At 61.9% G+C, this 55,341-nt stretch carries 55 protein-coding genes and 2 pseudogenes (1 of these 57 only partly in view); 33 read left to right on the top strand and 24 right to left on the bottom strand.

Features of this window, described 5'->3' with window-relative positions:
- Both P3C29_RS04970 and P3C29_RS04965 read right to left on the bottom strand, forming a co-directional pair.
- Positions 1–867 carry the 5' portion of a phospholipase D family protein gene (locus P3C29_RS04970; RefSeq protein ID WP_201126249.1) on the bottom strand. It extends 696 nt beyond the left edge of the window, so only the first 867 of its 1,563 coding nucleotides appear in the window; the start codon lies at positions 865–867; its stop codon lies beyond the left edge, outside the window.
- 62 nt (positions 868–929) lie between these two features.
- The gene (locus P3C29_RS04965) at positions 930–2,354 is read right to left on the bottom strand and encodes a PLP-dependent aminotransferase family protein (protein ID WP_010168170.1); all 1,425 of its coding nucleotides are present in this window, start codon (positions 2,352–2,354) and stop codon (positions 930–932) included.
- A 165-nt stretch (positions 2,355–2,519) separates the two neighbouring features.
- Between P3C29_RS04965 and P3C29_RS04960 the strand changes: the two genes are divergently transcribed.
- Positions 2,520–2,756 (top strand): DUF1127 domain-containing protein, encoded by a 237-nt coding sequence (locus tag P3C29_RS04960; protein WP_201125693.1) that lies wholly within the window; start codon positions 2,520–2,522, stop codon positions 2,754–2,756.
- 1 nt (position 2,757) lies between these two features.
- Here P3C29_RS04960 and P3C29_RS04955 read toward each other — a convergent pair whose 3' ends face one another.
- Positions 2,758–4,050, bottom strand: coding sequence for an FAD-binding oxidoreductase (locus tag P3C29_RS04955; RefSeq protein ID WP_201125692.1), 1,293 nt, complete (start codon positions 4,048–4,050; stop codon positions 2,758–2,760).
- Between the two features lie 115 nt (positions 4,051–4,165).
- Between P3C29_RS04955 and P3C29_RS04950 the strand changes: the two genes are divergently transcribed.
- Positions 4,166–4,519, top strand: a complete 354-nt coding sequence (locus P3C29_RS04950) for a YkgJ family cysteine cluster protein (protein WP_177112377.1) — start codon at positions 4,166–4,168, stop codon at positions 4,517–4,519.
- Between the two features lie 3 nt (positions 4,520–4,522).
- Here P3C29_RS04950 and P3C29_RS04945 read toward each other — a convergent pair whose 3' ends face one another.
- Positions 4,523–5,011, bottom strand: coding sequence for an Lrp/AsnC ligand binding domain-containing protein (locus tag P3C29_RS04945; protein ID WP_003206849.1), 489 nt, complete (start codon positions 5,009–5,011; stop codon positions 4,523–4,525).
- Between the two features lie 156 nt (positions 5,012–5,167).
- Here P3C29_RS04945 and dadA point away from each other — a divergent pair, with 156 nt between their 5' ends.
- From dadA to P3C29_RS04915, 6 genes are all read left to right on the top strand, one after another.
- Positions 5,168–6,469: a D-amino acid dehydrogenase gene (gene dadA, locus P3C29_RS04940; RefSeq protein WP_275964013.1), complete on the top strand. Its 1,302-nt coding sequence runs from the start codon at positions 5,168–5,170 to the stop codon at positions 6,467–6,469.
- A complete protein-coding gene (locus tag P3C29_RS04935) occupies positions 6,441–6,794 on the top strand; it encodes a RidA family protein (protein ID WP_003208752.1) in 354 nt (117 codons plus the stop codon). The genes dadA and P3C29_RS04935 overlap by 29 nt, the downstream gene beginning before the upstream one ends.
- Positions 6,795–6,873: 79 nt before the next feature.
- Entirely contained in the window at positions 6,874–7,950 is a 1,077-nt protein-coding gene (gene alr / locus P3C29_RS04930) for an alanine racemase (protein ID WP_275964012.1), read from the top strand.
- Between the two features lie 116 nt (positions 7,951–8,066).
- A complete protein-coding gene (locus P3C29_RS04925) occupies positions 8,067–8,615 on the top strand; it encodes a cupin domain-containing protein (protein WP_003208755.1) in 549 nt (182 codons plus the stop codon).
- Positions 8,616–8,797: 182 nt separating this feature from the next.
- The gene (locus P3C29_RS04920; protein WP_003208757.1) at positions 8,798–9,214 is read left to right on the top strand and encodes a c-type cytochrome; all 417 of its coding nucleotides are present in this window, start codon (positions 8,798–8,800) and stop codon (positions 9,212–9,214) included.
- A gap of 135 nt (positions 9,215–9,349) precedes the next feature.
- Entirely contained in the window at positions 9,350–11,272 is a 1,923-nt protein-coding gene (locus P3C29_RS04915) for an acetyl-CoA hydrolase/transferase C-terminal domain-containing protein (RefSeq protein WP_275964011.1), read from the top strand.
- Positions 11,273–11,355: 83 nt separating this feature from the next.
- Here the strand turns inward: P3C29_RS04915 and P3C29_RS04910 are convergent, their stop codons facing one another.
- Together P3C29_RS04910 and rep are read right to left on the bottom strand one after the other, a co-directional pair.
- A complete protein-coding gene (locus P3C29_RS04910) occupies positions 11,356–11,928 on the bottom strand; it encodes a xanthine phosphoribosyltransferase (RefSeq protein ID WP_008439415.1) in 573 nt (190 codons plus the stop codon).
- A 57-nt stretch (positions 11,929–11,985) separates the two neighbouring features.
- Positions 11,986–13,995 carry a DNA helicase Rep gene (gene rep, locus P3C29_RS04905; protein WP_008439414.1) on the bottom strand — a complete coding sequence of 670 codons (2,010 nt, stop codon included), beginning with the start codon at positions 13,993–13,995 and terminating at the stop codon, positions 11,986–11,988.
- Between the two features lie 267 nt (positions 13,996–14,262).
- On the opposite strand from rep, the gene P3C29_RS04900 reads away from it, so the two are divergent.
- Complete coding sequence (locus tag P3C29_RS04900; RefSeq protein ID WP_010168151.1) at positions 14,263–15,933, top strand: bifunctional diguanylate cyclase/phosphodiesterase; 1,671 nt, start codon at positions 14,263–14,265, stop codon at positions 15,931–15,933.
- A gap of 63 nt (positions 15,934–15,996) precedes the next feature.
- Here P3C29_RS04900 and P3C29_RS04895 read toward each other — a convergent pair whose 3' ends face one another.
- On the bottom strand, positions 15,997–17,400 hold the full coding sequence (locus tag P3C29_RS04895; protein ID WP_275964010.1) for a NorM family multidrug efflux MATE transporter: 1,404 nt from the start codon (positions 17,398–17,400) through the stop codon (positions 15,997–15,999).
- A gap of 152 nt (positions 17,401–17,552) precedes the next feature.
- Here P3C29_RS04895 and P3C29_RS04890 point away from each other — a divergent pair, with 152 nt between their 5' ends.
- Together P3C29_RS04890 and P3C29_RS04885 are read left to right on the top strand one after the other, a co-directional pair.
- The gene (locus tag P3C29_RS04890) at positions 17,553–18,473 is read left to right on the top strand and encodes a LysR substrate-binding domain-containing protein (protein ID WP_010168147.1); all 921 of its coding nucleotides are present in this window, start codon (positions 17,553–17,555) and stop codon (positions 18,471–18,473) included.
- Positions 18,474–18,651: 178 nt separating this feature from the next.
- Positions 18,652–20,628, top strand: a complete 1,977-nt coding sequence (locus P3C29_RS04885; protein ID WP_275964009.1) for a methyl-accepting chemotaxis protein — start codon at positions 18,652–18,654, stop codon at positions 20,626–20,628.
- A gap of 118 nt (positions 20,629–20,746) precedes the next feature.
- Here P3C29_RS04885 and P3C29_RS04880 read toward each other — a convergent pair whose 3' ends face one another.
- Positions 20,747–21,670: an ABC transporter six-transmembrane domain-containing protein gene (locus P3C29_RS04880; protein ID WP_201125686.1), complete on the bottom strand. Its 924-nt coding sequence runs from the start codon at positions 21,668–21,670 to the stop codon at positions 20,747–20,749.
- Positions 21,671–21,784: 114 nt separating this feature from the next.
- Between P3C29_RS04880 and P3C29_RS04875 the strand changes: the two genes are divergently transcribed.
- Positions 21,785–22,369, top strand: a complete 585-nt coding sequence (locus P3C29_RS04875) for a TetR family transcriptional regulator C-terminal domain-containing protein (protein WP_201125685.1) — start codon at positions 21,785–21,787, stop codon at positions 22,367–22,369.
- On the opposite strand, the gene P3C29_RS04870 is transcribed toward P3C29_RS04875, so the two are convergent.
- Both P3C29_RS04870 and P3C29_RS04865 read right to left on the bottom strand, forming a co-directional pair.
- Positions 22,356–23,852: a YifB family Mg chelatase-like AAA ATPase gene (locus P3C29_RS04870; RefSeq protein ID WP_275964008.1), complete on the bottom strand. Its 1,497-nt coding sequence runs from the start codon at positions 23,850–23,852 to the stop codon at positions 22,356–22,358. The genes P3C29_RS04875 and P3C29_RS04870 overlap by 14 nt on opposite strands.
- A gap of 97 nt (positions 23,853–23,949) precedes the next feature.
- Positions 23,950–24,858 (bottom strand): LysR family transcriptional regulator, encoded by a 909-nt coding sequence (locus P3C29_RS04865; protein WP_010168138.1) that lies wholly within the window; start codon positions 24,856–24,858, stop codon positions 23,950–23,952.
- Between the two features lie 234 nt (positions 24,859–25,092).
- Here P3C29_RS04865 and cfa point away from each other — a divergent pair, with 234 nt between their 5' ends.
- The gene (gene cfa, locus P3C29_RS04860; protein WP_275964007.1) at positions 25,093–26,205 is read left to right on the top strand and encodes a cyclopropane fatty acyl phospholipid synthase; all 1,113 of its coding nucleotides are present in this window, start codon (positions 25,093–25,095) and stop codon (positions 26,203–26,205) included.
- Between the two features lie 52 nt (positions 26,206–26,257).
- Here the strand turns inward: cfa and P3C29_RS04855 are convergent, their stop codons facing one another.
- Entirely contained in the window at positions 26,258–26,518 is a 261-nt protein-coding gene (locus tag P3C29_RS04855) for an accessory factor UbiK family protein (RefSeq protein WP_010168136.1), read from the bottom strand.
- 422 nt (positions 26,519–26,940) lie between these two features.
- Here P3C29_RS04855 and glnK point away from each other — a divergent pair, with 422 nt between their 5' ends.
- The 4 genes from glnK to sutA all read left to right on the top strand — a co-directional run bounded on the left by glnK (position 26,941) and on the right by sutA (position 29,716).
- Complete coding sequence (gene glnK, locus P3C29_RS04850; protein ID WP_002555808.1) at positions 26,941–27,279, top strand: P-II family nitrogen regulator; 339 nt, start codon at positions 26,941–26,943, stop codon at positions 27,277–27,279.
- A gap of 34 nt (positions 27,280–27,313) precedes the next feature.
- Positions 27,314–28,654, top strand: a complete 1,341-nt coding sequence (locus P3C29_RS04845; RefSeq protein WP_010168031.1) for an ammonium transporter — start codon at positions 27,314–27,316, stop codon at positions 28,652–28,654.
- 209 nt (positions 28,655–28,863) lie between these two features.
- On the top strand, positions 28,864–29,289 hold the full coding sequence (locus tag P3C29_RS04840; protein ID WP_275964006.1) for a secondary thiamine-phosphate synthase enzyme YjbQ: 426 nt from the start codon (positions 28,864–28,866) through the stop codon (positions 29,287–29,289).
- A 103-nt stretch (positions 29,290–29,392) separates the two neighbouring features.
- A complete protein-coding gene (sutA, locus tag P3C29_RS04835; RefSeq protein ID WP_275964005.1) occupies positions 29,393–29,716 on the top strand; it encodes a transcriptional regulator SutA in 324 nt (107 codons plus the stop codon).
- Between the two features lie 244 nt (positions 29,717–29,960).
- Here the strand turns inward: sutA and P3C29_RS04830 are convergent, their stop codons facing one another.
- From P3C29_RS04830 to P3C29_RS04805, 6 genes are read right to left on the bottom strand one after another with little or no spacing between them, the layout of a single operon-like run.
- Positions 29,961–30,659 carry an HAD-IA family hydrolase gene (locus tag P3C29_RS04830; protein WP_275964004.1) on the bottom strand — a complete coding sequence of 233 codons (699 nt, stop codon included), beginning with the start codon at positions 30,657–30,659 and terminating at the stop codon, positions 29,961–29,963.
- Entirely contained in the window at positions 30,656–31,555 is a 900-nt protein-coding gene (xerC, locus tag P3C29_RS04825) for a tyrosine recombinase XerC (RefSeq protein ID WP_010168027.1), read from the bottom strand. Before xerC ends, P3C29_RS04830 begins: the two co-directional genes overlap by 4 nt.
- A 2-nt stretch (positions 31,556–31,557) precedes the next feature.
- On the bottom strand, positions 31,558–32,274 hold the full coding sequence (locus P3C29_RS04820) for a DUF484 family protein (protein ID WP_010168025.1): 717 nt from the start codon (positions 32,272–32,274) through the stop codon (positions 31,558–31,560).
- 13 nt (positions 32,275–32,287) lie between these two features.
- A complete protein-coding gene (dapF, locus tag P3C29_RS04815) occupies positions 32,288–33,118 on the bottom strand; it encodes a diaminopimelate epimerase (RefSeq protein ID WP_177043743.1) in 831 nt (276 codons plus the stop codon).
- Positions 33,119–33,122: 4 nt separating this feature from the next.
- On the bottom strand, positions 33,123–34,370 hold the full coding sequence (lysA, locus tag P3C29_RS04810) for a diaminopimelate decarboxylase (RefSeq protein WP_201125680.1): 1,248 nt from the start codon (positions 34,368–34,370) through the stop codon (positions 33,123–33,125).
- A 9-nt stretch (positions 34,371–34,379) separates the two neighbouring features.
- Positions 34,380–34,541, bottom strand: coding sequence for a lipoprotein (locus tag P3C29_RS04805; protein WP_003208801.1), 162 nt, complete (start codon positions 34,539–34,541; stop codon positions 34,380–34,382).
- A gap of 239 nt (positions 34,542–34,780) precedes the next feature.
- On the opposite strand from P3C29_RS04805, the gene cyaY reads away from it, so the two are divergent.
- From cyaY to rnk, 3 genes are all read left to right on the top strand, one after another.
- Positions 34,781–35,113 (top strand): iron donor protein CyaY, encoded by a 333-nt coding sequence (gene cyaY, locus P3C29_RS04800; protein WP_010168017.1) that lies wholly within the window; start codon positions 34,781–34,783, stop codon positions 35,111–35,113.
- Between the two features lie 2 nt (positions 35,114–35,115).
- Positions 35,116–35,334 (top strand): DUF1289 domain-containing protein, encoded by a 219-nt coding sequence (locus P3C29_RS04795; protein WP_010168015.1) that lies wholly within the window; start codon positions 35,116–35,118, stop codon positions 35,332–35,334.
- 131 nt (positions 35,335–35,465) lie between these two features.
- Entirely contained in the window at positions 35,466–35,876 is a 411-nt protein-coding gene (gene rnk / locus P3C29_RS04790) for a nucleoside diphosphate kinase regulator (RefSeq protein WP_010168013.1), read from the top strand.
- An 11-nt stretch (positions 35,877–35,887) separates the two neighbouring features.
- Here the strand turns inward: rnk and P3C29_RS04785 are convergent, their stop codons facing one another.
- The 3 genes from P3C29_RS04785 to P3C29_RS04775 form a co-directional block, all read right to left on the bottom strand.
- On the bottom strand, positions 35,888–38,728 hold the full coding sequence (locus tag P3C29_RS04785) for a class I adenylate cyclase (RefSeq protein ID WP_275964003.1): 2,841 nt from the start codon (positions 38,726–38,728) through the stop codon (positions 35,888–35,890).
- Positions 38,729–38,896: 168 nt separating this feature from the next.
- The gene (locus P3C29_RS04780; RefSeq protein ID WP_003208812.1) at positions 38,897–39,145 is read right to left on the bottom strand and encodes a TIGR02647 family protein; all 249 of its coding nucleotides are present in this window, start codon (positions 39,143–39,145) and stop codon (positions 38,897–38,899) included.
- A gap of 148 nt (positions 39,146–39,293) precedes the next feature.
- Entirely contained in the window at positions 39,294–39,578 is a 285-nt protein-coding gene (locus P3C29_RS04775) for a hypothetical protein (protein ID WP_003208814.1), read from the bottom strand.
- Between the two features lie 125 nt (positions 39,579–39,703).
- On the opposite strand from P3C29_RS04775, the gene P3C29_RS04770 reads away from it, so the two are divergent.
- Positions 39,704–40,363, top strand: coding sequence for a glutathione S-transferase (locus P3C29_RS04770; RefSeq protein WP_275964002.1), 660 nt, complete (start codon positions 39,704–39,706; stop codon positions 40,361–40,363).
- A 145-nt stretch (positions 40,364–40,508) separates the two neighbouring features.
- Here the strand turns inward: P3C29_RS04770 and argH are convergent, their stop codons facing one another.
- Positions 40,509–41,903 carry an argininosuccinate lyase gene (gene argH / locus P3C29_RS04765; protein ID WP_275964001.1) on the bottom strand — a complete coding sequence of 465 codons (1,395 nt, stop codon included), beginning with the start codon at positions 41,901–41,903 and terminating at the stop codon, positions 40,509–40,511.
- 564 nt (positions 41,904–42,467) lie between these two features.
- On the opposite strand from argH, the gene P3C29_RS04760 reads away from it, so the two are divergent.
- The 7 genes from P3C29_RS04760 (at position 42,468) to P3C29_RS04730 (ending at position 48,863) form a co-directional block, all read left to right on the top strand.
- On the top strand, positions 42,468–43,214 hold the full coding sequence (locus P3C29_RS04760) for a LytTR family DNA-binding domain-containing protein (protein ID WP_010168003.1): 747 nt from the start codon (positions 42,468–42,470) through the stop codon (positions 43,212–43,214).
- A 138-nt stretch (positions 43,215–43,352) separates the two neighbouring features.
- A complete protein-coding gene (gene hemC / locus P3C29_RS04755; RefSeq protein WP_275964000.1) occupies positions 43,353–44,294 on the top strand; it encodes a hydroxymethylbilane synthase in 942 nt (313 codons plus the stop codon).
- A complete protein-coding gene (locus P3C29_RS04750) occupies positions 44,291–45,058 on the top strand; it encodes a uroporphyrinogen-III synthase (protein ID WP_275963999.1) in 768 nt (255 codons plus the stop codon). The genes hemC and P3C29_RS04750 overlap by 4 nt, the downstream gene beginning before the upstream one ends.
- Positions 45,059–45,076: 18 nt before the next feature.
- Positions 45,077–46,192: a uroporphyrinogen-III C-methyltransferase gene (locus P3C29_RS04745; RefSeq protein ID WP_275963998.1), complete on the top strand. Its 1,116-nt coding sequence runs from the start codon at positions 45,077–45,079 to the stop codon at positions 46,190–46,192.
- A gap of 5 nt (positions 46,193–46,197) precedes the next feature.
- Entirely contained in the window at positions 46,198–47,439 is a 1,242-nt protein-coding gene (locus tag P3C29_RS04740) for a heme biosynthesis protein HemY (protein ID WP_201125676.1), read from the top strand.
- 237 nt (positions 47,440–47,676) lie between these two features.
- Positions 47,677–48,198, top strand: coding sequence for a disulfide bond formation protein B (locus tag P3C29_RS04735; protein ID WP_275963997.1), 522 nt, complete (start codon positions 47,677–47,679; stop codon positions 48,196–48,198).
- A gap of 206 nt (positions 48,199–48,404) precedes the next feature.
- Entirely contained in the window at positions 48,405–48,863 is a 459-nt protein-coding gene (locus P3C29_RS04730) for an Rsd/AlgQ family anti-sigma factor (RefSeq protein WP_008439329.1), read from the top strand.
- Between the two features lie 53 nt (positions 48,864–48,916).
- On the opposite strand, the gene P3C29_RS04725 is transcribed toward P3C29_RS04730, so the two are convergent.
- The gene (locus P3C29_RS04725; protein ID WP_010167988.1) at positions 48,917–49,582 is read right to left on the bottom strand and encodes an FKBP-type peptidyl-prolyl cis-trans isomerase; all 666 of its coding nucleotides are present in this window, start codon (positions 49,580–49,582) and stop codon (positions 48,917–48,919) included.
- Between the two features lie 192 nt (positions 49,583–49,774).
- On the opposite strand from P3C29_RS04725, the gene P3C29_RS04720 reads away from it, so the two are divergent.
- Positions 49,775–51,046: an AlgP family protein gene (locus tag P3C29_RS04720; protein WP_275963996.1), complete on the top strand. Its 1,272-nt coding sequence runs from the start codon at positions 49,775–49,777 to the stop codon at positions 51,044–51,046.
- On the opposite strand, the gene P3C29_RS04715 is transcribed toward P3C29_RS04720, so the two are convergent.
- The gene (locus P3C29_RS04715) at positions 51,043–51,504 is read right to left on the bottom strand and encodes a TIGR02444 family protein (protein WP_275963995.1); all 462 of its coding nucleotides are present in this window, start codon (positions 51,502–51,504) and stop codon (positions 51,043–51,045) included. The genes P3C29_RS04720 and P3C29_RS04715 overlap by 4 nt on opposite strands.
- A 50-nt stretch (positions 51,505–51,554) precedes the next feature.
- On the opposite strand from P3C29_RS04715, the gene P3C29_RS04710 reads away from it, so the two are divergent.
- The 3 genes from P3C29_RS04710 to P3C29_RS04700 all read left to right on the top strand — a co-directional run bounded on the left by P3C29_RS04710 (position 51,555) and on the right by P3C29_RS04700 (position 54,826).
- Complete coding sequence (locus tag P3C29_RS04710) at positions 51,555–53,465, top strand: ATP-binding cassette domain-containing protein (RefSeq protein ID WP_003208841.1); 1,911 nt, start codon at positions 51,555–51,557, stop codon at positions 53,463–53,465.
- Complete coding sequence (locus tag P3C29_RS04705) at positions 53,465–54,028, top strand: mechanosensitive ion channel family protein (protein WP_010167981.1); 564 nt, start codon at positions 53,465–53,467, stop codon at positions 54,026–54,028. The genes P3C29_RS04710 and P3C29_RS04705 overlap by 1 nt, the downstream gene beginning before the upstream one ends.
- 165 nt (positions 54,029–54,193) lie before the next feature.
- Entirely contained in the window at positions 54,194–54,826 is a 633-nt protein-coding gene (locus P3C29_RS04700; protein WP_003208844.1) for a LysE family transporter, read from the top strand.
- A gap of 52 nt (positions 54,827–54,878) precedes the next feature.
- Here P3C29_RS04700 and P3C29_RS04695 read toward each other — a convergent pair.
- Positions 54,879–55,235, bottom strand: a pseudogene (locus P3C29_RS04695) (transposase); the annotation flags it as partial.
- Between P3C29_RS04695 and P3C29_RS04690 the strand changes: the two are divergent.
- Positions 55,232–55,341 (top strand): annotated as a pseudogene (locus P3C29_RS04690) (hypothetical protein); the annotation flags it as partial. The pseudogenes P3C29_RS04695 and P3C29_RS04690 overlap by 4 nt on opposite strands.

Here is a 55,341-nt window from a genome sequence, read left to right as displayed (position 1 = left end):
GTTCCAGGCCCAGATCAGCTCACGGCGCCAGATGTCCATGCGCGGCTGGGTCTTGTAGGTGCGCAGGCGGTTGTACAGGGCATGGTTTTGTTGGCGCGATTCGGCCAGGGAGTCTTCCAGGCGTACGCGGGCGCTGGCCAGGTCGCCTTTGGAGGCGCTGCTGACGAAGTCACCGATGGGTTTGCTCAGGGCACTGTTCCAGTACTGATCGAAACTGTGGCCCAGTTGCTCGGCCACCGGGCCCACGCTGAGCATGTCGATATCGGTGAAGTTGAGGTTGGGTTCGGCGTCGAAATACTCATCCCCCAGGTTGCGCCCGCCAACGATGGCCACGCTGTTGTCTGCCAGCCACAGCTTGTTGTGCATGCGCCGGTGTTGCAGCGAGAGGTCGAACAGCCGTGCCATGGCCCGCGTTACGCCGGTGCTGCGGCCCAGGTGCAGCGGGTTGAACAGGCGGATCTGGATGTGCGGGTGGGCGGCGAGGGTGGCTATGATCTGGTCCAGGCCGTCGCTGGTGGTGTCGTCCAGCAGGATGCGCACGCGCACGCCACGGTCGGCGGCCTTGAGCAGCTCATCCACGAGCATCCGCGTGCTGATGCCGTCGTGGACGATGTAGTACTGCAGGTCGAGGCTGGTCTGGGCGTTGCGGATCAGTTCGGCGCGGGCCATGAAGGCTTCGCTGCTGTTGGGCAGCAGGCGGAACCCGGAGCGGCCTTTGTAGGGCGCGGCCTGGGCCTGGATCGAGCGGCCGAATGACGACTCACTTGCCGGCAGCGCCTCGCTGGGCGTACGCGGCGAGTCGAGGGTGGCGCAGCCGCCCAGGGCCAGGATGCCCAGCAGGAAAAACGGTAATAGCCGTTGGGTCATCAATGACATGGGTTCCGAATCAGGGCGGTTGTCGGCATATGACGGCTATTTCCCGGGAAAGGTCAGTCCGCTGCTTCGGCCAGCAACTTGATGGCGGTGGCGCCGACCTTGCGCACGGCCTCTTCAATCTGCGGCGTTGGTTTGGCAGCGTAGTTCATGCGCAGGCAGTTCCTGTACTTGCCGGAGGCGGAAAAGATACTTCCCACAGCAATCTGTACACCTTCATCCACCAGCAGCCGGTTGAGCTTCAACGTGTCGAAGCCTTCCGGCAGTTCCACCCACAGCATGAAGCTGCCCTGTGGGCGGCTGGCGCGGGTGCCTGCGGGGAAATAACGGCTGACCCAATCGAGCATCAAGTCGCGATTGCGCTGGTATTGGGTACGCATCCGGCGCAAATGCGGTTCGAAATGACCGTTTTTCAGAAATTCGGCAATCGCGATCTGTGGCTGGGTCGCGGTGGCGCCGGTACTGATGTATTTCATGTGCAGCACACGTTCCAGGTAACGGCCGGGTGCAACCCAGCCGATCCGCAGGCCGGGCGCCAGGGTTTTCGAGAAAGAGCTGCACAGTACGACGCGGCCATCTTCGTCGAAGGATTTTATGGTGCGTGGACGCGGGTAGCTGTAGGCCAATTCTCCATACACATCGTCTTCGATGATTGCCACGTCGAAGCGCTGTGCCAGGGTCAGCAGTGCGCGTTTGCGCGATTCCGGCATGATGTAGCCGAGCGGGTTGTTGCAGTTGGGGGTCAGCTGGATGACCTTGATCGGCCACTGTTCCAGCGCCAGCTCCAGCGCTTCCAGGCTGATGCCGGTGAGTGGGTCGGTGGGGATTTCCAGGGCCTTCATGCCCAGGCCCTTCAGGGTTTGCATGGCGCCGTGAAAGCTTGGCGAGTCGACGGCAACGATGTCGCCCGGCTCACAAATGGCGTGGATGCTCGCGGACAGCGCTTCGTGGCAGCCGGTGGTGATCACCAGGTCCTGGGGCGTCAGTTGGCAGCCGGAGTCGAGCATCTGGCGGGCAATCTGTTCGCGCAGGTCCAGGTTGCCGTGGATGGTGTCGTAATACAGCCCCGGCATGTCCTGGCGTCGACTGATCCGCGCCAGGCTGCGCAGCAAGGGTTTCATGGTTGGCGACAATACATCCGGCATGCCCCGGCCCAACTGTATGGTGTCTTTGCGTGGCACCGCGCGGATCAGCTCCAGTACCTGGTCCCACTGGGAAATTTCCACCGGGCGCTGGGCCGGGCGGCCTATGGCGGGCAGCGCCGGCAAGTCGCGGCTCACCGGCACGAAGTAGCCGGATTTTGGCTTGGGCATCGCCAGACCGTTGTCTTCCAGCACGCGATAGGCCTGCTGCACGGTGCTCAGGCTGACCCCATGCTCCACGCTCAAGGCCCGCACTGACGGCAATCGATCGCCCGGGCGGTAGAAGCCCTGCTCGATGCGCGTGCCCAACAGTTCGGCGAGGTTGACGTATAGCGTCATGGCGAGGCTTCCCGATTACCAGTACAGATCAGCCGAAAATACAGGATTCAGCGGCAGATAGGCAGTATCTGTATGGATTTAATACCGGGCGGTTGAATCTGTCATGGTTTCGCGTGCCGGCTCATCCTGTGTACTCATGGCAATACGTAAATGAGGGGCAGGAAAATGAGCGGTCTGAGCGATGTGCGGTTGGCGTTACACAGTCAGGAACTCGAAGCTGGGCAGGAGCGGCGCATGGCGACGCGTACCACGGCCCCGGCACTCAGTGCATGGGCGTTGTTCTGGCACCGTGTGCACACGCGCAAGACCTTGCTGGAGCTGACCCCGGAGCAACTGCGTGACGTGGGCCTGAGCGCCGAGCAGGCGCGCCGGGAAGGCTTGAAACCCTTCTGGCGCGGTTGATTCAGACCAGTTCTTTTAACCGGTGCCAGAGCATTCCCAGCGCCAATAGCGGCGAGCGCAAGTGCTTGCCGCCCGGGAAGGTGATGTGCGGCACCTTGGCAAACAGATCAAATCGCCCGCTTTGCTGGCCGCTGATGGCTTCGCCCAGCAGTTTGCCTGCCAGGTGAGTGGCATTGAGACCGTGACCCGCGTAGGCCTGGGCGAAATACACATTGGGGTGGTCGGCCAGGCGGCCAATCTGCGGCAGGCGGTTGGCGCCGATGCCGATCATGCCGCCCCACTGGTAATCGATGTTCACGTCGGCCAGTTGCGGGAACACCTGCAGCATTTTCGGACGCATATAGGCGCCGATGTCCTTCGGATCCCGTCCGGAATAATGGCAGGCTCCCCCGAACAACAAGCGTCGGTCGGCTGACAGCCGGAAGTAGTCCACGGTCACCCGCTGGTCACACACTGCCATGTTTTGCGGCAGCAGCTCGGCTGCCTGGGCTTCGCTCAAGGGCTCGGTGGCGATGATGTAGCTGCCGGCGGGCAGCACCTTGCCACTCAAATGCGGGTTAAGGCCGTTCAGATAGGCGTTGCAGCCCAGTACCAGGGTCTTGGCGCGCACGTTGCCTTGGGCGGTGTGCACGTTGACCTCCGGGCCGTAGTCGATGCGCACCGCTTCGGAATGCTCGAACAATTGCACGCCCAACTGCTGTGCGGCAGCCGCCTCGCCGAGGGCCAGGTTCAGCGGGTGCAGGTGGCCGGAACCCATGTCGATCATGCCGCCCACATAGCGGTGGGAGCCGATCACGCTGGGCATTTCGCTGGCTTGCAGCAGGCGCACTTCGTGGCGATAACCGAGGCTTCGCAGTTCTTCGGCGTCGGCGGCCAGGTGTTCCAGGTCGCGGGGTTTGTTGGCCAGGTCGCAGTAGCCCCAGGTCAGGTCGCAGGCGATCTGCGAACGTTCGACCCGCTGGCGCACGATTTCCACGGCTTCCAGGCCCATCAGTTTCATCTGGCGCACGCCATCGGCGCCGATGACGTGGGTGAACTGATCCAGGCCATGACCGACGCCGCGAATCAACTGCCCGCCGTTGCGCCCGCTGGCGCCCCAGGCGATTTTGCGGGCCTCCAGCAGGACCACGCTGAAACCACGCTCGGCCAGTTCCAGGGCGGTATTCAGCCCCGAAAAGCCGCCGCCGACCACGCACACATCGGCCACGACTTCACCTGTCAGCACCGGATAATCGGGCTGCGGGAAACTGCTGGCGGCGTAGTAGGAATTGGCGTGCCGGGCGCTGGCGGTCATGGGGGGCCTCCCTGTTTGGAAAATTTGACGCAGGATACAGCGGTCGGGCGAAGCTGTCTCACCGGGGGCTTTTAGGGCAAAATCCACGTCTATTCGCCGTTTGGTCCCTGTGTCGATGAGTTGCAACAGCCAGAAAGTCAACGCGCTGCGCCGGCAGATTCCCTCGTTCGAGTGCGTCCCGGGTTGCCATGACTGCTGTGGGCCGGTGACCACCTCCACCGAGGAAATGTCGCGCCTGCCGCGCAAGACCGCTGCCGAGCAGGAAGCGGCGATGGACGAACTCAATTGCGTGCACCTGGGCCCCAACGGCTGCACGGTGTACGACGAGCGCCCGCTGATTTGCCGCCTGTTCGGCACCACGCCGACCTTGCCATGCCCCAACGGCCGCCGCCCGGTGGAGTTGATCCATCCGCGGGTGGAAAAGCAGATTCACGAGTACATGGCGAGCACGCGGCAGGTGTTGGTCTAGCGCTTAGTCCGGGATGGGCAGGTTCAAACTCTCCTTCACCTCTTCCATCACGATGTAGCTCTTGGACTCCCGTACGTGGGGCAGCTTGAGCAGGATATCGCCGAGTAACTTTCGGTACGACGCCATCTCCGAGATGCGTGCCTTCACCAGGTAGTCGAAATCCCCGGAGACCAAGTGGCACTCCAGCACGTGGGGCAGTTTCAGCACAGCGCGTCGGAATTCTTCAAAGGTGTCGCCGGACTTGTAGTCGAGGCTGATCTCGACAAACACCAGCAAACTGCCCTTCAAATGCTGCGGATTGAGCCGGGCGTTGTAGCCCATGATGATCCCTTCGCGCTCCAGGCGCCGGACCCTTTCGGTGCACGGCGTGGTCGACAGGCCAACCTTTTCCCCCAGCTCAGTAAACGAAATTCGTCCGTCTGCCTGCAGGATGCGCAGGATGTTGCGGTCGATCTTGTCCAGTTCCCGCTTGGTCTGAGTGTTGGTCCGCATAGGGGATGCTCCTCCGTGAAAAGGGTTTTTGCCGAGAATTGTCGCCAAATATAGGCAGTTATATAGTGAAATGCACTGGCGATTGCTTTTTATACTGCCCACATCTTTGTGCTGAACAACAAACGTCAGCGGTCAAGCCGTGATGAGGGAATAAAAATGCGCGTTCTGGTCTTGGGTAGCGGTGTCATTGGCGTGGCCAGTGCCTACTATTTGGCACGAGCTGGTTTTGAAGTGGTCGTGGTCGACCGTCAACCGGCTGTGGCCATGGAGACCAGTTTTGCCAACGCCGGGCAGATCTCGCCGGGCTACGCCTCGCCATGGGCCGCACCGGGTGTGCCGCTCAAGGCTATCAAGTGGCTGCTGGAGCGCCATGCGCCTCTGGCGATCAAGGCCACCGCCGACATCGACCAATACCTGTGGATGGCGCAGATGCTACGCAACTGCACCGCCAGCCGGTATGCGGTGAACAAGGAGCGCATGGTGCGCCTGTCCGAGTACAGCCGCGACTGCATCGACGAACTGCGCGCCGAGACCGGTATTGCCTACGAAGGCCGCACCCTTGGGACTACGCAACTGTTCCGCACCCAGGCCCAGTTGGATGGTGCTGCCAAGGACATCGCGGTATTGAAAGAGTCTGGCGTGCCTTACGAGCTGCTGGATCGCGCCGGCATTGCCCGCGTCGAGCCGGCCCTGGCCAGCGTTACCGATATCCTCGCCGGTGCCCTGCGTCTGCCGAATGACCAGACCGGCGACTGTCAGATGTTTACCACCCGCCTTGCCGACATGTGCAGGCAACTGGGTGTCGAATTCCGCTTTGAGCAAGATATCCAGCGCCTGGACTACGCCGGTGACCGGGTTAACGGCGTGTGGATCGACGGCAAGCTGGAAACCGCCGACCGCTACGTGCTGGCCCTCGGCAGCTACTCGCCGAAACTGCTCAAGCCGCTGGGGATCAAGGCGCCGGTGTACCCGCTCAAGGGCTACTCGATGACCGTGCCGATCACCAACCCGGCGATGGCCCCGACCTCGACCATTCTCGACGAGACCTACAAGGTCGCGATCACCCGTTTCGACAACCGCATTCGCGTCGGTGGCATGGCTGAAATAGCCGGTTTTGACCTGTCGCTGAACCCGCGTCGGCGGGAAACCCTGGAGATGATCGTCAACGACCTTTATCCTCAGGGCGGTGATTTGAGCCAGGCCAGTTTCTGGACCGGCCTGCGTCCGACCACCCCGGACGGCACACCGATTGTCGGTGCTACCCCGTTCAAAAACCTGTTCCTGAACACCGGCCACGGCACCCTCGGCTGGACCATGGCCTGTGGCTCTGGTCGTTTGCTGGCGGACCTGATGGCGAAGAAAACCCCGCAGATCAGTGCCGAAGGCCTCGATATTTCCCGTTACGGCAACCACCAGGAGTCCGCAAAACATGTCAATCCAGCGCCAGCTCACCAATGAGCGCATGAGCCAGATCGTTGTTCACAGCGGTACCGTGTATCTGGCAGGGCAAGTCGGCGACGACATGAGCGCTGGGATTGAACAGCAGACCCGTGAAACCCTCGTCAATATCGAGCGTTTGCTGGACCTGGCCGGCACCGACAAGACCAAGCTGCTGTCGGTGACCATTTACCTGAAAGACATCGACGCGGACTTCGCCGGGATGAACGCGGTATGGGACAAGTGGCTGCCAAAAGGTGTCGCACCGGCCCGTGCCACGGTTGAAGCGAAGCTCTGCGAACCGGAAATCCTGGTTGAGCTGTCGGTTGTGGCCGCTCTGCCTTAAGCCAAACTCCTCTCCCGGCGCCTGCGTTGTCAGCGGGTGCCGGTTTTTTCTTCTCACTGCCGCCTAGAAGCCTGCCGCCATGCGTCCTGCCCGTGCCCTGATCGACCTTCAAGCCCTGCGCCATAACTACCAACTGGCCCGTGAAGTCACGGCTGGAGCGAAAGCCCTTGCCGTGATCAAGGCGGATGCCTACGGCCACGGTGCCGTGCGCGTAGCCCAGGCGCTGGAAGCCGAGGCGGACGGGTTTGCGGTGGCGTGCATCGAAGAAGCGCTGGAACTGCGGGCCGCCGGGATTCGCGGGCCGGTGCTGTTGCTCGAAGGGTTTTTCGAGGCCGACGAACTGCCGCTGATCATCGAGCATGATTTGTGGTGCGTGGTGCATTCGCTGTGGCAGCTGGACGCGATTGAACAGGCGCAGCTCAGCAAACCGCTGACCGTCTGGCTCAAGCTCGACTCGGGCATGCACCGTGTTGGCTTGCACCCCAAGGATTATCACGACGCCTACCAGCGCCTGCTGGCCTGCGGCAAGGTCGCGAAGATCGTGCTGATGAGCCACTTCGCCCGTGCCGATGAGCTGGACAGCACCAGCAGCGAAGAGCAAGTGGCGGTGTTTGAAGCAGCGCGCCAGGGCTTGTCGGCCCAGGTCAGCCTGCGCAATTCGCCGTCGGTGCTGGGCTGGCCGAATGTGTCCAGCGACTGGGTGCGCCCGGGCATCATGCTGTACGGCGCCACGCCGTTTGGCGAAGACCAGGCCATCGCCGCGCGTTTGCAGCCGGTGATGACCCTCGAATCGAAAGTCATCTGCGTACGTGAACTGCCGGCCGGCGAGCCGGTGGGTTACGGCGCGAAATTCATCACCCCGAAACCGATGCGCGTCGGCGTGGTGGCCATGGGTTATGCCGACGGTTACCCGCGTCACGCACCCACCGGCACGCCAGTGCTGGTGGCCGGTCAGCGCAGCCAGTTGCTGGGCCGGGTGTCGATGGACATGCTGTGTATCGACTTGACGGACGTGCCACAGGCCGGGCTCGGCTCCACGGTCGAATTGTGGGGCAAAAACATCCTCGCCAGTGACGTCGCCACCGCTGCCGACACCATTCCCTACCAGATCTTTTGCAACCTGCGCCGGGTGCCACGGCTCTATTCCGGCGCTTGAGCGGCACCCACGAATGGCAGATCCCGGGATTTAGGCCAAAGTGTTGTAAATACTGAACGCTGTCGCCATGATAACGCTCAATTACAACAACGCCTGAATCCTAGGAGGCTCCTGCATTGGACGTCGGCGAACGACTGCAATCCATCCGTAAACTGAAAGGTCTTTCCCAGCGTGAGCTTGCCAAGCGCGCGGGCGTCACCAACAGCACCATTTCGATGATCGAAAAAAACAGTGTCAGCCCCTCCATCAGCTCCTTGCGCAAGGTGCTGGGCGGCATCCCCATGTCGATGGTGGAGTTTTTTTCCGAGGAGATCCTCCAGGAAAAACCGACCCAGATCGTCTATAAAGCCAATGAGCTGATCGACATCTCCGACGGCGCCGTCACCATGAAACTGGTGGGCCGCGCGCACCCGAGCCGGGCGATTGCGTTCCTCAACGAGATCTACCCGCCAGGTGCTGATACCGGCGAAGAGATGCTCACCCATGAGGGCGAGGAAACCGGGATCCTGGTGGAAGGCCGCCTGGAACTGGTAGTGGGCCTTGAAACTTTTGTGCTCGAAGCCGGCGATAGCTACTACTTTGAAAGCACCAAGCCGCACCGTTTTCGCAATCCGTTCGAAGTGCCGGCGCGACTAATCAGCGCAGCCACACCCGCGAACTTTTAAGAAAAGAGGCGTCCTGCCTATGTCGCAGAGACGCCCGTAGCAGTATTCCGCCCTGCTGAATCTCCCCTTGGTTAATAGGGTTGTTTCGGCGGGGCGGGCTAACCGTTATACTTTCGCCGCCTGCGAAACCGTGGCCGCAGGCGTGAATAGCCACCATTGAGGGTGAACGCGTGAACCTAATTATGAAAATGCTGGCTGCACCAGCAACCGTACTGGCCCTATGGGCTGTCAGCGCTCAAGCTGCGACCAATGATGAGATTGCCAAGCGCCTGGAGCCGGTCGGCCAGGTGTGTGTCCAGGGGCAAGAGTGCAAGGGGATGGAAGTCGCCGTGGCTGCGGGCGGCGGCGGTGGCGCGAAATCGCCGGATGACGTGATCGCCAAACACTGCAACGCTTGCCACGGTACCGGCCTGTTGGGCGCACCGAAAATCGGTGACACCGCCGCCTGGAAAGACCGCGCGGATCACCAGGGCGGCCTCGACGGCCTGCTGGCCAAGGCCATCACCGGCCTGAACGCCATGCCGCCCAAAGGCACCTGCGCCGATTGCTCGGATGCCGAGCTTAAAGGTGCGATCGAGAAGATGTCGGGGCTTAAATAAACCGATCTTCGTCAAAAAAGCCGCTGACCAGCGGCTTTTTTGTGCCCGCGATTTACCTTTTGAGGCTGTTCTTTGCAGCAAAGACCCGGCAAGCTCGGTCCAACCCCAATTCATGGAATGTTCGGGAGAAGTCGGATGGTGCAGTTGTGTTCAATCGAGCAAGCGGTCGACGACGTACTGGCACGGTTGCCGGCGCATATTCATATGGGCATGCCCCTGGGCCTGGGCAAACCCAACCTGTTCGTCAATGCGCTGTACCGGCGCATCGCCAAGCTGCCGGACCGGGCGCTGACCATCTATACCGCGCTGGCTTTGGGTCGCCCGACCTTGGGCGATGGTTTGCAGAAGCGCTTTCTGGAACCCTTTATCGAGCGGGTTTTTGGTGATTATCCCGAGCTGGAGTTCCTCGCCGCCTTGCGCAAGGACAACCTGCCATCCAACATTCACGTGCAGCAGTTTTTCATGCAGCCCGGCAGTTTGCTCCACAGCCTTTCGGCCCAGCAGGATTACGTCAGCAGCAACTACAGCCACGCCGCCCGTGATATCAACGCCGCCGGCCTGAACCTTGTGGCGCAACTGGTGGCCAGCAGCGCCGAACACCCGGACCGCCTGAGCCTCAGCTGCAACCCCGACATCACCCTCGACCTGTTGCCGATGATCGCCAAGCGCCGCGAGGCCGGTGAGACCATTTTGGTGGTGGGCCAGGTCCACAGTGATTTGCCCTACATGCCCGGCGACGCCGAATTGGGCATGGACGCATTCGACTTCCTGATCGACGAGAAGGACAGCACCACGCTGTTCTCCACCCCGAATATGCCGGTGGGCTTCCAGGACCACTTTATCGGTTTGCACGCCAGCACCCTGGTACGCGACGGCGGCACCCTGCAGATCGGCATCGGCTCCATGGGCGACGCACTGACCGCCGCCTTGCTGGCGCGCCAGGCGGACAACGAGGCGTATCGCCTGTTGCTGACCGACCTGGATGTGTACCAATGGGCGCCGCTGATCAGCCATGAAGGCGGCGTCGCGCCCTTTGCCCGTGGCCTGTACGGTTGCAGTGAAATGTTCGTCAACGGCCTGCTGGTGCTGGCCGATGCCGGGATTGTGCGGCGCAAGGTGTACCCGGATGTCGCGACCCAGCAGCGAGCCAACGCCGGCACCCTGGACGAAGCGGCGCAGACCGACGGGATCTCGGTGCATGGTGGGTTCTTCCTCGGGCCGCGCAGTTTCTACGAGCGCCTGCGTGATTTGCCACAGAGCAAGCGCCTGGAATTCAACATGACCCGCATCAGCTACATCAACGAGCTGTACGGGCAAGAAGAGCTCAAGCGTTTGCAGCGTGTGGATGCGCGTTTTATCAACAGCGCGTTTACCGTGACCCTGATGGGCGCGGGCGTGGCCGACCAGTTGGAAGACGGTCGGGTGCTCAGCGGTGTTGGCGGGCAATACAACTTCGTTGCCCAGGGTCATGCGCTGGAAGGCGCGCGCTCGATCCTGATCCTGCGCAGCTGGCGCGAATCGGGTGGTGACGTCAGCTCCAATATCGTCTGGGAGTACGGTCACTGCACCATTCCCCGGCACCTGCGAGACATCGTCATCACCGAGTACGGCATCGCGGATTTGCGCGGGCAGACCGATGCCAAGGTGATTGAAAGGCTGCTGAACATCACCGACTCGCGCTTCCAGGACGACTTGATCGAACAGGCGCAAAAGGCCGGGAAGTTGCCGAAGGATTTCCAGCTGGATCCGCGTTTTGCCGATAACACGCCGGAGCGTTTGCAGGGGATTCAGGCGCGGCATCCGCGGTTGTTCCCGGAGTATCCGCTGGGGAGTGATTTCACCGAGGAAGAGCGGGATTTGTTGCGGGCGTTGAACTGGCTCAAGAGCAAATTCAAGCTGACGGAGATTCTGGAGCTGGGCAAAGCGGCGCTGGATGCACCGGAACCGGAGGCGTTTCCCGAGCACCTGGTGCGGATGCGGCTGGATAAGCCGGAGGGGTTGAAGGAAGACTTGTATCAGCGATTGTTACTTGCAGGGCTTCAAGAAACCGCCCACTAACGGGTCGGCATCGGCCTTTGTGGTGAGCGGGCTTGCCCCGCGCGAGGCAAGCTCGCTCACCACAAAAAGTCGGCGAGTGCGGGTTACTCGATGAAGGTCACCACGCCACCCGCCAACGACTGCACCCGCGCCAGCGACTCAACCCGGTAACCCTGCGCATCCAGCTCCGCACGGCCGCCCTGGAACGACTTCTCGATCACGATCCCCAAGCCGGCAACGGTCGCGCCGGCCTGTTTGATGATCGAGATCAGCGCCTGGGACGCCTTACCATTGGCCAGGAAGTCATCGATGATCAGCACGCGGTCGCTGCTGGTCAGGTGGCGCGGGGAAATGGCCACGGTGCTTTCGGTTTTCTTGGTGAAGGAATACACCGTCGCCGACAGCAGGTTTTCGGTCAGGGTCAGGGACTGCTGCTTGCGCGCGAAAATCACCGGCACGCCCAGGTTCAGGCCGGTCATGATCGCCGGCGCAATGCCCGAGGCTTCGATGGTGACGATCTTGGTGATCCCCGAATCCTTGAACAACGCAGCGAATTCGTCACCGATCAGTTTCATCAGCGCCGGGTCGATCTGGTGGTTCAGAAAGGCGTCGACCTTGAGTACCTGATCGGAAAGCACGATGCCTTCTTCGCGAATTTTCTTGTGCAGTGCTTCCACGAAAGCTTCCTCTGTTGGCGCAACACGCGCCGAAAGTAGATTAAAAAGTAGTCGATTCTAGCGCTTTAACATCGCGCGTATATCCGCCAGGGCGGTGTTGCCGCGAACGGCTTTGACTTCGGTCGGTGTGTCGTCGTTGCCTTCCCACGCCAGGTCGTCCGGCGGCAGTTCGTCGAGGAACCGGCTCGGGGCACAATCGATGATCTCGCCGTACTGCTTGCGCTTGGCGGCAAAGGTAAAGGCCAGTGTCTGACGCGCGCGGGTAATGCCCACGTAGGCCAGGCGCCGTTCTTCCTCGATGGTGTCGGCTTCGATGCTGGAGCGGTGCGGGAGGATTTCCTCTTCCATGCCCATGATGAACACGTAGGGGAATTCCAGGCCCTTGGACGCGTGCAAGGTCATCATCTGCACGCCCTCGGCACCGTCTTCTTCTTCCTGCTGGCGTTCAAGCATGTCCCGCAGGACCAGCTTGCCGATGGCGTCTTCGACGGTCATCTCGCCTTCTTCGTCCTTCTCCAGGGTGTTTTTCAACGCCTCGATCAGGAACCACACGTTGCCCATGCGGTAATCGGCGGCCTTGTCGCTGGAGCTGTTGGTGCGCAGCCAGTTCTCGTAGTCGATGTCCATGACCATGCTGCGCAGGGCGCTGATCGGGTCTTCGCCGGCGCACTGCTCGCGCACCTTGTCCATGAAGCGCTTGAATCGCGCCAGGCGATCGGTGAAGCGGGTGTCCAGGTGCTCGCCCAGGCCGATTTCGTCGGTGGCGGCGTACATCGAGATCTTGCGTTCGGTGGCGTAGTTGCCGAGCTTTTCCAGGGTGGTCGAACCGATTTCCCGGCGTGGGACGTTGATCACCCGCAGGAAGGCGTTGTCGTCGTCCGGGTTCACGATCAGCCGGAAGTAGGCCATCAGGTCTTTCACTTCCTGGCGTCCGAAGAAGCTGTTGCCGCCCGACAGACGATAGGGAATCTGGTGGTGCTGCAGCTTCAGCTCGATCAGCTTGGCCTGGTAGTTGCCGCGGTACAGGATCGCAAAGTCGCTGTAGGGCCGGTCGGTGCGCAGGTGCAGCGTGAGCAGTTCGACGGCCACGCGCTCGGCTTCGGCGTCTTCGTTGCGGCAGCGAATCACGCGGATCTCGTCGCCGTGGCCCATCTCGCTCCACAGTTGTTTTTCAAACTCGTGGGGGTTGTTGGAGATCAGCACGTTGGCACACCGCAGGATGCGGCTGGTGGAGCGGTAGTTCTGCTCCAGCATCACCACTTTCAGGGACGGATAATCGTCCTTGAGCAGCATCAGGTTTTCCGGGCGGGCGCCGCGCCAGGCGTAGATCGACTGGTCATCGTCGCCGACCACGGTGAACTGGTTGCGCTTGCCGATCAGCAGCTTCACCAGCAGGTATTGGCTGGCGTTGGTGTCCTGGTATTCGTCCACCAGCAGGTAGCGGACCTTGTTCTGCCACTTTTCGAGGATGTCGGCGTGTTCCTGGAACAGCTTCACCGGCAGCAGGATCAGGTCGTCGAAGTCCACCGCGTTGAACGCCTTGAGCGTGCGCTGGTAGTGGGTGTAGACGATGGCGGCAGTCTGTTCCTTGGGGTTGCGCGCGGCTTCCAGGGCTTCGGCGGGCAGGATCAGGTCGTTTTTCCACGAGCCGATCATGTTCTTGATCTCGTCGACGCCGTCGTCGCCCGCGTATTCCTTCTGCATGATGTCGGTCATCAGCGCCTTGACGTCAGTTTCGTCAAAGATCGAGAAGCCCGGCTTGTAGCCCAACCGCACATGCTCCTTGCGGATGATGTTCAGCCCCAGGTTGTGGAAGGTACACACGGTGAGGCCACGGCCTTCGCCACCCTTGAGCAGGGTGCCGACACGCTCTTTCATTTCCCGCGCCGCCTTGTTGGTAAAGGTCATGGCGACGATGTACTGGGCACGGATGCCACAGCTCTGGATCAGGTGCGCGATCTTGCGGGTGATCACGCTGGTCTTGCCGGAACCGGCACCGGCGAGCACCAATAGAGGGCCGCCGACGTAGTTCACGGCTTCTTGCTGCCGGGGATTGAGTCGGGACATACGAAATTCAGGAGGTCATTGATCAAAAGGGCGGGCATTTTAACAGGCTGGCAAGATTCTGCTGCCTCTGAACGACAGTGTGACGTACCACTCGATCTAAATTTGCCGGTTTTGTTACTTTGCCGCAGGATGTGCAGGGTATTTAGGACTATTGTTCGGTCTAGAGCTGCACAGTGCGCATTTGATAACCCATATCATTGGTCATTATCGGGGCGCACGTCATAATGCCCGCCGCCAACGAAATTTTGCAGAGTCTAGGGAGCTAGCTTGTCTACGCCTGTCGAACCCTTGCGTTTGCTGCTACTGGCCGATGAGCCAGCGTGGGCAGCGTTATTGCGCGAGTGCCTGGCGCCGATGGGCGATGGGGCTGTGCTGATCAGCGCACCAAACTGGGAGTCTGTGAGCAATCTGTTCGACGACGATCACAGTGCAGTGTTACTGACCACGGCCAACCTTCAGCCCGGCCCCGGTCGTTGCAGCTTGCCAACGGTACTGTTGTTGGAAGAGGAACCTCTGGTTTCGCCCCTCGGCGTCAGCGACTGGCTGATCCTGAATGCATTGGATGTCGATACATTGCGCCGTTGCCTGCGGCATGTGCGCGAGCGCGGTGTGCTGGAAAATACCCTGCAACGCCTGGCCGAGCAGGACCCGCTGACCGGCATCGCCAACCGCCAGGGTTTCCAGACCCTGCTGACCGCCCGCCTGGCGGAAAATGAAGGCCGTGGCGTCGCCCTCGGTCACCTCGACCTCGACAACTTTCGCCACGCCAACGACGCCCTCGGCCATCAGGCCGGCGACCGGCTGATCCTGCAAGTGGTCTCGCGGCTCAAGAGCCAGCTGGAGGCCGGCGATCAACTGGCGCGCCTGGGCAGCGATGAATTCGCCCTGCTGATCGACACCCGCCGTGCGCCCCAGCGCGCCGAATGGATGGCCGAGCGCATCATCGAAGCCATGGCCGAGCCGTATTGGGTGGATGGCGAAAGCCTGCTGATCGGCTGCAGCCTCGGTGTGGCCCATGCCCGCGCCAAGGCTGGCGCCGACCCGCTGATGTGGCACGCCCACATCGCCATGCAGCAAGCCAAGAGCACCCAGGGCTGCACCTTTCATATCTTCAACGAACGCATCAACCGCAACGCCCGCAGCCTCGCCGACCTCGAAAGCGAACTGCGCCGGGCGTTGCGCCGTGACGAGCTGGAACTGCATTACCAACCCCGCCTGGACCTCGACGACGGGCATATCGTCGGCCTCGAAGCGCTGGTGCGCTGGCGCCACGGTGAGCGCGGCCTGCTGCCGCCGAGCGAGTTCGTGCCGCTGGCCGAGCAAAGCGGCCTGATCGTGCCGCTGGGTTACTGGGTGATCTCCCGGGCCCTGCGCGACATGCAAGACCTGCGCGAACGCGGGATTGCGCCGTTGCACATGGCGGTCAACCTGTCGTTCCGCCAGTTCCAGGACAGCCAATTGCTCAGCACCCTCAGCCGGCTGATTGCCGAGCGTGGCGTGGAGGCCCAGTGGCTGGAGTTTGAGCTGACGGAAACCGCCGTGATGCGCCGCAGTGACCTGGTCAAGCAGACCATGGACGCCCTCGGCCGGCTGGGCGTGCGCTTTTCCCTGGATGACTTTGGCACTGGTTTTTCGTCGTTCGTGCACCTCAACAGCCTGCCGATTGCCTTGCTCAAGATCGACAAGAGCTTTGTCGGCGGCATGGAAGAGCGCGAAGAGAACCGCAAGCTGGTCCACGCCATGATCAACCTGGCCCACAACCTGAATCTGGAAGTGGTGGCCGAGGGCGTGGAAACGGCAGAACAACTGGCGTTGCTGCGGTTGTTCGGCTGCGACCAGGCCCAGGGTTACCTGATCAGCAAGCCGCTACCGTTGGCGGAACTGGTGGACTACCTGACGTTTGGTGACAGCCAGGAGTTGGTGGGCGGCGTGATCTAATGCTGTGAACCCGATCAAAAATGTGGGAGCGGGCTTGCTCCCACAGTTGACCGAGTACAGTCGTTACTCAGGCTGTGCGGCTTGAAACCCGCGGTGGGTTTCAGGCTCCTGGCGAATCATCCGCTTCATCTTCCGTTCAAACGCCCAGGTCAGGCTCACAGCCGCGCACGCCAGGCCCAAGGCCAGGCCCCACCACACGCCCGTCGGCCCCCAGCCGAGGTTAAACGCCATCAGCCACGCGGCCGGTGCGCCGATCAGCCAGTAGCAACCCAGCCCGACGAGGAACGTGGTCTTGGCATCCTTGAGCCCGCGAATGCAGCCCATGGCGATGGTCTGCACACCGTCGAACAGTTCAAACCACGCGGCCACGGCCAGCAGGCTGACGGCGAGGTTGATCACATCGCGAAAGGCCGGGTCGTTCTGGTCGAGGAACAGGCTGATCAGTTGTTGCGAGAACAGCCACAGCACTGCTGCAAAGCCCAGCATCACCAGCGCGCCAAAGCCGATACCGACCCGCCCGGCGAGCCGCGCTTCCAGCAACTGCCCGGCACCGTAATGCTGGCCGATGCGCATGGTGATTGCGTAGGACATGCCTGCCGGCACCATGAACGCCACCGACACAATCTGCAGGGCAATCTGGTGCGCAGCCAATTGCGTGCTGCCCATGGTGCCCATGCACAGCGCCGCGAAGGCAAACAGCCCGACTTCCACCGCGTAGGTGCCGCCAATCGGCAGGCCCAGGCGCCACAGTTCCCGCAGGTAATGCAGGTTGGGCCGCAGCAGGCCCTTGCGCAGCGGATAAGCGTCGTAGGCGCGGTTGTATTTGATGTACCAGACCAGCGCCAGGGCCATGCAGTTGGCAACGATGGCCGTGACCAGGCCAATGCCCACCAGCCCGAGTTTCGGCAGGCCGAACATGCCTTCGATCAAGGCATGGTTGAGCAGGTAGTTGATCACCGTGCCGCCCAGGCTGATGACCATCACCGGCGTGGCCTTGCCGATGGCGCTGGTGAAGCCGCGCAACGCCATGAACGTCAGGTAGCCGGGCAGGGCGAATGGCAGGATGGTCAGGAACTGGCCGGCGGACGCGACGTTGGTTTCGGTCTGGCCGAACATCAGCAGCACTGGCTTGAGGTTCCACAGCAGCAAGCCGGCCACCAGCGCCATCAACCAGGCCAGCCATAGCCCGGCCTGGGTCAGCCGGGTGGCGCCTTCGATGTCGCCCGCGCCCTGGCGGATGGCGACCAGCGTGCCCACGGCCGCGATCACGCCGATGCAGAAAATCGACACGAACGAGTAGCTCGCCGCGCCCAGGCCGCCGCCGGCCAGGGCCTCGGGGCTCAGGCGGGCCATCATCAGGGTGTCGGTCAGCACCATCAGCATGTGGGCCAACTGTGAGGCAATCAACGGCCCTGACAGCCGCAGAATGGCCCAGAGTTCGGTACGCGCCGGATGCTGCATGATCATCACGCTCAAAAAGTCAGGTAAGAGTGGAAGGGTTGATTCTCGGCGCTCTCAGCGCATTGCACAAAGGGATAAATCCGATGGTTCGCATGATTAAAACTCATGCCTGAATGATTCTGGTAGGGTTTCGATATTGCGCCGTCGGAGCTTTCCCCATGTCTCGTCGTCTCCCTCCTCTTTACGCGTTACGCGCCTTTGAAGCGGCGTCCCGTTACAACTCGTTCACCCGGGCGGCGGAGGAGTTGTCGATCACCCAAAGTGCGGTGAGCCGGCACATTCGTACGCTGGAGGAACATTTCGCCTGCCGCCTGTTCCAGCGCAGCGGCCGTACCTTGCAACTCACCGAGGCCGCGCGCCTGCTGCTGCCGGGCGTGCGCGAAGGCTTTGCGGCCCTGGAACGCGCCTGCCATACGTTGAACGCGGAGGACGACATCCTGCGCATGAAGGCACCGTCCACCCTGACCATGCGCTGGCTGCTGGCGCGCCTCAGTCGCTTCCGGCACTTGCAGCCGGGCAATGAAGTGCAACTGACCAGCGCCTGGATGAGCGTCGATGAGGTGGACTTCAACCAGGAGCCGTTTGATTGCGCCGTGTTGCTGAGCAATGGCCATTTCCCGCCGGACTGGGAGGCCAGCTACCTGTTTCCTGAACTGCTGATTCCGGTGGGTGCGCCGAATCTGTTGAGCGACGGGCCCTGGGATGTCACGCGGCTGGCCACTGCCGAATTGCTGCACCCGACGCCCGACCGGCGCGACTGGCGCTACTGGCTGGAGCGCATGGGGCTGTCATCCCAGGTGTCGCTCAAGGGCGGGCAAGTGTTCGACACCCTGGAGTTGGGCATGATCGCCGCCGCCCGGGGTTATGGCGTGTCCATGGGTGACTTGCTGATGGTGGCCGAAGACGTCGCCCAGGGCCGCTTGAGTTTGCCGTGGCCCACCGCCGTGGCCAGCGGGGAAAATTACTATTTGGTGTGGCCGAAAACCCGGCCCGGTGGCGAGCGTTTGCGACGGTTGGCGGACTTTCTGCAGGGCGAGGTCCAGGCGATGGAATTGCCCCGGGTGGAGCGCCTCGATTGAGCTGATTGTGCGCCTGGGAGCAATCGTTTGCGTGATACCCCTGCGAATTGCTCAAGTATTGAGCTTGCCCGCCGAAGTAGGGTTGTTGGAACCACCGTTCTACAACGTTTCCCCTATTAGAATTTTGCCGAGCAGCGCTAAGAGATCAGGATGATCCTGGCCTCGGCCAGGAGCCTTCATGTCTCAACCTCGCGCCCGGATCGCCTCCCAACTGGGTCTTGCACTCGCTGTGATACTGGCTGTCGTCATCAGCGGCAGCACGGTGTTCGCCTTGCGTTCGCTGGACTCCGCCAACCTCGACACCCGCGAGGAACACCTGGCCAGCGAGGCCCGGTTGCTGGCTGACCAACTCAATACGTTCCACAGCACCTTGCGCGAAAGTACCCAGCGCTTGAGCGGGCTGTTTGAAAAGCGCTTCAGCGCGGGCCTGAGTGTGCGTCCAGGGCAACCGGTGACGGTGGCGGGTGTGCAGACCCCGGGCCTGTACCTGGGCGAGGAAGTGCTGAACAACAACTTCTCTGAAGTCGACGAGTTCAAGCAGATGTCCGGCGGCGTGGCGACCTTGTTCGTACGCAGTGGCGAGGACTTTATCCGCGTCAGCACCTCCCTGACCAAACAGGACGGCAGCCGCGCCATCGGCACGGCGCTGGATCACCAGCACCCGGCCTATCAACGTTTGCTCGGCGGGCAGGGTTACGTGGGCCGTGCGGTGTTGTTCGATCGCTCCTACATGACCCAATACAGCCCGGTGCGGGACGCCAGCGGCAAAGTGATTGCGGTGCTGTTCGTTGGCTTCGATTACACCGATGCGCAGAACGCCCAGTTCGAGAACCTCAAACGCTTCCGCATCGGCCAGACCGGTTCCCTGGCGTTGCTGGATGAACAGAAGCACTGGCTGGTGCCGCCGGCGGGCGTGCAGGCGTTGGATCAGGCGATTCCGGTGATGCTCGATTTGGCCGCCAAACCTGGCAAGGGCCGCTTCTGGAACGACAAGAACGAAGACTTCTACAGCGTCGCAGTGCCGTTTGAAGGCGGCCCGTGGTCGGTGGTGGCGAGCATGCCGAAAGCCGAAATTCGTGCGGTGACCTGGTCGGTGGGTATTCGCCTGGTGATCGGCAGCGTGCTGGCGATGTTGCTGGCGGTAGGCGCGGCGGTCTGGTTGCTGCGCAGCAAGTTGCAGCCATTGGGCGACCTGGTGCGTCAGGCCGAAGCCCTGGGCGCGGGCGATTTGAGTGCGCGGCTGAACGTTTCCAGCCATGACGAGATTGGCCAGTTGGCCCGCAGTTTCAACCAGATGGGCGAAGCGCTGTCGACCATGGTGTCGCACATCCGCAAGGCGGCTGAAGACGTGAACAGCCGCGCGCAAGCGCTGTCGGGGTTGTCTGGCGGTGCCTACGAAGGCATGGAGCAACAGTCCGGAGAAATCACCAGCATGGCCGGCGCGGTGGAAGAGTTCAGCGCCACCTCGCTGAACATCGCCGACAACATGGGCAACACCGAGCGCCTGGCCCAGGACAACGCCCAGCAGACCAAGATCGGCCGCACCTCGATGCAAGAGGCGTCATCTTCCCTGGAACACATCGCCACCGCGCTGAACAGCACGGCCACAGTGATCAACACCCTTGGCCAGCGCTCCCAGGAAATCGGCGGGATTGTCGGGGTGATCACCGCGATTGCCGAACAGACCAACCTGCTGGCGCTCAACGCAGCCATCGAAGCGGCGCGGGCCGGTGAGCAGGGGCGCGGGTTTGCGGTGGTCGCTGATGAAGTGCGTAACCTTGCGTCGCGCACGCGTCAGGCCACGGACGAGATTTCCGGGATGATTCAGAGCATCCAGCAGGAAACCGGCAACGCCATCAGCACCATGGAGCAAGGCAACGTGCTCATGCAGGAAGGCCTGGCGCGCAATGCTGACGTGGCATCGGCCCTGGCGCGGATCGACGAGCAAAGCCGCTCGGCCGGTCAGCAGTTTGCGGCGATTACCACCGCGACCCAGGAGCAGAGCAGCACGGCGACCCTGTTGAGCAGCAACTTGCAAAGCATTGCCCTGGCCAACAGCGAGCAGCGTGAAGTGGTGTCGAACCTGGCGATCACCGCCAAGGAACTGGAGACCCTGGCGGCTGGCTTGCGGCATGAGGTTGACCGGTTTCGTTGATTGACTGTTCGGGCCCCATCGCGGGCAAGCCCCGCTCCCACAGTTGACCGTGTTGTTCTGGAGTACGCGGTCCACTGTGGGAGCGGGGCTTGCCCGCGATGACAGCCGACCCGACGCCTCAAACGTCGGATCGGTCGCCCAATCCAGGGTCCACACGCTTGCCAATGTCCTTGAGCCGCGCCAGTTGATCGACCATCCCTGGCGCTTCATCCAGGCTGCTGACAAAGGTCCACAGGTAAGTCATCACCGCATACACGTGGCCGGCCTTGACCGCTGGCGACAGCGCCAATTGGCTGATGGCGACCACAAACAGCAGCGCCGCCAGCGTGCCGATAAACAGGAACGCTGCGGCCTCGCGGTCCGACAGCCAGATGCGCAGGCGTGACAGCACCTGATAGTGGCGCTGCAAGGTCTGCGCGCCGACCTTTTCCACCAGGCCGATTTCCTTTTCCAGGCGGTCATTCAGGCGCTCATGCAGCGCCTGATTGCGCCGGGCAAAGCGTGGCAGCAGGGTGGTGCACAGCACCAGCGCGGTCAGGCACGCCAGGCCGATCCACGGCTCAATCACCAACAACATCACTGCCGCACCGACGATCGACACCAGCGCCGTCGCGATGATCGGCACGTGCTTTTCGAAGAAGTCGACAAAGTCCCGCGCCAACACCACCCGTGCCGCCGCCCGGGAGGTGCTGTGGTTTTGCAGGCGCTGGTTGAGAATCACCGGCACCGCGAGGTCCGCGTAAATGCGGGTAAACGTGCGCGTATCCAACGCCCGTCGCGCCGCGCCGACCACCCAGAACGCCAGCACCACGGCGGCGTAGAACAGCGCGCTGCCAGCGTCGCCGCGGATGATCGAGTCCACCGCAAACCCGGCAAACAGTGGGTAGGCCAGCAGCAATGCGTTCTCCAGCGCCACCAGCGACAAGGTGCAGAACAGCTTGCCGGGATAAGCCTTCGCGATCGCCTTGAGCGTTTGGCTGGCAGATTGTTGCCCGATCTTTTTGCTTTCTTCGATCAGGATCTGGGGTGTTACGGATGACATGGGGTGCACCGAGAGTGAGATAAACGCTATTATTGAGCGACTGCTCAAGTATCCTTGAGCGACCGCTCAAAAAGCAAGCGCCGTCGATCTGCCGGTGCCTGAAGGAAAAGCCTCATGTCGCGTATCGACCGTAAAGACCAGATCATCGCCGCCGCCCTGGAGCTGTTTCGCAGCAAGGGCTTCGCCGATGTTTCCACCCGCGACCTGGCGGAGCATGCCGGGCTGTCCCGCAGCCACGTCTATCACTACTTCAGCGACTGGAAAGACCTGCGCCGCGAAGCGTTTGTGCGATTCGCCAACGAGCAACTGGACGAGGTGCGGGCGCCACTGGACGGCCTGCCACCGCTGCAAGCCCTCGAAGGTTTCCTGCGTGACTGCCTGCCCTCCACGGCAGAGGCCGGGTGGGCGTTGTGGCTGGATGCCTGGGACGAAGCCATGCACGACGAGCCACTGGCCCAGGCTTACCTGGTGATCAACGCCCAGTGGCAAGCCATGCTCGCGCAGATCATCGAGCAAGGTGTGGCGGCCAAGGTGTTTCGCTGTGAGTCGCCCAAACGCGCGGCGCGACAGCTTTTCGCCGTGGCCATGGGTTATGCCGATGACTTGATGCTCAAGCCCTCCGTTGAGTCGGCTGAAGCGGTGATGGATGAGGTGATGGAAGTGGCGGCCTTGCTCCTGGCGTTGCCTAAGAAACGCTAGCGGGCCGGTATTGCAAGGCTTCCGCCAGATGATGGCGGGCGATGGCCTCCACCTGTTCCAGGTCGGCGAGGGTACGGGCAACCTTGAGCAAGCGATGAGCCGCCCGCAGCGACAGCGTCAGCCGTTCGCACGCGCTCTCCAGCCAGCCTTCATCGGCCTTTTTCAGTTTGCAGTGCTGGCGTAGCCCCGGCAGGTCGAGAAAGGCGTTGGCGCAGCCCTGGCGCCGTTGCTGGCGCTCCCGGGCCTCGGCGACGAGCACGGACGCGCTGGCGGTGTCATCGCCGGACTGTGTGCCCGGGCTCAGCGCGGTGCTTTCCCGGGCGACGGTCACGTGCAAGTCAATCTGGTCCAGCAGCGGCCCCGAGAGTTTGTTGCGATAGCGCTGGATCTGCTCCGGCGTGCAGCGGCAGCGTCCGCTCGGCTCGCCCACGTAGCCGCAAGGGCAGGGGTTCATCGCCGCTACCAACTGAAAGCGCGCCGGGAAACTTACCCGATCGCGGGCGCGGGAAATCACGATATGCCCGGATTCCAGTGGTTCACGCAGCACTTCCAAAACCTTGCGATCAAACTCCGGCAGCTCATCCAGAAACAGCACGCCGTGATGAGCCAGGGTAATTTCCCCCGGCTGCGGTTTCGAGCCACCGCCCACCAGCGCCGGGCCGGATGCCGAATGGTGCGGCTGACGAAACGGCCGGTGCGGCCAATGGCTCAGCGGCGCCAGGCTGACCACCGACTGAATCGCCGCCACCTCCAGCGCTTCCTGTTCGCTCAAGGGCGGTAACAACCCCGGCAGACGGCTGGCGAGCAAGGTCTTGCCGGTGCCCGGCGGCCCGCTGAGCAACAGGTTGTGGGCGCCCGCCGCAGCGATCAACAGCGCACGCTTGGCCGCCAGTTGGCCCTGCACTTCACTCAGGTCGGGGTAGGGTTTGTTCAAATACATCAGGCCACTGGAAACAAAGGGCTCGATCGGCACGTGACCGTTCAAGTGCGCTACCACTTGCAGCAGATGGTCCACGGCAATTACCTTCAACCCCGAGGCAAGGCAGGCTTCCTCTGCATTGGCCCGGGGCACGATCAAGGTGCGCCCGGCCTTGCGCGCCGCCAGGGCTGCCGGCAACACACCTTTCACCGCCCGCACCTCGCCGGACAGCGCCAGCTCGCCCAGGCATTCCACGTTATCGAGGGTCAGCGTCGGCACCTGCACGCTGGCGGCGAGAATCCCCAGGGCAATCGCCAAATCAAAACGCCCGCCGTCCTTGGGCAGGTCGGCGGGCGCGAGGTTGAGGGTGATGCGGCGGGACGGGTATTGCAGCGCAGAATTGAGAATGGCGCTGCGCACGCGGTCCTTGCTTTCCTTGACCGCGGTTTCCGGCAGGCCCACCAGCGTCAGCGATGGCAAGCCGTTGGCCATGTGCACCTCGACAGTGACGGCGGGGGCTTCGACGCCAATCTGGGCGCGGCTGTGGACGATGGCGAGGGACATGCTCGATCCTTGAAATGGGTGGCCGCTTCCTGCGGTTTTTCAAGGGTAGTTCAGCGCTGGCGGAGCGCGGCGGGGAGGTTTTACAGAACGTATCGGGCTACTGGTCCGTCGGCGGCACACACAGAAACTCTTTCGCCAACGTCAGCCACGCCTGCGCCGCAAACGACAGCTTGCACTGCCGACGCCACGCCAGCATCAGCCTCCAGTTCAGGGCCGGCGACTGTATTTCCGCGATGCTGAACTGGCTGGCGTCGAGGGTTTCGCAGAACGCCCGGGGCAGCAGGGTGATGCCCACGCCCAGCCGTACCAGGGAGGCGATAAAGTCCCATTGGCTGCTGCGGCCGCTGATGCGCGGCTCAAAACCGGCCTGGGCACAGGCATCGAGTACAAACTGGTTCAGGGTGAAGGTGTCATCGTAAAAGATGAATTCGCAGGCGTGCAGCTCGCTGAGTTCCACCGAGCTGCGGCCTTGCCAGGGCGAGTCGTGGGGCGCGAGCAGGCACAGCGGTGATTCGAACAAGGGCATGGATTCGAATTCGGACCAGATATCCGCCACGCGCGGTGAGTCCAAAATGGTGCCGAACTCCAGGGTGCCTTGGCGCAGGTCCTGAATGGTGATGTTGCCGCCGCTCTCGAACAGCTTCAGTTCGATCTTCGGGTAGCGGGCGTGGTATTCCGCAAAGATCGGCGCCAGGGCGAGGTGGGTGGAAGGCGAAAGCCCCATGCGCAGAGCGCCGCGCCCGACCTGCTGCAGGTCTTGCAGCTCCACGGTCATCTCATCGTGCAGCGCGATCATTTCCTTGGCGCGCTTGAGCACAATCTCCCCGGCGTCCGTCAGGGTGAAGCGTTTGCCCATACGGTCCAGCAGTTTCAGGCCAAGGCTCGACTCCAGTTGCTGCACCATTTTGCTGACCGTTGGCTGGGTCAGGTGCAGTTTGGTAGCGGCCTTGGTGAAGCTCTGCTGGTCCACGACTTCTACAAAATAACGGAGCGCCCGGATGTCCATCTTGCATTCCAATTTTGCATGGTTTTCATAATATTAATTCATTATATCTTTAAAAATTGGCTGGATAAGATTTGTTACATCTGTTCCCAGCCAGCGTTCCCGGTGAGGCCCGAAGGGCCTTTCCAGACGCTTCCATGGCCAGATTTCTCGCAGTGTATGAATCAAAGGCAACGCTATTTCTGGAGAGCAATTGTGCTTAACAAAACGCGTCATTCTTTTTCCGGTTCTGATGAGATGTCTCAGGGAGCGCGCTTCGTTAAGGAGTTGCTGGCGCAGGCGCAGATCGAGGTCAACGGACCGTCGGCTGCGGATATGCAGCTGCACCACAGTGCCACGTTCGACCTGGCCCTGGCCAAGGGAAACCTGGGTCTTGGCGAAGATTATATGGACGGCGGCTGGGACGCCGAGGCACTGGATGAGTTTTTCTACCGGCTCATGCGCTCCGGCGTGATTGACCAGGCCAACCCGGCCACCTTGTTGTTTCACGCGTTCAGCTCCCGATGGCTGAACCTGCAAAACAAGAAGCGTGCCTGGCAAGTCGGCGAAGCGCACTACGACCTCGGCAATGACTTTTACGCGCGCATGCTCGACTCGCGCATGACCTACACCTGCGGCTACTGGAAAGACGCCACCACCCTGGAGCAGGCGCAGTTCGCCAAGCTGGACCTGATCTGTAGAAAGCTGGGGCTCAAGCCGGGCATGCGCGTGCTGGATATCGGCTGTGGCTGGGGCAGTTTCATGAGCCATGCCGCCGAGCACTACGGTGTGGAGTGTGTCGGTGTGACCATCTCCAAGGAGCAGGCGGAGTGGGGCCGCGCCAAGTACGCCCATCTGCCGATCGAGTTTCGGCTCCAGGATTATCGGGATATCGACGAGCAATTCGACCATATCGCCAGCGTCGGCATGTTTGAACATGTGGGCCGCAAGAATCATCGGGCGTATATGGAGGTTGCCAACCGCTGCCTGAAAGACGAGGGGCTGTTCCTGTTGCACACCATCGGCAAGAACCAGCGCAACAGCACGCCGGACCCGTGGATCGACAAATACATCTTTCCAAACGGTGATTTGCCCTCGATCGGGCAGATCGGCGACGCCATGGACGGGTTATTTGTTGCCGAGGATTTGCACAACTTTGGCGCCGACTACGACAAGACGCTGATGGCCTGGTGCGAAAACTTCGAACTGGCGTGGCCGGATTTCGCCGACACCTTTGGCCAGCGCTTCTACCGGATGTGGCGCTATTACCTGCTGTCGTGTGCAGGAGCGTTTCGCGCGCGGGACATCCAGCTGTGGCAGTGGGTGTTGTCGAAGAAGGGGGTTGTTGGCGGGTATCAGCGGGTGAGCTGATGGCTGCAACGGTTTAACGGGGACAGGCGAAACCTGCCCCGGTTGGGCCGGTTTATTCGGCGGCCGGTGCCAATCGCGCTTCCAGCTCCGCCACCTTGGCCTCAAGGCTTTCCAACCGCGCCCGAGTGCGCGCCAGCACCACCATCTGGCTATCAAACTCTTCCCGGCTTACCAGGTCCAGCTTGCTGAAACCGCTCTGCAGCAGCGCCTTGAACTGGCTTTCAATTTCGTTGCGCGGCAGCGGTGTGTCGCTGCTGAACAGGCGGGAGGCGTGGCCGCTCAGGGCGTCGAGGAGGTCTTTGGGCGCGAGCATGGGAAATAGTCCGGAAAATCTGTTGGCCGGCAGTGTATCACGCAGCGTCTATAGTCTTTTTCGCCACCACAGGCGCACGCTTTTCGCGCATGGGGCCGGGCGGTCGCGCACCGTTTTCGTGCGTATCTTCGCGGCAACGGCGCCCGGTGGGTGGCCGCAAGCGAACAAAGGACTGATTTCAGTGATTTTTACGGAGCTGGCAAGCTTTCTGCTTAGACGTTCATGACCCATGCACTGATGCAGTCGCTGTGACGATGCAGTGCGCCGACGGACCAGCGGTACATGTTTCGTCACCAGTGGTTAGCGAGCGTCGCAATGGCAAATGCCAAGGCGACGAAGCGTTACAAAGCCAGGCACTGCGCTTAGACTTGAGACGGGTTTGTTTTCCTGGGGCAAGTCCACCAATTCGGGAGAGAGTTTTCATGAAGCTAGTCACTGCCATCATCAAGCCGTTCAAGTTGGACGATGTACGCGAGTCACTGTCCGAGATCGGCGTGCAGGGCATTACCGTCACTGAGGTCAAAGGCTTCGGTCGGCAGAAGGGTCACACCGAGCTGTATCGCGGCGCGGAATACGTGGTCGATTTCCTGCCAAAGGTGAAGATTGATGTCGCCATTGACGACAAGGATCTTGACCGGGTTATCGAGGCGATAACCAAGGCCGCCAACACCGGCAAAATCGGTGACGGCAAGATCTTCGTGGTCAATCTGGAACAGGCTATTCGCATCCGTACCGGCGAAACCGATACCGACGCAATCTAAGCCGCCAAACCCCAACGCCCCAGGAGAAAACAATATGACTCTGCGTAAATTCGCAGGGCTAGGAGCCCTGTTGTCCCTCGTAATGCCGGCCCTGGCCATGGCGGCGGACCCAGCACCTGCTCCAGTCCTCAATTCCGGCGACACCGCGTGGATGCTCACGTCCACCGCGCTGGTGCTGTTCATGACCATTCCAGGTCTCGCGCTGTTCTACGGCGGCATGGTTCGCTCCAAAAACATTCTTTCCGTGATGATGCAGTGCTTTGCCATCACCGGCCTGATCACCATCCTGTGGTTCGTCTACGGCTACAGCATGGCGTTCGACACCACCGGTATGGAAGCAGGCGTCGTCAACCTCAACTCGTTTGTGGGTGGCTTGTCCAAACTGTTCCTCTCGGGTGTGACCCCGGCCAGCATCACCGGCCCGGCGGCGTTGTTCCCTGAGGCGGTGTTTGTGACCTTCCAGATGACCTTCGCGATCATCACCCCGGCGCTGATCGTCGGTGCGTTCGCCGAGCGTATGAAGTTCTCCGCGATGCTGATCTTCATGGGCGTCTGGTTCACCCTGGTCTACGCACCGATTGCCCACATGGTGTGGGGCGGTCCGGGTTCGTTGCTGGGCGACTGGGGCGTACTGGACTTCGCAGGCGGCACCGTGGTGCACATCAACGCCGGTGTGGCCGGCCTGGTAGCGTGCCTGGTACTCGGCAAGCGTAAAGGCTTCCCAACCACTCCAATGGCACCGCACAACCTCGGTTACACCCTGGTGGGCGCGGCCATGCTGTGGGTCGGCTGGTTCGGCTTCAACGCCGGTTCCGCAGCTGCGGCCAACGGCACTGCCGGCATGGCGATGCTGGTGACCCAGATCGCTACCGCTGCGGCGGCGCTGGGCTGGATGTTCGCCGAGTGGGTCACCCACGGTAAGCCAAGCGCTCTGGGCATCGCCTCGGGTGTGGTTGCGGGCCTGGTGGCAATCACTCCAGCCGCTGGCACCGTGGGCCCGATGGGCGCCCTGGTGATCGGCCTGGCTGCCGGTGTGGTGTGCTTCTTCTGCGCCACTACCCTGAAACGCAAACTGGGCTACGACGACTCCCTGGACGCCTTCGGCGTGCACGGTATCGGCGGTATCCTCGGCGCGATCCTGACTGGCGTGTTCGCTGCACCGTCGATGGGTGGCTTCAACGCCGCGACCACCGATATCGCTGCACAGGTCTGGGTTCAGGCCAAAGGCGTCGGCTTCACCGTCATCTACACCGCTATCGTGACGTACATCATCCTCAAGGTGCTGGACGTGGTGATGGGCCTGCGGGTGACCGAAGAGGAAGAGGCTGTCGGCCTCGACCTGGCGCAACACAACGAACGCGGCTACAACTTGTAAGTACGCGAAAAAAAGATGCCCGGCTTGCCGGGCATTTTTTTGCCTGGGGTTTGTCTGTGGCTAAAGGTGTATGGGTTTTTTGGCGACTTTGTGATGGGATCCACACCGCACTTTTCAGTGTGCGAATGTCTTACAGGCATGTAGGCGTATTCGGCACTTTGTTTTTTCCCTGAGCGCGCTAGAATGCGCGCCGATGGGCGGAGAACTGTATGTGGCAACAGACCCTGATAACCCTGCGGGCCAAGCCCCGGGGCTTTCATCTGGTAACGGACGAGTTGCTCGCCGGCCTGCCTGAATTGAAGGCCTGTCGGGTGGGCCTGTTGCATTTGTGGCTGCAGCACACCTCGGCCTCGTTGACGGTCAACGAGAATGCCGACCCGGCGGGTCGCCGTGACTTCGAGCGTTTTTTCAATGCGCTGGTGCCGCAAGGCACGGCGGGATATGAACACAACGACGAAGGTCCGGATGATCTGCCGGCGCACTTCAAGGCCAGTCTCCTGGGCTGCCAGCTGAGTTTGCCGGTAAGGGCCGGCCGCTTGGCGATGGGAACCTGGCAAGGTGTTTATCTGGGCGAGCACCGTGATCATGGCGGTGCTCGTAAAGTCCTCGCCACCTTGCATGGTGATGGGGCATAAGCCACTGGTTAACCGGTGGATGTTGATTTTTTTCCGGCCGCCGTCGACAGGTGGCGAAGCTGGGCTATAACTAATCTGCTTTTCGCAAGTCATGAGGTAGAACATGAGCGACGATGATCTGGAAAACGACGACCTCGAAGTAGGCGACGACGAAACCGAAGAAGGTCTTGAGGCGGCTGCCGAAGACGTGGCTGACGACGACGGTGGCGACGATGCACCGGTCCCGGCAGCCAAGGGCAAGGCCAAGGCTGCGGTGTCGGTTGACGAACTGCCGAGCGTAGAAGCCAAGAACAAAGAGCGCGATGCGCTGGCCCGTGCGATGGAAGAGTTCCTCGCTAAAGGCGGCAAAGTGCAGGAAGTCGAGGCTAACGTGGTGGCAGATCCACCGAAGAAGCCGGATAACAAGTACGGCAGCCGGCCTATCTAAGGCCTGCTGTTAGCTTGCTGAAAAAGCCCGCCGTCGCTGCGGGCTTTTTCATGGGTGAAACAACAGCGTTGGGGCTGATACTGAAGAGTGTGTGTGGCGAGGGAGCTTGCTCCCGTTGGGGCGCGAAGCGCCTCCTGGTTGGGTCGACGCGGTCTTTCAGAAAGGCCGTCGTGGCTGGTTCAGGGGCCGCTTCGCAGCCCAACGGGAGCAAGCTCCCTCGCCACAAAAGCCCTTCATCATCAGGTTATGCGTTCCAGCGGGCGAGGAGAGCTGGCAATTCAGTCAGGCTGCGAATCTCGGCATCCGGGCGTTTTTCGGCCTCCCAGGCCTTGCCCGCCGGGTTGAACCACACCGCCCGCAGGCCCGCCTGCTGCGCACCGGCAATGTCATCCCCGGGATGATCCCCGACGTGCACTGCCGCGCCCGGCTCTACGCCACCGCGCTGCAACGCTTCCTGGAACAATCGCGCATCCGGCTTGGCGATACCGATGTCTTCAGCCCGCAGGGCGAAGTGGAAGTAATCCGCCAGCCCCACACGCTGCACATCGGCGTTGCCGTTGGTGATCACGCCCAGCAGATAGTCGCGGCGCAACGCTTGCAACATCGGCTCGGCCTCGGGAAACACCGTGAGCTGGTGGCGCGCGTGGATGAACGCTTCAAAGCATACATCCGCCATCTGCGCTGCTTCCGGCAACGGGTATCCGGCCTCCTCGAAGGCGTGCTGCAGCACCTTGTGGCGCAACACGCTGATGCGGTATTTGAGTTCGGGATGCCGCTCCAGCACCTGCTGGCGAAGGCTGGCGAACTTCTCCAGGGGCAAGTCGCCCACCTTGGTGGCATGGGTCGCCAGCCACTCGCGCATCGACGCCTCGGCGCTGATGATGACCGGTACGTTATCCCAGAGCGTGTCGTCCAGGTCGAAGGTGATCAGCTTGATGCTCATGAGTCGCTGCCCTTAATGCGTTTGGCCCGTGGATGGGCGCTGTCGTACACCGTTGCCAGATGCTGGAAGTCCAGGTGGGTGTAGATCTGAGTGGTCTTGATGTCAGAGTGGCCCAGCAACTCCTGCACCGCGCGCAGGTCCTGGGACGACTCCAGCAAGTGGCTGGCAAAAGAGTGTCGCAGCATGTGCGGGTGCAGGTTTTGCCCCAGTTCGCGCTCGCCGGCGGCCTTGACCCGCACCTGAATGGCCCGTGGCCCGAGGCGGCGGCCTTGCTGGCTGATAAACACGGCGTCATCCGCCGGGTTGGCCAGGGCGCGCAGGGGCAGCCACAGCAGCAGGGCTTCGCGGGCCTTTCTGCCCACCGGTAACACGCGGGTCTTGCTGCCTTTGCCGAGCACCTGCACCAGGCCATCCGCCAGGTCCAGTTGATCGAGGTTAAGCCCGGTCAGCTCCGACAGGCGCAGGCCCGAGGAATAGAACAGTTCGAGGATCGCCTGGTCGCGATGGGCAAGGAAATCATCTTCCACGGCGCCGTCGAGCAATTGCAGGGCGCGATCCGTGTCGAGGGTCTTGGGCAGGCGGCGTTCGCCCTTGGGCGGCGCCAGGCCGTTGGCCGGGTCGTGGTCGCACAGGCCTTCGCGGTTCAGGTAGTGATAGAGGCCGCGCACCGCCGACAGCAGGCGCGCAAGGCTGCGGGAGGATTGGCCTTGCTGGTGCAGTCGGGCGATCAGGCTGCGCAAACCCTGGATGTCCAGGGCCTTCCAGCTGCTGATGTGATGTTTCTCGCAGAACGCCAGGACCTTGTTCAAGTCCCGTCGGTAGGCTTCCAGGGTATGCGGCGACACCTGGCGCTCGCTGCGCAGGTGAGCGCAGTAGGCGTCCAGTTGTCGTTCCATGGCTAGCGCACCGCGCGCAGGGCGGTGGTGAAGCGTGGCAGGACGCGGCCCAGCACTTCGGCGATATAGCTCAGGAACAGCGTGCCCACCGAGCTCTTGTAGTGCTGTGGATCGCGGCTGGCGATGGCCAACACGCCATGCAAGCCTTGATGACTGAGGGCGACCACGGCGGTAGAGCCGATCTGCTGGCGCTGCTCGGCGCCAAACAGGAAGTCCAGCTCGTGCTCACGCAGGGTGCCGCTGATGGTCTTGCCTTCGGACAGCAGCCCGCCAATGGCGGTCTGGGCGTCGCTGCCACTGACCCAGCGACCCACCGGCATCGGGTTGTCGCTGAACAGGATCAGGCTGACAAAGGGCACCTGGAAGTCCTGGCGCAGGCTGTCTTCGACGGCAATCACCGCTTCTTCCAGGCTGGCGGCGTCCATCAGGGTCAGGACCAGGCGGCGGGTCTTGTCGAACAGGCGGTCATTGTCGCGGGCCACGTCCATCAGCTGCGAGAGCCGATGGCGCATTTCGATATTGCGCTCGCGCAGGATCTTCATCTGGCGCTCCACCAGCGACACGGTGTCGCCGCGCTGGTGGGGAATGCGCAGGGCCGGCAGCAGTTCTTCGTGTTCGACGAAGAAGTCCGGATTAGCCTCCAGATACGCCGCAACGGCTGCGGCCTCCAGACTTTCGCTTGGGGATGCTTTCGCGGGTACTTGAGGCTTATCAGTCATTAGATTTGCTCACTCATAGACGGACCTGTCCTTCGTAGACGCGGGTGGCCGGGCCGGTCATTTTCACCGGTTGGCCGGGGCCTGCCCATTCGATGGACAAACGTCCGCCGGGCAGGTCGATCAGCAGCGGCGAATCCATCCACCCCTGGCTGATCGCGGCTACGGCAGCGGCGCAAGCACCGGTGCCGCAGGCCTGGGTTTCACCGGCACCGCGTTCCCAGACGCGCAACTGCGCACGGGAACGGTCGATGACCTGCAGGAAACCCACATTAACCCGCGCCGGAAAGCGCGGGTGGTTTTCGATCTTCGGCCCCAGTTCATGAACCGGTGCGCTGTTGATGTCATCCACCCGCAGCACGGCGTGGGGGTTGCCCATGGACACGGCGGCCAGGTTGACGGTCTTGCCGTCCACGTCCACCGGGTAGCTCAGCGCCTGCTCGGTGGCCTGGAACGGAATGTCCGCCGGCACCAGCCGTGGGGCGCCCATGTTGACGCCGATCTGGCCGTCGCTGCGAATATCCAGCTCGATGATGCCGCTTTTGGTCTCGACGCGAATCTGCCGCTTGGCGGTCAGGCGCTTGTCCAGCACAAAGCGGGCGAAACAGCGGGCACCGTTGCCGCACTGTTCCACTTCGGAGCCGTCGGAGTTGAAGATCCGGTAACGGAAGTCCACTTCCGGGTTGCTCGGTGCTTCCACCAGCAGCAACTGGTCGAAGCCGACGCCGGTGTGACGGTCGCCCCACAGCTTGGCGTGCTTGGGCAGGATGTGCGCGTGCTGGCTGACCAGGTCGAGGACCATGAAGTCGTTGCCCAGCCCGTGCATCTTGGTAAAACGCAGCAGCATGGCCTTACTCCGGCAGCAGGCTTTCGCCAGCAAACAACTCGGCTACCGTCTCGCGGCGACGCACTTCAAACGCTTGATCACCGTCCACCAGCACCTCGGCGGTACGCCCGCGGGTGTTGTAGTTGGAACTCATGACAAACCCGTAGGCACCGGCCGAGTGCACGGCCAGCAGGTCGCCTTCTTCCAGGGCCAACTGACGCTCCTTGGCCAGGAAGTCGCCGGTCTCGCAGATCGGGCCGACGACGTCGTACGTGCGGCCTTCACCAGTACGTGGCTTGACGGCCGTCACGTCCATCCAGGCCTGGTACAGCGCCGGGCGGATCAGGTCGTTCATCGCCGCGTCGACGATGGCGAAATCCTTGTGCTCGGTGTGCTTGAGGTACTCGACCTGGGTCAGCAACAGGCCGGCGTTGGCGACGATGTAGCGACCCGGCTCGAACATCAGCGTCAGGTCGCGGCCTTCGGTACGCTCGCGCACGGCCTTGATGTAGTCGCTCACCAGCGGTGGCTCTTCATCGCGATAGCGCACGCCCACGCCGCCACCGAGGTCGATGTGGTGCAGGTAGATGCCGCACTCGCCGAGGCGGTCGATCAGCGCCAGCAGGCGGTCGAGGGCATCGAGGAAAGGTGGCAGGCTGGTGAGTTGCGAGCCGATATGGCAGTCGACGCCCAAGACTTCCAGGTTCGGCAACTGGGCGGCGCGGATGTACACGTCCTCGGCGTCGGCAATGGCGATGCCGAACTTGTTCTCTTTGAGACCGGTGGAAATGTACGGGTGAGTGCCGGCGTCCACGTCCGGGTTGACCCGCAGGGAGATCGGCGCGCGAACGCCCATCTCGGCGGCCACCACTTGCAGGCGCTCCAGCTCGTCGGTGGATTCGACGTTGAAGCAGTGCACGCCCACTTCCAGGGCGCGGCGCATGTCTTCGCGGCTCTTGCCGACGCCGGAGAACACGATCTTGTCAGCCTTGCCGCCGGCGGCCAGTACACGCTCCAGCTCGCCCCGGGACACAATGTCGAAACCGGCGCCAAGGCGCGCCAGGACATTGAGCACGCCCAGGTTGGAGTTGGCTTTTACGGCGAAGCACACCAGGCTCGGCGTGCCTTCCAGCGCATCCGCAAAGGAGCGGTACTGCGCTTCGATGTGGGCACGGGAATACACGTAGGTCGGGGTACCAAAGCGCTCGGCAATGGCGGACAGCGCGACACCTTCCGCGAACAGCTCGCCGTCCCGGTAGTTAAAAGCGTCCATGGTGTTCCCTTAGTAAGTGTCGTGCTTGTGCGCTTTGGTCTGCGACGATTGCGCCTGTTCATTCGGGTCTTTGCTGTCATCGGGCAGGTACAGCGGGCCTTTTTGACCACAGGCACTAACGAGGCAAGCGACCGCGACGAGCGCAGCAAGGGAAGAGATCAGGCGCTTCATGGCGAAATCCTTGAATATGCATTAATTGCGCCCGAGTATACCGACGACCCACCAGATTGCCTATGCGCCGCAATACCCGTCCGGCGGGGCTTTGCCGAGTGTGTCGCGATTGCGCTTACATCAATCGAGGATAATTCACACGGCTTCGGGTAATGAAATCGGTATCCTTTGCAATCATGATGGTGCGTCCGTATTGTGCGGCGCTTGAGCGAGACCAGACACTTTTCGAGGTTCCCACAATGAGTTTGACCGAAGCCCGTTTTCACGACCTGGTGGATTCGACCCAGCAAGCGCTGGAGGATATTTTCGACGACAGCGGTCTGGATGTGGACCTGGAGAACTCGGCCGGTGTGCTGACCGTCAAGTTTGAAAATGGCACCCAGCTGATTTTCAGCCGCCAGGAGCCTCTGCGTCAGCTCTGGCTGGCGGCGCGTTCCGGTGGTTTTCACTTCGATTACGATGAAGAAGAAAATCGCTGGACCCACGACACCACCGATGAGCTGCTGAGCGAAATGCTCGCGCGCCTCACCCAGGAACAAGCCGGCGTCGAGCTGGACTTCGACGAGATCTGATCGTGACGCAGCCCGCACCCGTACGCCCGCCCAAGCCGCTGTTCAGCAATGTCAGCCCTGCGGTGCCGTCACCTTGTATCAGTTTATGTCGGCTGGATGAGCACAAAGTCTGCCTCGGTTGCTTCCGCCACGTGGAAGACATCCGTGAATGGCGCTCTGCCGATGATGCGCGGCGCCGCGTGATCGTCGCCCAGGCCGAGCAGCGCAAGGCCTGCGCCTGAGGCCGTCTTGTTTATTTATTGTGCTGTGGTAGTGTCCGGGTACACCTCAACTCATCGAGGTCCGTGAGAACCCCGCCTTTTCCTGGCGGGGTTTTGCTTTTTTGTGCAGAAAAAAGGAGTCTGCCTGAATCATGACCGCACCTTCCATCATCCTCACCCGTCTTGACGTGCAGCGTCTTGAGCAACTGATCGACCGTGTAGGCGAGGCGTCGCCGGGCGTTGAAGCCCTGCAACACGAACTCGATCGCGCCGAAGAAGTGGTTGGCCACGATGAAGTGCCTGCAACTGTCGTGACCATGAACTCCAGCGTGCATTGCCGTGAGCAAGGCAGCGGCAAGGACTACCACCTGACCTTGGTCTACCCCAAGGACGCGAACGCCGACGAAGGCAAAATCTCGATCCTGGCGCCGGTGGGCAGCGCGTTGCTGGGCCTGCAAGTCGGTCAGCACATCGACTGGCCCGCACCAGGTGGCAAGACCCTCAAGCTTGAATTGCTCAGTGTGGAAGGTCAGCCAAAAGACGGCGGCGCGTTTTCTCTTTAAGCCGGGCCGCTTTAAACCTGGTTCAGCGCCTCATTGAGCGCCAGTTCCAGATCAGCCTTGTAGCGCAGGTACAGATTGCTCGGGCTTTGAACATCACCGAGCAGGCCGGACAGGTCCAGATCGGTGATGTAGCAGCGGTAGCGCTCGGCCTCCTGGCGCTGCCCGACGATTTCCTGGGCGACCACCGCAAACAGTTGGTCGCCAAATTCCAGCTCGGAAAACTCCCGTTGATTGCAGTACAAGGTGATGCCCACCTGGCCCGGTGCTGCCTTGCCGATAATCGCCTGCACGTCGTAGAACGGCTTGTTGGCCGGGGTTTGCGGCGCAGGGCGCGGTTCGGCCCGGCGTGCGCGGCCGCTGCCGGACGGCAATAGCTGGTAATACAGGATTTGCACCGCGCCGAGCGGCTGGTGCGGGTCCAGCGGCAGCAGCGCGTCGCGGCGATAAATGATCGATTGCAGGAAACGCTGCAAAGGCACCAACAGGCTTTGCTCGTCGTGAAACGGCAGGCGCTGTTGCCAGAGCGCGTTGAACTCATCCAGCACGTACAGCTCGGCAACCCCGTCGTTGATCCGGTAGAACACCTGCACGCAATCGGGCAGGCCCATGGGCAGCAGCAGCGCCAGGTCATGGTCTTCCAGGGCCATGCTGTCCAGGTGCAGCGGGCTGTAGCTGACCTGTTCTTCGCTGAGGTAGGCGATCAGCGCGTCCTGGGTCGCCAACGACACGTGGTTGGCTTGGCCGGGCGTCAGCTCCATCACGTGGTAGTGCTGTTGCACCTGTACCAGATAGCGGTGGTTCTCCTGGCCCAACAGCAGGTTTTGCGCGGTGTCGAAGATTTCTTCCACGCGCTGGGCAATGAATTGCGCGCGGTTGTGGCAGAAGCAGCGCACCCGCAACCGCGGCAAGTGGTCGACCGGCAATTGATTGAGGTAATCCCGCAGGCAGTCGAGCAGCGCGTGGGGGCCGTCGTAGCGGCTGACCATCACCTCGTTCCAGCTGTTGACGGTGACCTGGTCCAGGGTCAGCACCAGGTTCTCCCGCACGCCCGCGTAACTCAGGGAGTCGGTGCGCTCGGTGGTCATCAGGATGTTCAGGTCGCGGTGGTGCTTGAGCGGGTCGACGCCGACGTTGATCAGCAGCAGCACCTCCTCGGGCACCGCTGAGCGCAGCAGGCGATCTTCATCGACGCTGGCCAGGGGCAGGACGACTGTCTGTTGCAGGCTGCCCAGCAGGTTGAACAGCTCGAACTCGGTCATGTCGCTGGTGCCGGGGTGCAGAGCCAGGCGGGTGCTGCTGTCGATCACGCCGTTGCGGTGGCACCAGGTGAGCATCTCCAGCAGGTCGCGGCTGCGCTTGATCGGCGCAAAGTGCTCCCATTCCAGCGCGGTGAGGCTGCCGTTGTACAGGCCCCAATGGTGCTGGCCGGGCTCTTTGCGGTTGGGCGACTGCACCAGGGTCAGGGTGTCTTCGGCCAGGTCCGGGGCAATGCCGGGGTTGATGAACTCGACCTTGCCGGCCTTGCGCTCGAACGCGGCATAGAGCCGTCGGCCGAGCACATTGAGGTCGCGCTTGTTGATCAGGCTGACGGTCTGTTCGGTGCGCGCAAACTGAGTCAGGAAGCGGTAGCTGTAGTTCAGTTCGTTGACCAGCGCCCGGCGCTCGGAGGCCACCTGGCGGACTTTCCATTGGCTGCGGCTGTCCAGCAGAGCCAGTTGGCGCTGGTCCCAGCCCCACTCATTGGCCAGCCGTTCCAGCAGCAAACGCTGCCAGCGGTCGGTGCGTTGGCCCGCCGTGAGCTTGCGGTTGACCTTCAGGTACAGGGCGCGGCGCACCAGTTCCAGGCGTTCCGGCTCGTTGCGGGCCTTGAGGTATTCCTCGATCCGGCGGTAGACCACGATGTACGGGTCCAGCTCGTCCAGGTCCATCTGGTTGGCAAACACGGCACGCTTGAAGCGCAGGCTCAGGCATTGCACCTTCGGGTGCTCGCTGGCGTAGACCTCGGTCAGCAGGAGTTTGAGTACCGACTTGTAGGGCGATTCGATGCCTTTGAACAATTGCCACAGGCCGGCGCCGATAAATTCACCGGGCGGGATGTGGGCGAGGTGGCCCAGGTCGAGGGTTTCATCGGCGCGGATGAAGCGCTTGGAGATCAGCGCATGGGTGAACTCGGTGTAGCGGGTTTCTTCATACACCGGCACCAGCCACCAGATCGGCGTGCGCCCGGCCAGCCAGATGGCGGTGCGGTAGAACTCGTCCAGCAACAGGTAATGCTGGCTGGTGCCGCAGTCTTCGGAGCTCAGTTGAGTGTCACGCTCGCCCTGCATGAACCGCGTCGGCTCGATCAGGAAGAAGTGCGCCTCGGCGCCCATGCTCAGGGCCCAGGTTTCCAGCAATTGGCATTTTTTGCGCAGCTCGGCCAGCTCGTTTTCGCTGAGGTCGGCGGCGTGGCAGACCCACACGTCCATGTCACTTTGATCGGCCTGGGCCAGCGTACCCAGGCTGCCCATCAGGAACAGGCCGTGAATCGGGCGCGGCGGGTTGCCGTGCCGAGGCTTGTAGGAAAACGTGCGAGTCAGGCGCTGGGCCTCGGCCAGGGCTTGCGCATCGGGTTCAAAATTCGACAGGCCAGCTGGCGTACTACCCGACACATAGCCCGGCAGCAGCGGATGATTGACGTGAAAAAACAGTGGCAGCAGCGTCAATACGCTTTGCTGGCGCGGCGTCAGCCCTTCAACGGCCCGGGCCATGCGGCCTTCGTTCAGGGCCAGAAATCGCGCGCGTAACTGGGCCAGCACCTTGCGGTCGATGCCTTCGTCCAGGTCGGGGCGGATTTCGTGGGTGCGGGTCATGTCGAACTCGGTGGCTCGCAGGGCCCGACGTGGGCGGCCGTTGGGGAGTTTACAGCCAGTAGCGTAGGAGGTTTAGAGGGATTTTGTTTTTGACGCCGGAATTTTATCCCGGGCACGGGACTGCCCGCGGAATCCGTGAAAAGAGGATCCCGTGGGCGATACGAGGTGTCAGGCGGCTTCTTTAGCGGTCGTCAGAATAGTCAGCAGGCTTTGTGCGTGTTCGGCAGCATCCCGGCCGAGGCTGGTGAGGTAACCACCGTCTGGCTGGTCGATCAGGTCTTTATCAAACAGGCGCCGGGCAGCGGCAATGGCAGTGGGAGCGGCAGTCTGATGAACTTTCAGACCTTCCTGGGAGCTGCCCAGGTTGAAGAGTGCAAGGATTTCCAGTTCGGCAACCAACTCAGGGGTATACGACATAAGGACTCCAGACTTTCTAGGAATTTTTAGACGTTAGCAGCCATAAGGTGAACGCACTTTGGCGGCCTGTCCAGTCGGAACTCATGCGGCGTTGATGTAGGGCAGGATTGTGGCCAGCAAGAGTTTGCTGGCCAGCGCGGTGTCGGGCTTATTGCTTCTCGGGCGGCAGCTCGGGCAGTGCACGCAAGGCAGTTTCATACCATTCGGTATTGAAAGCGCGGTCTTCTTCGAGCAGGGCGTCGATTTCGATGGCGAGTACGTGGGCCATCATTTGCAGGATGTCTTCGCGCTCGTAGCCCACCAGGGTCAGCTTGTTGAACGTGGCTTTGGCGGCAGGCGGGTTATCGCTTTCGATCTGGTTTTCGATCGCTTCAATCAAGGTGGTCTCGGCGAACTCTTCTTCGTCGTTGTCGATATCGGTTGGCTCGCTCATGGCAGGCTCCTGGAGGAAAGGGCGCCAGTCTACCCCCATTCACTCGGGTGATGCTGCTGGTCAGGCGCGGCATCCCGATCTATAACCACTGCTGCCAACCCCGTACACGGCCTGGAGGCTTTGTGATGCTCAAGCTTTATGGATTTTCGGTCAGTAACTACTACAACATGGTCAAACTGGCACTGCTGGAGAAAGGGCTGCCCTTCGAAGAGGTGCCGTTCTATGCAGGCCAGACCCCTGAAGCGCTGGCTGTGAGCCCGCGGGGCAAGGTGCCGGTGCTGGGTGTCGAGCAAGGGTTCATCAACGAAACCAGCGTGATCCTCGAATACCTCGAACAGACCCAGGGCGGCCGTTCGCTGCTGCCGAGCGATGCGTTCCAGCGCGCTCAGGTGCTGGCGTTGTGCAGGGAAATTGAGTTGTACATCGAGCTGCCAGCCCGGGCGTGCTTCGCCGAGGCGTTTTTCGGGATGCCGGTGCCGGAGGCGATCAAGGAAAAGTCCAGGACGGAGTTATTGCTGGGGGTCGCATCGTTGGGGCGACACGGCAAGTTCGCGCCGTATGTGGCGGGGGACAGCTTCACGATTGCGGATTTGTATTTTGTGTACAGCGTCGACCTGGCCTGCGCCGTGGCCGGGAAGCTGTTCGGGCTGGACTTGCTGGCTGAGTTGCCGAAGGCCAAGGACTTGTTGGCGCGCTTGCATGCGCTGCCGAATGCCCAGCGGGTGGCGGCGGACAAGGAAGCGGCGATGCCGGCGTTTATGGCGATGATTGCCGCCAAGAAATAAAGACTGCTTTTGTGGCGAGGGAGCTTGCTCCCGTTGGGCAGCGAAGCGGCCCCAAAAATGGGACTGTTGCGCAATCCAACGGGAGCAAGCTCCCTCGCCACAGGTTCAGTGTTCGCCCTTATTTGCCGGGGTACTGACCTTTGGGTTAGCGGCTGGCGAGCAATGCCTGGCCGCGAGCAACGGCCGCCTTCACCTGCGCCGGTGCAGTCCCGCCGACATGGTTACGGGCATTCACCGACCCTTCCAGAGTCAGCACAGCAAACACGTCCTGTTCGATCTGGTCGCTGAACTTGCGCAGTTCTTCCAGGCTCATTTCCGCCAGGTCCTTGCCGCTGTCCACACCGTATTTCACGGCATGCCCAACGATTTCGTGGCAGTCGCGGAACGGCAGGCCACGGCGTACCAGGTAGTCCGCCAGGTCGGTGGCGGTGGAGAAACCGCGCAGGGCCGCTTCACGCATGATGGCATGCTTGGGCTTGAGAGCCGGGATCATGTCGGCAAAGGCCCGCAACGAGTCGCGCAGGGTGTCGGCGGCGTCGAACAGCGGTTCCTTGTCTTCCTGGTTGTCCTTGTTGTAGGCCAGCGGCTGGCCTTTCATCAGGGTCAGCAGGCCCATCAGCGCGCCGAAGACACGGCCGCTTTTGCCGCGTACCAGTTCCGGCACGTCGGGGTTTTTCTTTTGCGGCATGATCGAGCTGCCGGTGCAGAAGCGGTCCGGCAGGTCGATGAACTGGAATTGCGCGCTGGTCCACAGCACCAGTTCTTCGGAGAAACGCGACAGGTGCATCATCGCGATGCTGGCCGCGGCGCAGAATTCGATGGCGAAGTCACGGTCCGACACACCGTCCAGGGAGTTGCCGCCCACGGCGTCGAAGCCCAGCAGTTGCGCAGTGTATTCGCGGTCGATCGGGTAAGTGGTGCCGGCCAGTGCAGCGCTGCCCAGAGGCATGCGGTTGGCGCGCTTGCGGCAGTCCACCAGGCGCTCGTAGTCACGGCTGAGCATTTCGAACCAGGCCAGCAGGTGGTGGCCGAAGGTCACGGGCTGCGCGGTTTGCAGGTGGGTGAAGCCGGGCATGATGGTGCCGGATTCACGCTCTGCCTGTTCCAGCAGGCCTTTTTGCAGGCGGGTGATTTCCGCCAGGATCAGGTCGATCTCGTCCCGCAGCCACAGCCGGATATCGGTGGCCACCTGGTCGTTACGGCTGCGACCGGTGTGCAGTTTCTTGCCGGTCACACCGATGCGGTCCGTGAGGCGGGCCTCGATGTTCATGTGCACGTCTTCCAGGTCGACGCGCCAGTCGAAGGTGCCGGCTTCGATCTCGCCACGGATGGTGGTCAGGCCGTCGATGATGCTGTCGCGCTCGGCGTCGGTCAGCACGCCGACCTTGGCGAGCATCGTGGCGTGGGCGATCGAGCCCATGATGTCGTGGCGGTAGAGGCGCTGGTCGAAGGTGACGGAGGCGGTGAAGCGCGCGACGAAGGCGTCGACGGGTTCACTGAAGCGGCCGCCCCAGGACTGGTTGGTCTTGTCGGTGCTCATGGATTCGCTCGTGATCTGCTGGAAAGAGGGCATGAAAGTGTGGCGCCGATAATAACAGGGTTGCCCCCGGAGGCGATGATGCCGGGGCGCGGCATTTTTATTTGTTTCCAAGATGGCTAAGTGCCTTGCCGCCGGCCTCGCGCAGGACGAGACTGGAGCCAGGACCGAACGGGGGTTTAAAACGTGCGGTCCTGGGCCTGACAAAGCGTGTTTATTGAAACGATATTTGACGATTGAGCAATATCGTCTTCGCGAGCGTCTACAGTTGCACTGATAGAGCGTCGCGCTGACAGAAGGTGCACTGCACCAATGCCAGGCGATGAGGTCGAACTCCAGGCTATCCATTAGAGAGGGGGTGTTCGTATTGTGTATCAGCAAACCCTACGACGATGCCCGAAGGCAGCAGGCTTTGGGCGCGATTGAACAGGTCCGGGTAAATATTGGTGCCACTCTCGGGGCACTTTTTGCCGCTCGCGCTAGTCTTAGCGTGGATCGCCGTGACGGAAGTCACCGCACCTGTCTACGCTATCCTTGTGCGAGACTCACGCAGGAATCCAGCGCAATATGAATGTCCTGATCGTTGATGACGAACCCCAAGCCCGCGAGCGACTGAGCCGTTTGGTCAGTGAACTCGAGGGTTACAGTGTCCTTGAGCCGAACGCCACCAGTGGCGAGGAAGCCTTGGCCCTTATTGACAGCCTCAAGCCAGATGTCGTTTTGCTCGACATTCGCATGCCGGGCCTTGATGGCTTGCAGGTGGCTGCCCGCCTGAGCGAGCGAGAATCGCCGCCTTCGGTGGTGTTGTGCGCTTCCCAGGATGAGTTCTCTGCCGAGACTCTGGACGCCAGCGGTGTCAGCTTCCTGGTCAAGCCGATCAATGCCGATGCATTGCTTCGCGCCTTGAAGAAGGCCGAACGCCCCAATCGTGTCCAGCTCGCCGCCCTGACCCAGCCCGCAGCGCAAAGCGGCAACGGGCCGCGCAGCCATATCAGCGCCCGTACCCGCAAGGGCATCGAGCTGATTCCCCTGGACCAGGTGGTCTATTTCATCGCCGATCACAAGTACGTGACCTTGCGTCACGAGGCCGGTGAAGTGCTGCTCGATGAGCCGCTCAAAGCCCTGGAAGATGAATTTGGCGACCGCTTTGTGCGCATCCACCGCAACGCGCTGGTGGCCCGCGAGCGTATCGAGCGCCTGCAGCGCACGCCGCTTGGGCATTTTCAGCTGTTCCTGAAAGGCCTCAATGGTGACGCCTTGATCGTCAGCCGGCGCCATGTCGCCGGTGTGCGCAAGATGATGCAGCAGCTTTAGCCCGAGGGCTGACGCGAGCTTCACCCCCCATATCCCGGTGCGACGCGGCCAGGGAGGCCCCGCACTTGCTGATTCAAATCAAAGCGCATTAGCCTGAGCTGTTATTATCTGCCGTATCTATTCAGTACGGATTGATCCATGTCCTCTCGCGAAATCCGCATCGCCACCCGTAAAAGCGCCCTGGCCTTATGGCAGGCCGAGTACGTCAAAGCACGCCTTGAGCAAGCCCATCCCGGCCTCAAGGTGTCCCTGGTGCCCATGGTCAGTCGCGGCGACAAGCTGCTTGATTCGCCACTGTCGAAAATCGGCGGCAAGGGCCTGTTCGTCAAGGAACTGGAAACCGCGCTGCTGGAGCACGAAGCCGACATCGCCGTGCATTCGATGAAAGACGTGCCCATGGACTTCCCTGAAGGCCTGGGCCTGTTTTGCATCTGCGAGCGTGAAGACCCGCGCGATGCCTTCGTTTCCAACACCTACGCCTCTCTGGACGAACTGCCGCTGGGCAGCATCGTCGGCACCTCCAGCCTGCGTCGCCAGGCACAGTTGCTGACCCGTCGTCCGGACCTGCAAATCCGCTTCCTGCGGGGCAACGTCAATACGCGCCTGGCCAAGCTGGACGCCGGTGAATATGACGCGATCATCCTCGCGGCGGCCGGCCTGATTCGCCTGGGCTTTGAAGAGCGCATCACCTCGGCCATCAGCGTCGAAGACAGCTTGCCGGCTGGCGGGCAGGGCGCCGTGGGTATCGAATGCCGCACCGCCGACAGCGAAATTCATGCGCTGCTCAAGCCTCTGGACCACCACGACACCGAAATTCGCGTCACCGCCGAACGGGCCCTGAACAAGCACCTCAACGGTGGTTGCCAGGTGCCCATCGCCTGCTACGCCGTGCTTGAGGGCGAGAACCTCTGGCTGCGCGGCCTGGTGGGCGACCCGAGTGGCGGGTTGCTGCTCACTGCCGAAATTCGTGGGCCGCAAAGCGAGGCGACCAGCCTTGGCATCAAAGTCGCCGAAGAACTGCTCGAAAAAGGCGCCGGTGCCATTCTGCAAGCGGTGTACGGCGAGGCCGGTCCGCAGTGACGCAATGGCGTGTGCTGCTGACGCGGCCTGCCGAGGAGTCGGCAGCCCTGGCGGCGACGTTATCCGAGGAAGGTATTTTCAGCAGCAGCCTGCCGTTGCTGGAGATTGAGGCGCTGCCTGTCACGGCTGAACAGCAGGCGGCTTTTCGCGCGCTGGACCGCTATAGCGCAGTGATCGTGGTGAGCAAGCCGGCGGCGCGTCTGGGCTTGCAGTTGTTGGCTCAACACTGGCCACAACCACCCGCGTTGCCGTGGTTTACCGTCGGCGCTGCTACGGCGCAGGTGCTGGCCGACCACGGCCTCGATGTCAGCTATCCCGAGCAGGGCGATGACAGTGAGGCCTTGCTTGAGCTGGCCGCCTTGCGCGAGGCTGTCGCACGGCCCGGGGCGCGGGTGCTGATCCTGCGGGGCGAGGGCGGCAGAGAGCTGCTGGCTGAGCGTTTACGCGAGCAAGGTGCTAGTGTCGACTATCTGGAGTTGTATCGCCGTTTCCTGCCGGATTACGACAGTGCAACCCTGACCCAGTGCATAAACGTGGAACGCTTGAACGGCGTGGTGGTCAGCAGTGGGCAGGGTTTTTTACACCTGCAAGCCCTGGCCGGCGCAGATTGGCCCCTGGTGGCCCGGCTGCCGTTGTTCGTGCCCAGCCCGCGAGTCGCCGAGATGGCGCGTGCCGCTGGCGCGCAAGAAGTTGTGGATTGTCGTGGCGCCAGTGCCGCGGCTTTGTTAGTGGCGTTACGGAGTCATTCCGTTCCCACTCTCTAATACGCAAAGGATGGATACGTGAGCGAAACAGCCTTGCCTAAAGATGAAGCTCAGCCCGCGCTTGAAGCGCCTGTTGAGACCCCGGTCACCGCCCCGCGCCGTGGCAACGGCCTGGCTATCGTGGCCTTGTTGCTCGGTGCTGCTGGCGTTGCCGCCGGTGGGTGGGGGATCTGGCAGGTCCGCGCACTGCAGGCGAGCAGCCAGCAACAGCTGGGCCAAGTGCAAACCCTGGACGATCAATCCCAGAGCCTCAAGCAAAGCCAGCAGCAGCTGTCGGCACGCTTGGGGCAACTGCCAGGCGCTGATGAACTGGAAGAGCGCCGTCGGTTGGTGGCGCAATTGCAGGGTGATCAACAGCGCTTGAGCCAGCGCCTGGAAACCGTGTTGGGGGCCAGCCGCCAGGACTGGCGCCTGGCCGAAGCCGAGCACCTGATTCGCCTGGCCAGCCTGCGGCTTTCCGCCTTGCAGGACATCAACAGCGCTCAGGCGCTGGTCCAGGGCGCTGACGAAATCCTCCGCGAGCAGAGCGACCCGGGCTCCTATGCCGCGCGTGAGCAGTTGGCCAAGAGCCTCGCCGCCCTGCGCAATATCGAACAGCCGGACCGCACCGGGCTGTACCTGCAACTGGCCGCCTTGCGCGACCAGGTCGTGCAACTGGCGGCCATCGCTCCGGAATACCAGCTCCCGGAAGCCGCCAATGAGGGCCGTCCGACCACCGATACGGACAACCGCTGGAGCCAGTGGTGGGAGCAGATCTCGCGGTATTTCCGCATCGACTTCAACCCCGATGACAACATTCGCCCGCTCTTGGCGGGGCAGGGCCTGAACCAGGTCCGCCTGGCACTGAGCCTGGCGCTGGAGCAGGCCCAGTGGGCAGCGCTTAATGGCGAGCCGGCGGTGTATAGCCGATCCCTGGGCGAGGCCCGCAGCGTGTTGCAGGACAACTTCAATCAAGACAACCCGCAAAGCAAAGCCATGCTGGCGCGTATTGCCGAGCTCGAGCCCAAGGCCGTCTCGGTGGTGACGCCAGACCTGGCCGCGAGCCTGGCTGCCGTGCAGGCTTACCTTGACCGTCGCCACCTGTCTGCCGAAGAAGCCAAGGCTTCCGCTGGCAAGCCGGCGACCCAGGAGTAAGGCCGATGAAGCGTTTCTACGTGATCCTGGTGCTGGCGATTGCGATCGCCCTGGCGCTGGCTGTGGGCATTTCGAAACACACCGGCTACGTGCTGATTACCTATCCCCATGTGCTGCATTACGAGTCCGGGCTGTGGTCGACGCTGGTGGCGTTGTTTGCCATCGGCCTGGCGATCTACCTGGTCAGGGCGCTGTTGGGCCTGGTGCTGACCTCGGGTGGTGTGGTCAACCCGTGGTCGCGGCGCAATCGCAGCCGTCGGGTCCAGGTCGCCATCGAGCAAGGCCAGATGGACCTCGCCGAAGGGCGCTGGGCGAGTGCCGAGCGTCACTTGCACCGTGCCGCCGAAGCCGAACGCCAGCCCTTGCTGTATTACCTCGGCGCTGCCCGCGCGGCCAACGAACAGGGGCGTTATGAAGAGGCAGACGGCCTGCTGGAGCGCGCGCTTGAGCGCCAGCCCCAGGCCGAACTGGCGGTGGCGTTGAGTCATGCGCAGTTGCAGGTGGACCGTGGCGACACCGAGGGTGCGCTGGTCACCTTGCAAGCCATGCATGAGCGTCACCCGCATAACGTCCAGGTACTGCGCCAGTTGCAGCGCCTGTATCAACAGCGCGGTGACTGGTCTTCGGTGATTCGGCTGCTGCCGGAACTGCGCAAGGACAAGGTGCTGCCACCGGCCGAGTTGGCCGACCTCGAGCGTCGCGCCTGGGGCGAGAACCTGTCGTTGGCGGCCCAGCGCGAAGAGCAGGGTGAGGCTGGCCAGCAATCCCTTGAACGGGCGTGGCAGCAACTGACTTCGGCCCAGCGCCAGGAGCCGCAACTGGTGCTGGCTTACGCCGAACAACTGCGTCAATTGAGCGCGGACGCCAAGGCCGAAGAAGTGCTGCGTGGTGCGCTCAAGCGCGAGTACGACAGCCACCTGATCAGGCTCTACGGATTGCTGCGTGGCAGCGACCCGGCGAAGCAGTTGAAGTTTGCCGAAGGCTGGCTCAAGGACCATCCGGGCGATGCCAGCCTGCTGCTGACCCTTGGCCGCCTGTGCCTGCAAAACAGCTTGTGGGGTAAGGCGCGGGACTATCTGGAAAGCAGCTTGCAGGTACAACGCAACCCCGAAGCCTGCGCTGAACTGGCACGCTTGCTGGCGCAGTTGGGCGACACCGAGCGCAGCAACCAGTTGTTCCAGGAAGGCCTGGGCTTGCTGGACAAGCGTTTGCTGGCGGCACCGCTGCCGGTGCCGGCGCGGGTTTGACGTAGGAATGAGCGTAAGGGTTGGCTCAGAACTGTCCTGCTGCCAACCCTTCAATATCGCCGAATAGCTGTAGTCAATACGGCTTGTAGTAAACTCCTACGCAGACGAGTGTTTAATCGCTCCACTTCTGACGGGATATCCCTACGCTCTCGCGGAATCGTCTGCTCCGGCGCGTATTGAAAGGGGTAAGGCCTTTCCTCTACCGTAACTACCTATCTCTTGCGTTGCGGATAAACAATGTCTTTGGCCCCCTCACGCTCCCTGTTCCTCCTGGCTTTTTTGGCCGGTGCGCTGACGCTGGGCGCGTCCTTTTACCTGGAATACGCCGCGCTTCTGCGTCCTTGTTTCCTGTGCCAGGTGCAACGCATTCTTGTGGCTGCCTTCACGCTGATCAATCTGGTGGCGGCGATTCACGGTCCCAGGCGGTCCGGGATCTACCTGTATTGGCTGGCGAGCATGGGCTGCGCCGTATTGGGGGCTATCACCGCTGTACGGCAGGTGCTGCTGCAGAATACGCCGCCGGAGCAGTTGCCTGCCTGTTGGCCCGGCCTCGAATACATGATCGAGAACCTGTCGCTTCGGGAGACGCTAGCGCTGATCTTCAAGGGCACCGTCGACTGCGTGGAAATCAACTGGACGCTGTTCGACTTGAGTATTCCCGAGTGGAGCCTGTTGTTCTTCGTCGCCATGTTGATCCTTGGCGTGGCGCAGTTCTCACGGTTGCTGCTGAGCCAGCGTTTTGGCCTTGCTCGGCACTGACAGGTGCCCGCTGGTTGTAGGAAGGGATTAAACACTTGTATGAACTTTCTCTCCTGCGTACCTTGATGCCATAGTCGTGCGGGCATAATCTGGCCCGCACGCGTTATTGAAACAGACTGTTCGATGCACCTTTGCCCGGTGGCCGCTTTAACCTTGAAGTGTTGCGCGGGCAGCGGGCGGCGCCCCTATAGGGAAGAGAGATCATCATGCTGGAAAGTTGTCAGAATGCTCAGGAACGCTGGGGTGGGGTGCACAAACTGATCGATGGTTGGTTGAAAGCGCGTCACGAACTGGTTCGGGCCTTTGATGCTCTCGGTGCCAAGCCCGAAGCGCTAAGCGAGAACCGCAAGCCATTGCAGGAATTCTGCGGCGTACTGGTGGACTACGTCTCTGCGGGGCACTTCGGTGTCTACGAGCAGTTGACCAAAGAGGCCGAGGCCTTCGACGATCAACGTGGCCTGGACCTGGCCGAGACGATTTACCCGCGCATCGACGTCATTACCGAGAAGCTGCTGGCCTTCAATGACCTGTGTGATGCCGGCAAGTGTGTTGCAGAAAAATTCAAAGAGTTGGGCGGTTTGCTTCATGAGCGTTTCGAGCTGGAAGATTGCCTGATCGAAGTGCTGCACAACGCTCACAAGGAAGAGTTGACGGCCAAGGCCTGACTCGCCGCAACACAAAAAAACGGTGCGCATTGCGCACCGTTTTTCGTTGGGGTTCAGGCACCCGCGCCGAGCAATTCGATCTCGAATACCAGCGGCGTATAAGGCGGGATCAACTCGCCAGCGCCGTCAGCGCCATAGGCTTGGCTGGATGGAATCACCAGGCGCCATTTCGCGCCCACCGGCATCTGTTGCAACGCGCTGCGCCAGCCGCTGATCACACTGTCCAGACGAAACCACTGCGGCTGTGTGCTCTTGTCGAAGACGGTCCCGTCGGGTAACCGCCCCACATAATTCACTTGCACGCGATCATCGGCCGCCGGCTTTTTCCCGGTGCCAGGGGCCAGTTCGGTCAGCAGGATGCCGTCTGCCAATTCGCGCACACCACTTTTGGATTTCTCGCTGGCTAAAAATTGTTGCTCGGCCGCGAGTGCCTTTTCACTTTGGGGGGCGCGATTGTCTGGTGCGTTTTGCGCTTCGTGCTGGGCAAGAATCTGTTCGATGCGTGTGTCGTCCAGGGCCAGCGGCTTGCCTTGGTAGGCCTGTTTGAGGCCGTCGATCAACGCCTCCATTTGCAGGCCCGGCATCTCCTGGCGCAGGCGTTCACCCAGGCTCGCGCCCAGGCTGTAGGCCAGGTCGTGGTCATCTTTGGACGGGGATTTCTCGCTCGCGTTGGCCACTGAAAGCGCCACGCTCAACACTAAAAAAAGGTAACGCGACATGGGCGTTCTCCAGCCGAAAGTGCGATGGATTATGCCAGTGTGAATGCTTAAAAAGTGGCGTGGTTTTTCGTTATATCGATAAGAATTTTCGTGCGGTGCAACGCAAGCCAATCGATACTGTCAACATGCCCTAGCGGCGGTAAGAGCAGAGGGCTAGTATGAGCCGCACCCACGTCAGCCAGGAGGTAAACCATGTCGGCCAAACAGAAGCCTGTAAATACCCCGTTGCATTTGCTCCAACAACTTTCGGGCAGCCTGCTCGAACATTTGGAAAGCGCTTGTTCACAAGCCTTGGCTGATGCTGAGAAATTGCTCGCCAAGCTGGAAAAGCAACGCGGCAAAGCTCAGGAAAAACTGCACAAATCCCGTACCAAACTGCAAGGCGCAGCGACCGCTGGCAAAGCCAAGGCACAAGCCAAAGCCAAGGACGCCGTCAAAGAACTTGAGGACTTGCTCGACGCCCTCAAGGATCGTCAATCCGAAACCCGCACCTACATTTCCCAACTCAAGCGTGATGCTTCCGAGAGCCTGAAACTGGCTCAGGGCGTTGGTCGTGTGAAGGAAGCTGTCGGCAAAGTACTGAGCACCCGTGCTCCGGCTAAAGCCGTTGCAGCCAGCGCGGCGAAAAAGCCAGCCAGCAAGGCAGTCGCCGCCAAGGCACCTGCAAAAGCTGCGACCAAGCCTGCGGTAAAAGCACCGGCTAAACCGGCTGCCAAAACGGCTGCTGCCAAGCCAGCCGCTAAAACTGCTGCTGCAAAACCGGCGGCCAAGCCAGCTGCTAAAACTGCTGCCGCGAAACCGGCTGCGAAGCCAGCCGCTAAAACTGCTGCTGCCAAACCGGCAGCCAAGCCAGCTGCTAAAACTGCTGCTGCGAAACCGGCGGCCAAGCCAGCGGCTAAAACTGCTGCCGCGAAACCGGCTGCCAAGCCAGCCGCTAAAACTGCTGCTGCGAAACCGGCAGCCAAGCCAGCGGCTAAAACTGCTGCTGCGAAACCAGCTGCCAAGCCAGCGGCTAAAACGGCTGCTGCGAAACCAGCTGCCAAGCCAGCGGCTAAAACTGCTGCTGCGAAACCAGCTGCCAAGCCAGCAGCTAAACCTGCTGCTGCGAAACCAGCTGCCAAGCCGGCTGCTAAACCTGCTGCTGCAAAACCAGCCGCCAAGCCAGCGGCTAAAACCGCTGCTGCGAAACCAGCTGCCAAGCCAGCGGCTAAACCTGCCGCCGCAAAACCAGCTGCTAAGCCTGCTGCTGCCAAGCCGGCCGTCAAGCCAGCTGCTGCAAAACCAGCGGTCAAGCCAGCCGCAAAACCAGCAGCCGCCAAGCCTGCACCGGCCAAGCCAGCGACGCCAGCTGCAAAGCCTGCGACCCCGGCCGCACCTGCTGCCAGCACCGCAGCGCCAACCGCTTCGGCCAGCAGCACGCCTGCACCGGCAGCGCCAAGCGTCACCCCAACCAGCGCTTCCTAAGTGCCGGTGACTGCGGCGCGCAGCTGATGCAGCGCGTCGTGGTCAAGGTTGGCGGCTTCGGCCGCCAGTCCTTCAAGCCACGCTTGAGCTCCCCCCTCGGCCCTCGGCCAACCCTGCGCCACGTCTTCCAGGCGCGATAAGAGCAGCCGCTCTGCTTCCAGTTCCAAAGCCTTGACCTGTTCCCGCAACGCTCCCAGCTCAGCGTCGTGCTGCGCCATGGCCCGCCATTGCGTGCGTACCTGCCGCAGCGGTTCAACCACCTCGGCCTGCCACGGCCCGGCTATTTGCCGCAGTGCCTGCAAACGCGACGGCTGCGGCGCCACAGCACGTTGCTCCAGCCATAGCCCGCACAACACCAGGCACACATCAGCCCCTTGCGCCTGCAAGCGCAGGCACGCGTCCTCGACGCCCGGGCGGGCGTAAGTCGAGAGGGCAAAGCTCCACAGGTCAGCGCACATATTCACACCCAAGCCAGCGGCCAACGAAGCTGGTAGACTCCGCCGCCATTATGATCCGACTTCAAAGCCTAACATTACAGCGTGGCCCGCAACGTCTTCTTGAAGACGCCGAGCTGACCCTGCACGCCGGTCACAAAGCCGGCCTGATCGGTGCCAACGGCGCCGGCAAATCCACGTTGTTCGCCTTGCTGCTGGGTGAGCTGACGCCCGACTCCGGGGATTGTCTGCTGCCCGCCGACTGGCGCATCGCCCATATGCGCCAGGAGATCGACACCCTCGACCGCATTGCGATCGACTACGTGCTCGATGGCGACCTGCGCCTGCGCCAGGTGCAACACGACCTCGCCGAGGCCGAGAAAGCCCAGGACGGCGCCGCACAGGCCCGCCTGCACTCGGAACTGGACAGCGCCGACGGCTACACCGCCGACGCCCGCGCCCGCAAGATGCTTGCCGGCCTGGGCTTTACCAACGAACAGATGGATCGCCCCGTCGCCGACTTCTCCGGCGGCTGGCGCATGCGCCTGAACCTGGCCCAGGCGCTGATGTGCCCGTCGGACCTGTTGCTGCTCGATGAGCCGACCAACCACCTGGACCTCGATGCGATCCTGTGGCTGGAAGACTTCCTGAAAAGTTACCCGGGCACCTTGCTGCTGATTTCCCACGACCGGGATTTCCTCGACGCCGTGGTGGACAACATTGCCCACGTCGACCAGAAGAAAATCACCCTGTACCGCGGCGGCTACAGCGCCTTCGAGCGCGCCCGTGCCGAACGCCTGGCCCAGCAACAGCAGGCCTACGAGAAGCAGCAGGCGCAACGCGCGCACATGGAAAGCTACATCGCCCGGTTCAAGGCCCAGGCCACCAAGGCCCGTCAGGCCCAGAGCCGCATCAAGGCCCTGGAGCGCATGGAAGAACTGTCGGCGGCCCACGTCGATTCACCGTTCGACTTTGTGTTCCGCGAGTCGGTGAAAATTTCCAGCCCATTGTTGGACCTGTCCGACGCCCGCCTGGGTTATGGCGACAAGACCATCCTTGAAAAGGTCAAGTTGCAGCTCACCCCCGGCGCGCGGATCGGCCTGCTCGGCCCCAACGGTGCGGGCAAGTCGACCCTGATCAAAAACCTCTCGGGCGAATTGCAGCCCCTGGCCGGTCGCCTGGTGCGCGGTGAGAACCTGGTGGTGGGCTACTTCGCCCAGCATCAGCTGGACTCCCTCGACGCCAAGGCCAGCCCGCTGCTGCACCTGCAACGCCTGGCGCCGACCGAACGCGAACAGACCCTGCGGGACTTCCTCGGCGGTTTCGACTTCCGTGGTGCGCGCATCGACGAGCCGGTGCTGAATTTCTCCGGTGGCGAAAAGGCCCGTCTGGCCCTGGCGTTGATCGCCTGGGACCGGCCAAACCTGTTGCTGCTCGATGAACCGACCAACCACCTGGACCTGGAAATGCGCCTCGCGCTGACCATGGCCCTGCAAGAGTTCAGCGGCGCGGTGTTGGTGGTGTCTCACGATCGGCACCTGCTCAAGAGCACGACCGATAACTTCCTGCTGGTGGCTGACGGCAAGGTCGAGGAATTCGACGGCGACCTGGAAGACTACGCCCGTTGGCTGTCGGACTACCGCTTGCGCAACGCGCCGGTCAGCAATACGCCGGTCAACCCGGACAAGACCGACAAGAAGGCCCAGCGCCAGGCTGCCGCTGCATTGCGCCAGCAACTGGCCCCGCACAAGCGCGAAGCCGACAAGCTGGAAGCCGAGTTGGGCAAGATCCACGAGAAGCTGGCGAAGATCGAAACCAGCCTTGGTGACAGCGCCGTGTACGAGCCGGCCCGCAAGGATGAATTGCGCGATTTGCTGGCCGAACAGGCCAAGCTCAAGGTGCGTGAAGCGCAGTTGGAGGAGACCTGGATGGAAGCCCTCGAACTGCTGGAGTCCTTGCAGGCGGAGCTGGAGGCGCTGTCCTGATGGAAGCGCTGCAACTGCCGCTGCCGGCACAATGGGTCGCGCCGATCTGGGTGGCCGTGCAAATTCTGCTGATCCTGCTGGCCGGCTATTTCGCCCAGCGTTTCGTCGCCAAGTGCCTGAACCGGCTGGGGGAACGTTATCCGTTCCCGCCGCAGTTGCTGATGCCCCTGCGCGGCGGCCTGCGCTGGCTGATCATGGGCAGTGCACTGATCTTTGTGCTGGAGCGCCTGGGCGTGTCCGCCACGGTGTTGTGGACGGCGTTGTCAGGGTTTGTGGCGGTGGCGGCGGTGGCGTTCTTCGCCATGTGGTCGGTGTTGTCCAACCTGCTGTGCGCCATCCTGATCTTCACCGTTGGGCCGTTTCGCCTCGGTGATGTGGTCGAGTTGGTGGACACGGTCGACAAGCCCGGCGTCAAAGGCCGGGTGGTCGCGATCAACCTGCTCTACACCACGCTGATCGAAGTCGAAGAGGCCGGCACGGGCAGCGTCATGGTGCAAGTGCCCAATAGCCTGTTCTTCCAGCGCTCGGTGCGCCGTTGGCGCGGCAGTGACGTGCTGCCTTAACCTGTGGCGAGGGAGCTTGCTCCCGGCTTTTTTTGGGGCCGCTGCGCAGCCCAGCGGGAGCAAGCTCCCTCGCCACAAAGGCGCAACCCCAAAATTTTTGTAGCCATTTCTCGGCCGGCAGCGTTAGTTTAGAAACATTCAACAAACTAAGCTCTGAGGTGGGTAATGGCACTCGACACGTGGCTGGCCTTTTTCCTGGCCAGTTGGATCATCAGTCTCTCTCCTGGCGCTGGCGCCATTGCGTCGATGTCCAGCGGCCTGCAATACGGTTTCCTGCGCGGGTACTGGAATGCCCTGGGCCTGCAACTGGGCCTGGCGATGCAAATCGCCGTGGTGGCCGGCGGCCTCGGCGCGATTCTCGCGGCATCCTCCACGGCGTTCTATGCGATCAAATGGTTCGGCGTGGCTTACCTGGTGTATCTCGCCATCAAGCAATGGCGCGCGCTGCCCACCGACCTTAGCGATGACGCGGCGATTCGCCCGATCGGCAAGCCGATGGCGATGATGTTCCGTGGGTTCCTGGTCAACGCCAGCAACCCCAAGGCGCTGGTGTTCATGCTGGCGGTGTTGCCGCAGTTCGTGAACCCGCAGGCGCCGCTGCTGAATCAATACCTGATCCTGGGCGCGACAATGATCTGCGTGGACATGATCGTGATGGCCGGCTACACCGGGCTGGCCTCGAAAGTGTTGCGCCTGTTGCGCACACCGAAGCAGCAGAAACGCATGAACCGCACGTTTGCCGGGTTGTTCGTGGGCGCGGCGGGGTTCCTGGCCAGCTTGCATCGCGCAACGGCGTAACTGACCAAACCGGATCAAACATGTGGGAGATTCTATGGTTGAGGGGCAACCCTCAACCAACCTTTGGTTGGTATTCGCTTTGTCCTTTCAGCAATGCAAATACCACTCGAGCAAGCTTACGGGCCAGCATTACCAGTACCTGAGTGGTGCTATAACCCCGCGCCCGTTGTGCTTGATAAAACTCCTTCCATGCAGCCGTTCGGCTGGCCGCCATTGCTGCGTTGTGCAAAAGACGACGCGCTTCTGAGTCGCCACGCTTGCTCAAGCTGCGACGATTATCTTTCTGTCCTGACTTAGAAACGCGTAAATCCATACCCAAGAAAGCGATAAACGCGTCCGCGTTTCTAAAATCACCGCGTTGGAAGCTGGTAACCAAACGGGCTCCAGTCAAAAAGCCGATACCTTCAACTAACCCTGGGCTTCCAGCGGGTACTGCAGCGTGCCGTTTTCCACGTACAGAGCTCCGGCAAGCGCGAAGTCACAGGGGCCAACGTGCTCGTGGCGATCTTCATTCA

Source organism: Pseudomonas sp. 1912-s (assembly GCF_029269205.1).
In the GTDB taxonomy this organism is placed as follows: domain Bacteria; phylum Pseudomonadota; class Gammaproteobacteria; order Pseudomonadales; family Pseudomonadaceae; genus Aquipseudomonas.
This window is presented reverse-complemented; position numbering and strand designations above follow the sequence as displayed.

Bases quoted from the DNA above. Each gene is read 5' to 3' on its own strand.
- P3C29_RS04865 (WP_010168138.1), bottom strand. From the start codon at position 24,858: ATGGACATCCGGGCGCTCCGTTATTTTGTAGAAGTCGTGGACCAGCAG.
- argH (WP_275964001.1), bottom strand. From the start codon at position 41,903: ATGAGCACCGACAAGACCAACCAGTCCTGGGGCGGCCGCTTCAGTGAA.
- P3C29_RS04845 (WP_010168031.1), top strand. From the start codon at position 27,314: ATGACTCTGCGTAAATTCGCAGGGCTAGGAGCCCTGTTGTCCCTCGTA.
- P3C29_RS04830 (WP_275964004.1), bottom strand. From the start codon at position 30,659: ATGAGCATCAAGCTGATCACCTTCGACCTGGACGACACGCTCTGGGAT.
- P3C29_RS04710 (WP_003208841.1), top strand. From the start codon at position 51,555: ATGATCCGACTTCAAAGCCTAACATTACAGCGTGGCCCGCAACGTCTT.
- P3C29_RS04820 (WP_010168025.1), bottom strand. From the start codon at position 32,274: ATGACTGATAAGCCTCAAGTACCCGCGAAAGCATCCCCAAGCGAAAGT.
- P3C29_RS04740 (WP_201125676.1), top strand. From the start codon at position 46,198: ATGAAGCGTTTCTACGTGATCCTGGTGCTGGCGATTGCGATCGCCCTG.
- P3C29_RS04950 (WP_177112377.1), top strand. From the start codon at position 4,166: ATGAGTTGCAACAGCCAGAAAGTCAACGCGCTGCGCCGGCAGATTCCC.
- P3C29_RS04785 (WP_275964003.1), bottom strand. From the start codon at position 38,728: ATGACCCGCACCCACGAAATCCGCCCCGACCTGGACGAAGGCATCGAC.
- dadA (WP_275964013.1), top strand. From the start codon at position 5,168: ATGCGCGTTCTGGTCTTGGGTAGCGGTGTCATTGGCGTGGCCAGTGCC.
- P3C29_RS04730 (WP_008439329.1), top strand. From the start codon at position 48,405: ATGCTGGAAAGTTGTCAGAATGCTCAGGAACGCTGGGGTGGGGTGCAC.
- P3C29_RS04780 (WP_003208812.1), bottom strand. From the start codon at position 39,145: ATGTCGTATACCCCTGAGTTGGTTGCCGAACTGGAAATCCTTGCACTC.
- cfa (WP_275964007.1), top strand. From the start codon at position 25,093: ATGTCTCAGGGAGCGCGCTTCGTTAAGGAGTTGCTGGCGCAGGCGCAG.
- P3C29_RS04840 (WP_275964006.1), top strand. From the start codon at position 28,864: ATGTGGCAACAGACCCTGATAACCCTGCGGGCCAAGCCCCGGGGCTTT.
- P3C29_RS04855 (WP_010168136.1), bottom strand. From the start codon at position 26,518: ATGCTCGCGCCCAAAGACCTCCTCGACGCCCTGAGCGGCCACGCCTCC.
- P3C29_RS04770 (WP_275964002.1), top strand. From the start codon at position 39,704: ATGCTCAAGCTTTATGGATTTTCGGTCAGTAACTACTACAACATGGTC.
- P3C29_RS04935 (WP_003208752.1), top strand. From the start codon at position 6,441: ATGTCAATCCAGCGCCAGCTCACCAATGAGCGCATGAGCCAGATCGTT.
- P3C29_RS04725 (WP_010167988.1), bottom strand. From the start codon at position 49,582: ATGTCGCGTTACCTTTTTTTAGTGTTGAGCGTGGCGCTTTCAGTGGCC.
- xerC (WP_010168027.1), bottom strand. From the start codon at position 31,555: ATGGAACGACAACTGGACGCCTACTGCGCTCACCTGCGCAGCGAGCGC.
- rnk (WP_010168013.1), top strand. From the start codon at position 35,466: ATGACCGCACCTTCCATCATCCTCACCCGTCTTGACGTGCAGCGTCTT.
- P3C29_RS04705 (WP_010167981.1), top strand. From the start codon at position 53,465: ATGGAAGCGCTGCAACTGCCGCTGCCGGCACAATGGGTCGCGCCGATC.
- P3C29_RS04870 (WP_275964008.1), bottom strand. From the start codon at position 23,852: ATGTCCCTCGCCATCGTCCACAGCCGCGCCCAGATTGGCGTCGAAGCC.
- P3C29_RS04945 (WP_003206849.1), bottom strand. From the start codon at position 5,011: ATGCGGACCAACACTCAGACCAAGCGGGAACTGGACAAGATCGACCGC.
- dapF (WP_177043743.1), bottom strand. From the start codon at position 33,118: ATGCTGCTGCGTTTTACCAAGATGCACGGGCTGGGCAACGACTTCATG.
- P3C29_RS04805 (WP_003208801.1), bottom strand. From the start codon at position 34,541: ATGAAGCGCCTGATCTCTTCCCTTGCTGCGCTCGTCGCGGTCGCTTGC.
- P3C29_RS04890 (WP_010168147.1), top strand. From the start codon at position 17,553: ATGTCTCGTCGTCTCCCTCCTCTTTACGCGTTACGCGCCTTTGAAGCG.
- sutA (WP_275964005.1), top strand. From the start codon at position 29,393: ATGAGCGACGATGATCTGGAAAACGACGACCTCGAAGTAGGCGACGAC.
- P3C29_RS04895 (WP_275964010.1), bottom strand. From the start codon at position 17,400: ATGATCATGCAGCATCCGGCGCGTACCGAACTCTGGGCCATTCTGCGG.
- P3C29_RS04915 (WP_275964011.1), top strand. From the start codon at position 9,350: ATGGTGCAGTTGTGTTCAATCGAGCAAGCGGTCGACGACGTACTGGCA.
- P3C29_RS04955 (WP_201125692.1), bottom strand. From the start codon at position 4,050: ATGACCGCCAGCGCCCGGCACGCCAATTCCTACTACGCCGCCAGCAGT.
- rep (WP_008439414.1), bottom strand. From the start codon at position 13,995: ATGTCCCGACTCAATCCCCGGCAGCAAGAAGCCGTGAACTACGTCGGC.
- glnK (WP_002555808.1), top strand. From the start codon at position 26,941: ATGAAGCTAGTCACTGCCATCATCAAGCCGTTCAAGTTGGACGATGTA.
- P3C29_RS04775 (WP_003208814.1), bottom strand. From the start codon at position 39,578: ATGAGCGAGCCAACCGATATCGACAACGACGAAGAAGAGTTCGCCGAG.
- hemC (WP_275964000.1), top strand. From the start codon at position 43,353: ATGTCCTCTCGCGAAATCCGCATCGCCACCCGTAAAAGCGCCCTGGCC.
- P3C29_RS04885 (WP_275964009.1), top strand. From the start codon at position 18,652: ATGTCTCAACCTCGCGCCCGGATCGCCTCCCAACTGGGTCTTGCACTC.
- P3C29_RS04965 (WP_010168170.1), bottom strand. From the start codon at position 2,354: ATGACGCTATACGTCAACCTCGCCGAACTGTTGGGCACGCGCATCGAG.
- cyaY (WP_010168017.1), top strand. From the start codon at position 34,781: ATGAGTTTGACCGAAGCCCGTTTTCACGACCTGGTGGATTCGACCCAG.
- P3C29_RS04700 (WP_003208844.1), top strand. From the start codon at position 54,194: ATGGCACTCGACACGTGGCTGGCCTTTTTCCTGGCCAGTTGGATCATC.
- P3C29_RS04875 (WP_201125685.1), top strand. From the start codon at position 21,785: ATGTCGCGTATCGACCGTAAAGACCAGATCATCGCCGCCGCCCTGGAG.
- P3C29_RS04735 (WP_275963997.1), top strand. From the start codon at position 47,677: ATGTCTTTGGCCCCCTCACGCTCCCTGTTCCTCCTGGCTTTTTTGGCC.
- P3C29_RS04715 (WP_275963995.1), bottom strand. From the start codon at position 51,504: ATGTGCGCTGACCTGTGGAGCTTTGCCCTCTCGACTTACGCCCGCCCG.
- P3C29_RS04760 (WP_010168003.1), top strand. From the start codon at position 42,468: ATGAATGTCCTGATCGTTGATGACGAACCCCAAGCCCGCGAGCGACTG.
- P3C29_RS04920 (WP_003208757.1), top strand. From the start codon at position 8,798: ATGAAAATGCTGGCTGCACCAGCAACCGTACTGGCCCTATGGGCTGTC.
- alr (WP_275964012.1), top strand. From the start codon at position 6,874: ATGCGTCCTGCCCGTGCCCTGATCGACCTTCAAGCCCTGCGCCATAAC.
- P3C29_RS04720 (WP_275963996.1), top strand. From the start codon at position 49,775: ATGTCGGCCAAACAGAAGCCTGTAAATACCCCGTTGCATTTGCTCCAA.
- P3C29_RS04960 (WP_201125693.1), top strand. From the start codon at position 2,520: ATGAGCGGTCTGAGCGATGTGCGGTTGGCGTTACACAGTCAGGAACTC.
- P3C29_RS04880 (WP_201125686.1), bottom strand. From the start codon at position 21,670: ATGTCATCCGTAACACCCCAGATCCTGATCGAAGAAAGCAAAAAGATC.
- lysA (WP_201125680.1), bottom strand. From the start codon at position 34,370: ATGGACGCTTTTAACTACCGGGACGGCGAGCTGTTCGCGGAAGGTGTC.